The organism is Nocardia sp. NPDC023852, assembly GCF_040639505.1.
Lineage (GTDB): Bacteria > Actinomycetota > Actinomycetes > Mycobacteriales > Mycobacteriaceae > Nocardia.
The window spans coordinates 1-57,671 of record NZ_JBFAAB010000032.1 but is presented as its reverse complement, the minus strand read 5'-3'; the positions used below and the strand labels follow the sequence as shown (position 1 = coordinate 57,671).

The window sequence follows — 57,671 nt, the reverse complement described above, 5'->3', positions numbered from 1 at the left end:
CGGGTCGCTTTCTACCGCACGAAGGGGGTCCTGGCCCGCACGTCGCGCACGGCGCGTGGTCGCCAGAGGAGCTGGTCGAGCGCGCCGTCGACAGCGGCGTCGCACCACAGTCAGCTGACGACGGCGCTGAACCGCTGCCAAGCCTTGACGTGGGCGCCGTGATCTGTCGCACCGTCGCCACCGGGAACGTCGGCATGGCGTTCTGGCCGCAGATGCGGCCGACCAGGCGCGGGAAACAGAGCGGCACTCAGCGGCACCGCGGCCGTAGCCACCCGACAGCCGCTTCTCGAACTGCTGGAGAAGATCGAACCCACGCCGATCCCCTCGATGGTTGGCCTGACCGAGATCGAACAGGTGTGAACTGCGGCACGCGAGTTCAGCTCCTGGGATCACACCTACGGCGGCGGCCTTGTCCGTGAAGCAGTGTCCGCCCAGCTGCGCTACGCGGTCGGATTACCACACACGGTCCTCGGCTTCGACACCGCGCCGCATTCAGGAGAGCCCCGGTGACCGAAATCGCGGAATGCTATGGACTCGCTGGAATTTCGATATACAGTCCGGCCATTACGATATTTCGGTAGCGGTTGCAGAAGACAGATCGTTACCCGTACTGCGGGACGGGACGCCGATGCCGCGGCGATTCAGTGGCCGACTGCTTTCTCCTATCGCACCCAGGCGGTGCATGTGGATTGTCGAGCCGTTCGATATCTGCGCGAGTTCCTTATTGGCGGTGAGTTTTCACTGCGGGCACTTCTTGTGCGAGGTACACGCACGAGTTGGGCCCTTCGATTGAACGGATTCCGCCGCTCGGGGTTCAAGCCCTCCTGCTGCGGACTCGGTGACGGTCAGCCGCCGAACGGTAGGGCGCCAGTCGCAGCCTGATAGTAGAATCTACCAACGAAAACGTTGCCCGACAGTCAATTCGGAACATAGGTGAGCATTCGAAATCTCCGTCGCGACGTATGCCCGACCGATTATTGCTTGCGTGACCAATCGGTAGTGAAATCGACTGGCGTGGCCGTTCCGTTACAAACCGCTGGTCACGCAGGCGGCGGTCCTGGTCGGTAAGTACTTTTGGTACTCCGATTCCTCTCGGAGCAAGGCCGCTTCTTCGTCGGGCGAAACGGCCTTCAGACCCGATGCCCCAGCGGCCGGATAACCCTCGTCACCCAAGGTGTTGACCAGTCGGTTCAGGAAATTGACAAGCATGAGGAAACCTCCGTCGCGGAATATGCCGATCGATTGCCGATCCGACCAATCGATAGGTAAATCGCCAGGTGTGATCGACCCGTTAACAGGTTGCCGGTTCCCGCATGAGCTATGTCATTCCGGCAGCTTTCGCACGAAACCGTACGTGATGCAAGTCACTTCCATGGCATGGGTCGGTAGCAGTGGCGATTCTCCGGAGGTGCGCAGTGTTCGGTGTAACGACGATCGGCGGCGCGGCGGGCACGGTGACCGCGGACAGTCCGATCGATCTCGTGTACACCGCTGCGCCGCGGTCCTGGTGACTCTGCCGTGTCGAGCACGCCGGGCGGTGATCTGCCTGATAGAGCCGGGCGAGCGGTTAGTTCCCGATCCAGCCCGCAGATCCGGTCCCGTGGACAATACGGTGTCGCAAACACCCGGCCCCTGCGATGCGCCAGCGGCTAGAAGATTCGATTATCGCCGGATGACCCAGCCACTCGATGAACCGGCTCAGCCGAACAGCTCGGCCATTCGCCGGTCCATCTCGTCGGGCGGCACGTCCTCGACGTGCGTGGCCACGGTCCAGCGGTGTCCCCACGGGTCCTCGAAAGCGCCGCTGCGATCGCCGTAGAACTGGGTGGTCATCGGCGTGAGTTCGCTGGCGCCCGTGGCCAGCGCCGCGGCGAAGGCGGCGTCGGCGTCCTCGACGTACACGTAGAGGTTGACGGGGGTGCCGCCGACCGTCTTCGGGTCCAGGAATTCCATATCGGGGTCGGGGTCGCCGAGCATGACGACAGAATCGCCGAACATCAGCTCGCAATGCGCGATCTTGCCATCCGGGCCGGGCATGCGCATTCGCTCCGTGGCGCCGAATACATTCTTGTAGAAATCGATCGCGGCCGCCGCACCGTCGATCGCGAGCCCCGGCGAGACCACCGGATATCCGTCGGGAACGGGTTTGACATCAGACATGGGAACCTCCGCTCGAGGCGTTGTGTCGGACCATATCGAGCCTATTCCCGACACCCCCGCAATAGGCCGGATCGTCGGAAATCATGGCCCTGCGACGCCCTGCAGCCGACGCACCTGGGCGGCCGTGAGTTCGCTGAGCACGCCGGGGTCCACCGACTCCGGCGCGGTCACCGCGACCTGCGCCAGCGTGCCGCCGACCTGCACGATCGCCACCGATGAGCTGAGCGTCATGCCGTCGCTGCTCGTGCGCACCTGGTAGGCGGTGGCAGCGTCGCCCGCAGGCGGCTGGGCGAGCCCGCCGACCTGGTAATCCACCGGGATGTCGGTGGCGTCCGCTCCGGAATAGTGCGTGCAGCGGCGCAGCATCGCCTGCACGACCGAAAACACCTCGGCCAGTGCCTCGCTCGGATAACTCGCCGCATCGATATCGATACTGGAGAAATTCGGTCCCGCGTATTGAATGGACGCCCGGGCGAGCGCGCCAGGGCGCAGTGCGGCCAGCGGGGTGAGCACTTTCGCGCATTCCGCCGGATTCGTCGGTGCAGAAGCGGCGTCGCCGGCGCCATCGGGCAGGTCGGCGCGCGGGGGCAGGGCAGTGAAATTCTGCGGCAGGTTCGCGCCGCCGAGCAGCAGGCCCCGCAACCGCTCCGAATCGGATTCGGGTACGGCGGTCACCGGGGCCGCGGCGACCACGGGGCCGAGCGGCGGCAGCTCGGCCGGTTCGGGTGCGGCGGGCTCCGCGGACCCGCATCCCGCGGCGAGCGCGATCGACGCGGCCGCGAGCAGCAGGCCGCGCATTCGAATCACTCGGTCCACGACACCTGCGTATCGATCGTCTGCTGCAACATGCTTTCGCTGCGCGGATCGCGATAGGCCTGGTGGCCGCCGACGGTGATGGACCCCGACACCGGAAGCGGCAAGCCGAGGTCGACCATGATGGTGCCGGCGCCCTGCATGACATAGTCCCGGATGTCCAGGGTTCCCGCGTTGTTGGGCAGGTTCCACGCCGGGGACTTCGGCTTCTGGATGACGTTCAGCTCGATGGTGAGCCGGTCGCCGTCTCGCTTGGTCAGCGTAGCGGTGGTCACCTGATCGAGCGTGACGCCGCCGGTGACCTCTTGGCGCACCGTCCACACCGCACCCTCGCCGACGGGCTGGTCGGGGAACGCGATCGAGCGGTAGACCGCCTGGTAGAAAGCCTGCTCCAGCGCAGAACGTGCGGTGTTGGAGGTATCCGGCGACGGCTCGAGCCGCAGTGCGGTGATCGCCCCGAGATCGCTGAGGTCGAAGCCCGCGTGCGAGCCGCCGATGTTGGTGAGCGCCTTGGCCAACGTCGGGTCCGGGGAGGTGACGGTGCCGAGGGTCAGATCGATGCCCTCGGGGGTGGTCTGCGCGGTCATCGGGATGGTCAGCGCGGGCGTGGAGAAGTCGCGCACCGGCTGCTCGTTGATCTTCTGTTCGATCCGGTGCGCGGTGTGCAACGTCACCCGCTGCACGGTGCCCGCCGGGTAGTCCGGCCGCAACAACGAGCGCGGCTCCTCTCCGGTCGAGAGGACTGTGGTCACCGCCGCCGGAATCGGCACGGTCACTTCCTTACCGATCCCCAGCGGCTCGGTGCCTTCGGTCTCGCTGCGCGATTCGGCGCCGTTACCGCAACCGACACCGAACGCGGAGAGTCCCAGCGCGAACACCATGAGGAGCACACCCGAACGCGCGATCCGGGGGATGTGGGGGGAAGACAACACCGTCACGAGCAACAGGGTACGACCGCTTCCTGAGTGTCAGCTGGGACATCTGGCCCGCGCGCCGCGCGCGACCGCGAACCGCCCCGAGAAGCGCGACAATCGGACTCGCGCATCGGCCCGGATCGCCCTCGAGAGATGATAGTCGTCGTGAGTGACGACCCGCCGCCCGAGGAGAGCCCAGCAAACACCGCTGATCCGACGACCCCAGCGACTTCGCCGCAGCGCCTGCGGACCTTGCTCGTCATCGCCGCGGTCCTGCTCGGCCTGGATCTGCTCACCAAGACCGTCGCGGTCGCGAAGCTGACGCCGGGCGATCCGGTGCCGATCATCGGCGACTTCGCGCGACTGAGCCTGGTACGCAATCCCGGCGCGGCATTCTCCATGGCGACCGGCATGACCTGGCTGCTGACCCTGGTCGCCGCCGCCGTCGTGATCGGAGTGGTGCGCATCGGCCGCACCATGCGCTCGCTGTGGTGGGCGATCGGCCTCGGCATGGTGCTGGGCGGCGCACTCGGCAATTTGGTCGACCGGCTGTTCCGCGCGCCGGGCCCGCTGCAGGGGCACGTGGTCGACTTCGTCGCGATCGGCTGGTGGCCGGTATTCAACGTGGCTGACTCCTCGATCGTGTGCGGCGCGATCCTGCTCGTGGTGCTCACCGTGTTCGGTTTCGAGCCGAACGGAACCCGGGTCGGCCGCGGCGCCGAGCACAGCGGCGGGGAGAGCGCGGCATGAGGGAGACCAGAACCATGCCCGTGCCCGACGGCCTCGACGGCATGCGCGTGGACGCCGGACTGTCCCGGCTGCTCGGCCTGTCCCGCACCGCTGTCGCGGCGCTCGCCGAAGAAGGCTCGGTGCAGCTCGACGGCGTGGCCGCGGGCAAGTCCGACCGGCTCGCGGCGGGCGCATGGCTCGAGGTGGTGTTCCCGGAACCCGAGCGGGAGCTGACGATCGAGGCCGAACCGGTGGAGGGCATGAAGATCCTCTATGCCGACGACGACATCGTCGCGGTGGACAAGCCGATCGGTGTGGCCGCGCACACCGGTGTCGGCTGGAGCGGGCCGACCGTGGTGGGCGGGCTGGCCGCGGCCGGATACCGCATCTCCACCTCGGGCGCCCATGAGCGGCAGGGCATCGTGCACCGTCTCGACGTCGGTACCTCCGGGGTGATGGTGGTCGCGCAGTCCGAGCACGCGTACACGGTGCTCAAGCGCGCGTTCAAGCAGCGCACCATCGATAAGCGGTATCACGCGCTGGTGCAGGGACATCCGGACCCGAGCAGCGGCACCATCGACGCACCGATCGGCCGGGCCCGCGGCAACGACTGGAAGTTCGCGGTCACCGCCGACGGACGCCCGAGCATCACGCACTACGACACGGTGGAGGCGTTCCAGGCGGCGAGCCTGCTCGACGTCCACCTGGAGACCGGCCGCACCCATCAGATCCGGGTGCATTTCTCCGCGATCCGCCACCCTTGCTGTGGCGACCTCACCTACGGTGCGGACCCCCGCCTTGCCCAGCGGCTCGGGCTGGAACGGCAATGGCTGCATGCCCGCGCGCTGGGATTCCAGCATCCCGTGGACGGCCGCTATCTGGAGATCACCAGCGAGTACCCGGACGATCTGCGGCACGCCTTGGACGTCCTGCGCAATGCCTGACCGGCGCACACTGCCACGGCGGGGCCTCATCCTCGCCGCGGCGAGCGTCGCACTGGTCGTGCTGATCGTCGCGCTCGGTGCGCTGAATCCGCCGCGCAAGGCGGGGGTTTTCACCGACCGGCTCGGGCCGGACCGAGGTGAGCAGGTCGCGGACTACCTCGCCCGGGCGCGGGGTTCCCTGACCGGATCCGACAGCGATCAGCACTGGGCCCTGCTGTCGTTCACCGAACCTTTGGGGCCGGAACGGATTCCGGACTACACCGGCGGCCTGCGCGTCGCGCAGGTGCTGTATCGGGTGCCGATCCCCAGGGTCCAAACCCCTCTCGTCGCCGTGCCCGTCCCGGAAGACGTGGGCGGGGCCGTGGATTCGGCAGGGTACGCGGCGTGGCTGCTCCCGCATCCCTCCGACGACCGTTCCGCCCGTATAGTCGGCGTCTCCGCCGCACGGCTGCGCGCAGGCTGTGCGTGCGTGGTCGGCCTCGTCGTCCGCGGACCGCTGACGACTCTGCGAAACGTCGCCTCCCAGAATGGCGTCCGTGCCGTCCAGGCACTTCCCGCCGACGCGCTGGCAGGCCGCTTCGCTGTGGTCCCGCTCCTGCCCGACTACCTCGACGTGGTGCTGCCCGGTCCCGACGACGGGCCGGTCCCCGACCGGTGATGCGCAGCCCTCTCAGCGCCCCGCCGGCCACTCCGCGACGTCGGTGACCACCGCTGGGTCGACGTGCTGGCCGACGAGGCCGCGCCGGGACGAGCACAGTACCTGCTGAGCCCAATCCTGTTGCCGATCGGCGAAGCAGGATTCCGGCCTGCCGAGGGACCACCGGGCACGGAGGCGATGGTGACGAGTCGAACAGCATCGCGACGCCGTCCCGGTTCCGCACCGCCACCGGAATGCGAATACCGAGCGGCACAGGAGGACTCGGCGCCCCGGTGCGCGACCCGCGCCGCCATCATGTCGACGTCGACTCCGCGTCCATCCGTTCGAGTGCGACCAGTATCCCGACCACCGGTTCCACGACCCTCGTCGCCGACGGACACGGGCACCACGGCGATGCTGACCTCAGGTCAGTCCGGCAGCGTGACAACCCCGTCGAGATAGCGGCGGCAGCGACCGAGCAGTAGGACGCGGTCGTCGACGAGTTCGCAGCGCAGGGTTCCGCCACGGCGGGAAAGCTGCCTGGCGTGCAGTTCCGTGCGCCCCAGGTGCTCGCTCCACAGCGGAACCAGTTGGGCATGCGCCGATCCGGTCACCGGGTCCTCGGGCACGCCCGCGCCCGGGGCGAAGACCCGGGAGACGAAGTCGGCCGAATCGCCGGGGGCGGTGACGATCGCGGCGCGCGGCAGCGCAGGAAAGGCGGAGAGCACCGGCGCGGCATCGCGGACCTCCTGTTCGGTCGCGACGACGATCACCTCGTCTGTGCCGGAGTACGCCCGCACCGGGCGCACCCCGAGCGCCGCGACGAGCGCCGGATCGGGCCGCACCGGGATGCTGTGCACGACCGGCAGATCGAGGACGAGCTCGTCGGCGTCGGTGCGGTCGACGTGCAGCCAGCCGCTACGCGTGAAGAAGCTCACCCGGTCACTCCCCGGGTGCACGTCGGCCAGGATTTGGGCGGCACTGGCCAAGGTGGCGTGCCCGCACATGGCAACCTCTACCGTCGGCGTGAACCAGCGGAGGTGGAAGGCTGGCCAGTCGCCGGGCGGCGCACCCGCCTCGGACGGTAACTGCGAGGTGTAGAAGGCGGTTTCGGCGAGGTTGTTCTCCTCGGCCAGATGTTGCAGCAACGTATCCGGGAGCCACGACGGGAGCGGCATCACCGCGGCCGGGTTGCCCGAGAACGGTGCGTCGGCAAACGCGTCGATCTGGTGCAGCAGTACCTCCATAGTCGAGAAGGTACCCCAACCCCGAATGACCGCCTCGCACAAGGGTTCTCGCGGCGCTGCGGATCAGGCGTCCAGTTGGTCCGGTGCCCCGCCTGGCGAGCTCGGGAAAAGTTGCCGCCGCTCTCCCAGCATTGCCGCGCTCACCCACCAGACAACCTCGACAAGCACGATGCCGACCGTGCCACAGGCCACCGCGGCACCCGTCAGCGCGACGTTGGACGGATCGAGTTTGAAGAACTCCCGGGTGAACGGAACGGTGAACAGGAATACGTACGCCGCGACAGACGCCGCGAGCAACAAGACCTTCCACCACACGTAGGGCCGCGCCACGATGGCCAGCACCCACACCGCGATCATGATCAGCGTGATGAGCGCGGTAGTGCCCGCCTGGATCTTCTGCTCCTCGCCGGCGTGCGGACCGGCGTAGGCGATCAGATAGGCGACGAAGGTGGCCACGCCGATCACAACGCCCGACGGGATGGCCAGGCGCATCACGCGCCCGACGAACCCCGTGCGGGCGCGCTCGTTGTTCGGCGCGAGCGAGAGGATGAACGCCGGGATGCCGATGGTGAACCAGGCCGCGATCGTGACGTGGCGCGGCAGGAACGGATAGCCGATCGGCTCGTAGCCGAAGATCTGCGAGCCGACGCCTGCGAGGCCGACCAGGAACGCGAGCAGCACGGAATAGACAGTCTTGGTGAGGAACAGGTTCGAGACCCGCTCGATGTTGCCGATCACCCGGCGCCCCTCGCCGACCACGTAGGGCAGCGTGGCGAATCTGTTGTCCAACAGGACGATCTGAGCGACGGCGCGAGTCGCCGGGCTGCCCGAGCCCATCGCTACACCGATATCGGAATCCTTCAGCGCCAGAACATCGTTCACACCGTCACCGGTCATTGCCACGGTGTGCCCGCGCGATTGCAGTGCCGACACCATGGCACGCTTCTGGTCCGGGCGAACCCGGCCGAAGGTGGTGCTGCGCTCCAGCACGTCGGCCAGCTGGCCGCGGTCCTCGGGCAACTCGCGCGCATCGATAGCGTGGTCGCCGCCCGCCAGGTCCAGCGAGGAGGCCACCGCACCGACCGATACGGCATTGTCGCCGGAGATCACCTTGATGGAAACATCTTGGCTCGCAAAGTATTCGAGGGTGGCGCGGGCGTCGGCCCTGACCTTCTGCTCGAGCACCACCAACGCGGCGGGCCGCACCGCGCCCGGGGCGTCCGGCGCGTCCACCGGACGGTCGCCACGAGCAAGCAACAGGATGCGCAAACCGGAGGAACCGAGCTCCTCGGCGACGCGCGCGTCCTCGGAGCCGGCGTCGAGCAACACGTCCGGCGCGCCGAGCAGCCAGTCGCCGTGCGCACCGTAGGAGCAGCCGCTCCACTTGTTGGCCGAGGTGAACGGCGCCACGGCCGTCCGCTGCCAGCCGGGGCCGTCCGGCAGCGCCTCCGCGATCGCCTGCACGCTCGCGTTCGGACGCGGATCGTCGGCGGCCAGCGCGGCCAGCGCGGTGCGGACCTCGGTGTCGTCGAAGGCCTCCAGCGTTTTGATATCCGACAGCCGCATCCCGTTCTCGGTCAGTGTGCCGGTCTTGTCCGCGCACACCACGTCGACGCGGGCCAGGCCCTCGATGGCGGGCAGCTCCTGTACGAGGCACTGACGTCGGCCCAGGCGCACGACGCCGACCGCGAACGCGATCGAGGTCATCAGCACCAGCCCCTCGGGCACCATCGGCACGAGCGCGGCGACCATGCCGGTGACCGCGGGCCGCCACGACTCCTTACTGGAGACCAGCTGGTTGTAGATGCTCAGCAGGCCGGCGGGAATGAGCAGGTAGGTGATGAACTTCAGGATTTTGTCGATTCCGGTGCGCAGCTCGGAGTGCACCAGGGTGAACTTGCTCGCCTCCTCGGCCAGTCGCGCCGCGTAGGCGTCCTTGCCGACCTTGGTGGCCCGGTAGGCGCCGGACCCGGAGACCACATAGCTGCCCGACAGCACTGTGGCGGCGACCGCTTTGTCGATCGAATCGGCCTCACCGGTGAGCAGCGATTCGTCCACCTCGAGCTGTGCGGACTCCGCGACGGTGCCGTCCACGACGATCTGGTCGCCCGGGCCGAGCTCGATCAGGTCGTCGAGTACCACTTCGTGCGGCGCGATCTCGACGGCCGCGCCGTCGCGGCGAACAATCGGCTTGGCTTGGCTGACGATGGCCAGCTGGTCCAGGGTGCGTTTGGCACGGATCTCCTGGATGATGCCGACCGCGCTGTTGGCGACGATCAGCAGGCCGAACATGCCGTCGATGATCGAGCCGGTGGCGAGCACCAAGATGAACAAGACGCCGAGGATGGCGTTGATCCTGGTGAAGACGTTCGCACGGATGATGTCGCGGACCGAGCGGCTCGCGCGATCCGGGACGTCGTTGGTGCGGCCGTCGCGGCGCCGTTGCTCGACCTCGGCCGCGGTGAGTCCGGTGGCGCCCGAAGCCTGCACGGTAATCGACATGACCGCAAGGCTACGTGACAACTACGGTCGTCAGGGTGCGGCAAAGCAGGTCTATCCCCGGTGTGACGTTCGGAACCAGCGCATTTTTCCTGTGGGGTCTGTTCCCCGCCTTCTTCGGGTTGCTGGCGTTCGCCCAACCGGGCGAGGTTGTGGCCCAGCGAATCCTGTGGACGCTGGTCGTGGTGCTCACGGTGCTCACGGCGAGCGGGCGACTACGCGAGCTGCGCGACATCGGCAAGCGGGTCTGGCGGCTCGCGGCGGTCGCTTCGGCCGCGATCGCGCTCAACTGGGGGGTGTACGTCTATGGAGTCACCTCCGGGCACGTTGTGGAGTGCGCGCTCGGGTATTTCATCAACCCGCTGGTCACCGTCGCTTTCGGCGTAGTGTTCTTCCGCGAGCGGCTGGCGCGGGCCCAGTGGGCGGCGCTGGCTCTCGGCGCGACCGCGGTGACGGTACTCACCATCGACTACGGCAGACCTCCCATCATCGCGTTGGCACTGGCCTGCTCATTCGCCACCTACGGCTTGGTGAAGAAGGTGATCCCGCTGGACGCGTTGCGCGGCATCGCCGCGGAAGGGGTGGTCGCCGCACCGTTCGCGCTGGCGTTCGTGATCGCGCTCGTAGCAACCGGGCGCAGCGAATTCGGTTCCAGCGTGGGTCATGCCGGACTGATGATGTCCACCGGCCCGGTCACCCTCGTTCCGCTGCTGCTGTTCGCGGTCGCTGCCCAACGTGTTCCGCTGTCCACCATGGGCCTGCTGCAATATCTCACCCCCGCCCTGCAGATGGCCTGGGGCGTCGCCGTCGCGCATGAGCCGATGCCCGCCTCCCGCTGGGCGGGTTTCGCGCTGATCTGGGTCGCATTGGCGATCTTCACCACCGACGCCCTGCTGCGCGCCCGGCGCCTCCGGCGGATTCCGCGCGACGTCGCCGCGCGCACGAGCGGTACATAAGTCCGCGCGGCGAGCTACGTTCGACTGCCCCTGATCGCCCCTGACGATGGTTGCGTTCGCGACTATTTCAGACACTGCATTGTCTGAAATAGTCGCGAAAGTGTCGGATCGGACACTGTTGCCCGATTCGCGACCCTCGTAGCGTCAACGCATGACAGCGCCCCAACCTCTTCGCTCCCACACCCACGCTTGGCGGCCACCTCCCGAAACAACCACGGACATCCTGGACATGACCGGCCGTGAGATCTTGCAGGAAGCGCTCGACGGACGGTTTCCGGACGCCCCGATCATGAGGACGCTCGGCATCCGGCTGGTGCAGGTCGGCGACGGGACCGTGGTGTTCGAGGGCAAGCCGGGCGATCACCTGCTCGATCCGATGGGCAGCGTGCACGGTGGCTTCGTGACCGCTCTGCTGGAATCGGCACTCGCCGCAGCGGTGATGACGAAGCTGCCCAGCGCAACGAGATCCACCTCGGTCCAGATCGGCATCCATATGCTCCGCCGCGTGCGCACCGACACCCGAACGCTGCGCTGCGAAGGCACCGCAATCCACGTGGGGCCCACCACCGCCAGCGCGGAGGCCCGCCTCCTCGGCGTCACGGACGGCGACCTCTACGCGCACGCCCATGCGACCTGCGCAATCCTGCGGGTGATGTAGTCGGCTGGTATCGCATCACCGGTCAGTGGCGCCGACAAGCTTGACATTCGGATCGATCTCGGCCGCGCTGCCAGCCGGACAAAACGTATTCCCAGGCGCCACAGGGAATTTCGATCAGGCCAGGGCTGGAACACCAGCCGTGCCCGCCCGGTGACCTCGGATGGTCGGCCGTGCGACGACAACGGGCCGGCGGCCGGGCAGATCCCGGCGGCCGCCCCGAACAGTCGAGCGAATCAGCCGCAGGCAGCCGACTGCTGGCCCAGGTTGGTCAGCATTGTGCAGGCCCATGCCTTCTGGATCTTCCACTTGCCGTTGTCGGCGACGAACGGCACCTCGACGATGTTGTCCTGGCCGTTCAGGGTGAACTTGGCCTTGGCGTTCACGCTGTCGCCGAACGAGGTGACGTCGGTGACCTCGATCTTCACGTCGGCACCCGACACGGCCTGCGACAGCCGGTCCGGCAGCGTCGGATCGGATTCGGCGCCTTGGACATTGTCCAGCTTCTCCGAGGCGGGCACCGACGGGTCCAGTGCCCGCGTCATGGCGGTGTTCAGCTCCGCGACCGTGGGGACCGGCGGCAGGTTCGCACTCGCGGCCGCCGACGCCTTGGCGCTGGTCGACGTCTTGGCGGCGGGCTTGCTGTCCTTGTCGTCACTGCCGCAGGCGGTCATGCCAAGCGCGGCGACGATGGCCAGGCCGGCGATCGCGATGCGTCCAGTCTTACGAAGCTTCAACTGCTCGTCCTTTGCGTTCGAGTAGGTCCGTGTCGTGTTCCACCATGGCAGCCGTCACCCGAAACCGGCGGCGCTGCACGAGGCCCCAGGCTACCCGGCGGCGGGAACCACCGCCGAGATCCACACGGGACAGACGGATGTCGTCGGCAGCGAACGTACGCGTCCGACCGGGCAATGTCGAGCCGTCGCGGGCGTTCGTCAGAGCAGACTGCCCAAGGGGTCGGCCCGGGTGAGCGCGGGGTCGGCGGCGGCGAAGGTACGCGCGGGACCCGGTCCGGTCGAACGGGTTTCGAAGCGGACGGTCACCACGCCGAGCCCCGCGCCCTGCACCCAGCCGTGACCGTGCTCGGGATGCGTCACGTCCATGCCTGGATGCCAGACGCTGACCGGCTGGGTGGTCGCGGCCACGGCTTGCGACGCACCAACCGTGTCGTCGAATCGCGGAGGCTCGGCAGCTTCCGGCTGTTCCTGGGCGATCTCGACAGCTGGGCCGCGGTCGAGTTCCGGAAACAGCGATTCCTGGCGGACCGTCGACAGCCCGCCGTAGCCCACCCCGACCAGCCGGATCGGACCCAATTCTTGTGGGTCCAACGCAGAACGCTGCGCGGCGGCAGCGAGTGCGGCCAGATCCTCGGTCGCGTAGGGCAGCGTGTAGGACCGGGTGACGATGCTCATGTCGGACTTCTTCAGCTTGAGCACCACGGTGCGGGCGGCGCGTCCGTCACCGGCCAGGCGCCGGTGCGCGGCGGCAGCCATGTCCTCGATGGCCGGGCGCAGCTGGGCGAGGGTGACGATGTCGGTCTCATAGGTGGTCTCCGCGCTGATCTGCTTGGCCTCGGCGCGCTCGGCGACCGGGCGGTCATCGATGCCGCGTGCCAGCCGGTGCAGGGCCGCGCCGACGCTTCCGCCGAGAATCGACACCGCCTCCGATTCCGGCAGTGCGGCAAAGGCGCCCACGGTTTCGATGCCCAATGAACGCAACCTGCTCTCCGCGACCGGTCCGATCCCCCACAGCTTGCGCACGGGAAGCCCCGCGAGTAACCGCTGCTGCTCGACCGGCGAAATCACCCGAATGCCATCCGGTTTGGCCAGCCCGGAGCCGATCTTGGCCAACTGCTTTCCCGTGCCCGCGCCGACCGATGCGGTCAGCCCGGTGCGCTCGCGCACCAACGCGCGCAGTTGCGCGCAGAACTCATACACCCGCGCCGCCGTCGCGCCCACCAACTCGGCGGGCTCGCCGAACGCCTCGTCGAACGACAGGGTCTCCAGCACCGGAATCCGGCTGCGCAGCGCGTCGAAGACCTGGCCGCTCAGCACGCCGTAGACCGCGCCGCGCGGCGGAACCACCACCGCGGTCACGCCGACGAGTCTGCGCGCCTGGTGCATCGGCATCGCCGAGCGCGCGCCGAACACCCTGGCCTCATAGCTGGCTCCGGCCACGACGCCGCGTCCACCGATACCCCCGACCAGGACCGGGCGGCCGCGCAGCGTCGGTCGCGTCAGCTGTTCGACCGACGCGAAGAACGCGTCCATATCGATGTGCAGAACCCACCGCCGCGCCGCGGTGTCCGCGTCGGCGAGCACAGACGGATGCTGCCCGCTCACCGCGGTTTCGCCGCACGTTGTCCGAACCCGGGAATCCGGGGGCGCGACAGGGCGGTGCGCCGCCCGAGCGACATGGTGTCCCCGATCAGGCCGGCCAGCTCGTCGTCGCCGCGCCGGCCGCCCTCCCCGAACGCGGCCCCGACTCGGAGCGCAGCCCCGGCCAAGCGCCCGACGATCCCCGCGACGGTCGCCTTGTCGGTGCTCACGGCGAGCAATGTACGCCCGGCCACCGACAAGGTCCCGCAGGCGGCGACGCTGTCGGGTGGCTGTGCGCTAGCTGCTTGTTCCCTGGCGAAAGCAGCGTACGCCCGTGCGTGCCGCCTGCACGCCACCTTCCTCGATGAAATGGCCCTGATCTGCTCTTTTGACACACCGAACGATGTACCACTCAGTATCGATGAACCGCCGACGAACCGCGGGGACCGGGCTTGGGACGCGCCGCGGTATGTGATGATCGGACCCATGAAGATCCGTAAGGCCGTCATCCCGGCCGCCGGTATCGGCTCCCGGCTGCTCCCGCTGACCAAGGCCATCCCCAAAGAGATGCTGCCGGTCGGCGACCAGCCGGTGATCGAGCACACGGTCCGCGAGCTGGTCGCCTCGGGCATCACTGACATCACCATCGTGGTCAGCGGCGGAAAATCGTTGATCCAGGACCACTTCCGCCCCAACCCGGCGCTGGTGGCCCAGCTGCGCGCGGACGGAAAGACCGCCTTCGCCGACGCGGTCGAGGAGGTCGGTGAGCTGTCCCGGCTCGGCCACATCACCTACCTCGACCAGCACGGCCCGTATGGCAACGGCACCCCGGTGCTCAACGCCGCCCGCAATCTCGGCGACGAGCCGATGCTCGTGCTCTGGCCCGATGACGTGTTCGTCGCCGAGGTACCGCGCGCCCAGCAGCTCATCGACGCCTACGAGGCCACAGGAGCACCGGTGCTCGCATTGATGCCGATGGACCCCGCCGAATCTCAGCGCTACGGCGTTCCGGTGGTCGCCGACGACCACGGCAGCGGCCTGCTGCGCATCACCGGACTGCGGGAGAAGCCGAAGCCCAAGGATGCGCCGTCGGATTTCGCGGCGATCGGCGGCTATGTGGTCACGCCCGGCATCATCGAGGAACTGCGCATCCAGACCGAAGCGTGGTACGAGCACCGCACCGGCGAGGTGTACCTGACCGACGCGATCAACGTGCATGCCGCGGGCAACCCCGTATTCGGCCAGGTGATCCGTGGCCGCTGGTACGACACCGGTAACCCGGCGGACTACTTGGTCGCGCAATTCGCCTCGGCGCTGGCGCATCCGCAGTACGGGCCGCTGCTGCGCACGCTCGCCGAGGACCTCGGCAACTGACGGGCGCCCCACCTCCCGCCGTATGCCATAGCTTACGGCTATGCTGTCGCCGATTGCGATCGGTGACGGTTGTTACACCACGCACTACTTCTCGTCGCCGATCCGGGAGCTCGCCGTTTCTCCACGTTCCTGTTCGAGCAGAGAGGTGCGTTCGTGAGCATGATTCCGAGTCGTCGTGCGCGTCGCCTGGCCCTTGCCTGCGGTGCCGCAACAGCCCTGATCTCGGCCGCCGCGGGCCCCGCGGCGGCCGAGCAGCAAACAGTGCAGCTTGGCTTCGCCAACGGCAACTGCAGCAAGACCGTCATCCAGGCGAAGGCGGGAACCCGTGTCATCCTCGACGTCGTGACCGCGGGCAACCCGACATCCGGGGCGGCGCTGGCGATCCCGGACAAGGATGTTCAGCTGCCGCTGCCGGACACCTTCTACTGGACAGTGACCCGAGTGGACCTGGGCGTGAACCAGCCGGGGCCGCTTCCGTTCCAGGTGGAGTCACCCGCGTGGTCCGGGAGCGCGGGCAGCGGCTGCCAGGGAGTCATCCAGTTCGACTGAGCCGGATGCGGCGCCTCGTTACCGCCTCGATCCGCAGCCGCGGCGGGCCCGGGTCGTTCTCGTGCCGGCCAACGAGCACTCGGTCCTGATAACGACGACTTCCATTCGAGCGACATTGTTTCCGCCCGTACGGTGCACTCAGAACCGGCGGATGGCGTAGATGTCGAACCGCTCGAGCGGGGTGAAGCCGACCGGCACTCCCCAGTCGTATGCGTTGAGCACCTGGCCGAAGCCCGCATAGATGCCGACGTGCGAGCCGTCGCTGTTCAGCACGACCACGTCGCCGATCGAGAGTGCGCTGCGCGGAACCGCCACACCCACCTTCGCCTGCTGCCAGGTTGTGCGCGGTAGGTTGACCCCGACCTGCCGATACGCCCACTGGACCAGACCCGAGCAGTCCCAGGCGAACGGCCCCGTGCCGCCCCACTGGTAGGGTTTTCCGATCTGCGTCACGGCCGCCGCCAGCGCGCCTAGGCCGTAATAGCTGGGCACCGGCAGAGCCGCAGAGCCGCTGGCACTGCCGGATCCCGAGCCGGACTCGCCACCCGGCCCACTGCCGGAGGCACTGCCGGTGTCAGACCAGACCGGTCCGGCGAGGACACATGTCGCGAGGGTCGATACCAAGAATCCGAGAACGATGCGGCGCAGCAATTTCCTCGTCACGTGCTCGCCCTTCCGTCGGCCTTGCTGACGGGCCGCCGACCGACGGCCCCGGCTAACGCACGGCACCAGGATGATCACGCTGGAGCCGCAGTCACCACGCCCGGCGAATGCGCGCCCGGCGCAGTGCATTACAGATAGGACAACTCCGCGAACAGGCGCTGCTGCCCCAGGAGTTGACCCGAGTAACAGCAGCAACATGGCGATTATGCCGCGCGCCCATGCTCTAAACCTCGGGATCAGCAAACTTTCAGCATGTGATCTAGATCACATGCTGTTTGCGTCCCGACCCCCCTTCAGATAGCCAGACGGCCGCGGACAGCGCCTCAGCGCGCACGACAGACGAGAAGGTCCAGAGCCCGCGACAACACCCGGCAACCCCCGCATCACCATCCTGCGCGTGGTCGAAGAAGACGACGCCGAACTGGCCACCGAAGCGCAGCTGGCCACCGGCGAGCCGATCCGGATGGTCGCCGGCGAGGTCTTCGTGGTGCGTGGCGCCCTTATCTGCGAACGGCGCGCATACCGCATCCAGCTCGAGGAAAAGGGCACGACCGTCCAAACAGCTCGGGGCGGGACCTTTCGGCCCCGCCCCGACTCGTCCACCCTCGACCGTCAGGCCTTGGTGACCCTCGCCCGCACGCCACCGACGAGATCTACGGCATCGGGGCCGGCGTCGCCGAATATTACTGTGGTGGCGAGGATCTCGCCCGCGATCAGGTCGCGGTGGGTTTCAGCCCACGCCGCCCGTTCGGTGGGGACGTCGAGGACCACGGTGATGCGGTCGGAGACGTCCAAGCCGGAAGACTTCCTGGTCTCCTGCAGGTCTCGGATCAGGTCACGAGCCCAGCCCTCCGCCTCCAACTCCTCGGTGACCACCGAGTTCAGCACCACCAGGCCCGCGTTGCCGGGCAGTGCCGAGGTGGACTCGGGCTCGGCCGCGACCAGGCGCTGGGTGTATTCCTCTGGCAGCAGAGTGATTCCGGCCGCGGTGACCACACCGGCGGTGTCCTCGGACCACTCCCCTGCCTTGACCGCCTTGATCACCGTCTGCACGTCCTTGCCCAGGCGTGGACCCGCGGCGCGGGCGTTGACCACCAACTCGAAGCGGCCGTGCACATCCACGTCGGTGGTCAGATCCACCTTCTTGACATTGACCTCGTCGGCGATGATGTCCGCGAACGGCGCCAACCGCTCGGCGTCGGCCGCGGCGATGGTGACCTCGGCCAGCGGCAGCCGCACCCGCAGGTTCTGTGCCTTTCGCAGGCTCAGTACCGTCGAGCACACCACACGCACCTCATCCATGGCGGCGACCAGTTCCGGATCATGCGGAAGCACACCCGCTGTCTTTTCTGATCGCTCCGCAGGCTCCGCTCCCGCCGGCCAGTCGGCCAGATGCACCGAATCGCCGCCGGTCAGGCCGCGCCAGATCACCTCGGTGAGTAACGGCAGCAGCGGCGCGGCCAGCCGGGTGACCACCTCCAGCACCGTGTGCAGAGTGTCCACCGCGTCGCGGTCCTCGCTCCAGAACCGCGAACGCGACCGGCGCACATACCAGTTGGTCAGCGCGTCGGCGAACGAGCGCAGCTCCTCACAGGCGCCTGCGATGTCGTAGATCTCCAACGCCTCGGTCATCACGTCCCTGGTCTGCGCCAGCTTCGCCAGGATGTAGCGGTCCAGCACATTGGTCGAGTCCGTTCGCCAGGACCCTGGCTCCGACGCGTACAACTGCAGGAAGGTCCATGTGTTCCACAGCGGCCGCAGCGCGTGGCCGACACCCTCGCGGATGCCACGCTCGGTGACGATGAGGTTGCCGCCACGCAGGATCGGCGAGCTCATCAGGAACCAGCGCATGGCATCGGAGCCATCCCGGTCGAACACCTCGTTCACGTCCGGGTAGTTGCCCTTGGACTTGCTCATCTTGAGCCCGTCGTCACCGAGCACGATGCCATGTGCGGCAACGGTTTTGAATGCGGGACTGTCGAACAGCGCCGTCGCGAGCACGTGCAAAGTGTAGAACCAGCCGCGGGTCTGGCCGTTGTACTCGACGATGAAATCGCCGGGGAAGTGGTTGTCGAACCACTCCTTGTTCTCGAACGGATAGTGCACCTGGGCGTACGGCATCGACCCGGACTCGAACCAGCAGTCCAGCACCTCCGGCACCCGGCGCATGGTCGATTCACCGGTCGGGTCGTCGGGATTCGGCCGGGTGAGCTCGTCGATCATCGGCCGATGCAGATCGACCGGCCGCACGCCGAAATCGCGCTCCAGCTCGTCCAGCGAGCCGTACACGTCGGTGCGCGGATAGGCCGGATTGTCGGACACCCACACCGGGATCGGGCTGCCCCAGTAGCGGTTGCGGCTGATGTTCCAGTCCCGCGCGCCCTCGAGCCACTTACCGAACTGGCCGTCGCGGATGTGCTCGGGCACCCAGGTGATCTGCTTGTTCAGCTCGACCATCCGGTCGCGGAAAGTGGTCACCGCAACGAACCAGGACGGCACCGCCATGTAGATCAGGGGCTGGCCGGACCGCCAGCTGTGCGGGTAGGAGTGCTCGATCGTCTCGTGCCGCAGAAGCTTTCCCGCCGACTTGAGGTCCTTGATGATCACCGGATTGGCGTCGAACACCATCAGGCCCTCGTACGGCGGCACCATCGAGGTGAACTTGCCGCCAGGATCCAGCGGCTGCACCAGTTCGATTCCATTGGCCGTCGCGACGTCCATGTCCTCCTCACCGAAGGCCGGTGCGAGATGCACGATTCCGGTGCCGGAGTCGGTGGTCACGTAGTCGGCAGTGAGCACACGGTGTGCGTGCGGGTGGCCGAGAAAGAAGTCGAACGGCGGAGCGTAGGACAGGTCGACCAGCGCTGCGCCGTCGTACTCGCCGAGCACCTCGGGGTCCGCGCCGAACTCCCGCGCGTAGTGCGAGACTCGCTCGGCGGCCAGCAGATAGCGCTTGCCGTCGACCGCGCGCAGGTGTACGTACCGGATATCGGGGTGCACCGCGATCGCCAGGTTCGACGGCAGCGTCCACGGCGTGGTCGTCCAGATCAGTGCGTTGGCACCGTCGAGTTCGCGCAGCGGATGGTCGGTGGGCACACGCAGCACCATGTCGACGGTGACCGCGGGGTCCTGACGCATCTTGTACGCGTCATCGAGCCGGGTCTCCTGATTCGACAACGGCGTCTGCTCGTACCAGCTGTAGGGGAGCACTCGGAAGCCCTGATAGATCAGGCCTTTGTCGTAGAGCGACTTGAACGCCCACATCACCGACTCCATGAAGTCGGTATCCAGCGTCTTGTAGTCGTTGTCGAAGTCGACCCAGCGGGCTTGGCGCGTCACGTAGTCACGCCATTCCCCGGTATAGCGCAGCACCGACGATTTACAGGCCGTGTTGAATTCCGCGAGACCCATTGCGTCGATCTGTGATTTGTCCGTGATACCGAGCTGCTTTTCCGCTTCGATTTCCGCCGGCAATCCGTGGCAGTCCCAGCCGAATCGGCGATCGACCCGCTTGCCGCGCATGGTCTGGAAACGCGGGACGAGGTCCTTGACGTACCCGGTGAGCAAATGGCCGTAATGCGGCAGACCATTGGCAAAGGGCGGACCGTCATAGAAGACGAATTCCGATGCGCCGGAACGATTTTCGATGCTTGCGCGGAAGGTGTCGGCGGCCGCCCATGCGTCGAGCACGCGGCGCTCCATCTCGGGGAACGACGTCCCGTTGCCGACGCCGAAGTCGACCCGCGGATACGCGCTGGTGCTGGAAGTGTGGTCCGCCATCGCGGATGCGTCTCCTCGTGCCGTGTCGTTGGCACGGGGACGATGACAGCGCCCGGTGCGCCGAAACCGCGGTACCACCCCGCTTGTCCGGCGCAGGACTCGTCGGACCTCTCATTGGGAGCTGTGACGGGCTCACCCGTTCGGTTCTACTGAGCGCCCGACCAGAGGGCCGTACCGCCGTTCTTCCGAAGACTCCCCGGTGATGGCCGGATCGACGCCGTATTCATGTTTGATTCTAGCCACAGCGGTCAACCCAGTTCGCAGGGCAGGTTAACGTTTGGCATGACGACCAGGAGGCGGCGTGGATTCGCCCGGCCTCCGCATAGACAGGGCGCTCACCAGCAGCAGAACAGCACCGATGACACACACCACGATGCATCCCCACGCCCAGAACACCGATCCGGTGGTGAGCGCGGCCACGAGCAGGGCGAAGCCGATCGCGGCAAGGACGAGCGTCAAGACGAGCATGATGACCCCCAAGGCATGCCAGGCGGCTCGACAGTTCCTCTAATGGTATGAACTGCTGCGCTCGGAGCGAGGCGCGCTACTTGCCACCCTTGGCGAAGGAGGCGGGCGCGAGGTTGTTCGCGGTGTTGGTGGCGTCGGCGAACGCCTCGCCGCCGTCGACCGGGACGGCCGAGCCACGGTTCTCCAGCTCCTCGAGCTGCGACTCCAGGTACGACTTCAAGCGCACCCGGTATTCCCGCTCGAACGTCTTGAGCTGCTCGATCCGGCCTTCCAGCACGGTGCGCTGCTGGGTGATGGTCGCCATGATCTCGGTGTGTTTGCGCTCGGCGTCGGCCTGCAGCGCGTCGGCCTTTTCCTTGGCCTGGCGCAGCTGGCTGTCCGACCGCGTCTGCGCGTCCGACAGCATCGCGTCCGACTTCTGACGGGCGTCGGCGATCATGGCCTCCGACCGAGTCCTGGCGTCACCGACCAAGCGCTCCGAATTCGCCCGTGCATTCGACAGCAGGTTCTCCGCCTCGAGCTTGGCGTCGCTGGTCAGCCGATCCGCCATCTCCTGGGCGAGGCTGAGCACCTTGGCGGCCTGCAGGTTCGCATCCGCGCCCGGCGCCTCCTTGGCCACCGGCGCCTGCATCGGAGCGGGCGGCGGGACCGGAACCGGAGGCTTGATCGGTTCCGGCGGCGGCGCCTGCGGTACGGGGGGTTTTGCGGTGTTCACCGCGCCGGGACCCCGGTTCTTCTTGGCGTCGGCCAGTTCCGCGTCCAATTCGGCGACCCGCTGGCGCAGATCGGCATTCTCTTCGATCAGACGCGAGAGCTCCTGCTCCACGAGATCCAGGAAGGCGTCGACTTCATCCTCGTTGTAGCCGCGCTTCCCGATCGGTGGTTTGCTGAACGCGACGTTGTGCACATCGGCTGGGGTCAGCGGCATGGAAGGATCCCTTCACGCGTCTTTTGGAGATCTAGCAAGCTGTCGTCTCGGCCTATTCTGTCACACCGGAGCTACCGGTTGCCCGAGCCTGCCCACGATCGACATCAAGATGAACACGATGAAAAGCAGGACCATTATCGACAGATCCAGTCGAATTCCCCCCAGTGACACGGGAGGTATCAATCGCCTCAGAAGTTTCACCGGAGGGTCCGTGATCGTGAAGATCCCCTCCAGTACGACGACCACGACACCGGTCGGCCGCCAGTCGCGGGCAAAGCTACGGATGAACTCGATGATCACTCGGCTGATCAGCAACAGCCAGAAGATGAACAGTACGAAGTACAACACCGCGAACAAGGCCACGACTTCACTCTGCCGCAAAAATCGCGTCGCGCAAAATGACCGCGCCGAACCACCGGCAACCGGTCTGCTTCACCCCCCACATCACGACCTTATTTCTGGTTGTAGAAGCCGGTTTCGGCGATGCGTCGGCGTTCTTCGGCCGATACATCGACATCAGCCGGTGAGAGCAGGAACACTTTCGTCGCGACTTTGTCGAAGGAGCCACGCAGGGCAAACGCCAAACCTGCGGCGAAGTCGACCAGACGCTTGGCGTCGGCGTTGCTCAGCTCGACCAAGTCCATGATCACCGGGTTGCCCTCGCGGAAGCGCTCGCCGATGATCCGTGCCTCGCTGTAGTCGCGCGGGCGCAGCGTCGTGATCTTGGACAAGGGGCCTCCGTCCTCGAAGATCCCGGGCCGCCGCACCGGGGCGGGCTCGGGACGCACGCGCTCCTCCAGCCTGCGCTCCTCGGCGTCGGGATCGACGGCGAGCGCACCCCGGGTCGCTCCGCGCAGCACCGGCGCGCTCCCGCCCGCACGGAACCGGCCCGACGGGGCGGACTCGATCCGGGTCGGACGTCGCGACGCCTCGTACCGATCGGCACCGTAGGGCTCGTCGGTGTAGTCGTCGCGCCGCGACACCGGATACCCCGCCTTGTACGGCGACTTGTAGGCGGGCTCCGGGTATTCGACGTCGTCGAAACGGTCCGCTCCGTAACGATCTTCGCCGTAACGATCGGCATAGCCGTCGCGGTCGGAGTAGTCACGGGGCCTCGGCCGGCGCGCGCCGCGCTCGTCCACGCCCCGGGGGGCGCGATCGTCGACATAGTCGTCTTCGTAATCCTCGAGCGGAACCATGCCGAAGTACGCCTTGAACTTGTGCAGCGTGCTCATGACCGCGCCTCGCTGTCGCTCGGCTCCGTCATGACCACGATGGTGGCTGCGTCGATTACTCGCTCGCTGCGCTCGCTCATTCTGGTCGACCTTCCTTCGGCCCCGGTGGCGGCCGGGTGTTGAAGTCTTGCTCAGCCCCTCGTCAGTCCCCAGCATATGTGTCGAATGTGACTGATGAGGTTTCTTTGCTACGCCGAGGTTATCGGCCGAGCGCCCATCAAGGCGGTACCGACACGCACAACCGTCGAACCGTGTTCGATCGCCGATTCCAGATCGCCGGACATTCCCGCGGAAAGTTCCGTCGCGTCCGGATGATCCGCCATCAGCAGAGTGTGCAACGTCGCAATTCGTGCGAATGCCGCATCAGACTCCGCCCCCAAGGGCGGAATCGCCATCAGACCGGACAGCCGCAGCCCCGGCGCGGCAGCGACCTGTTCGGCGAGCGCGGCGAGATCGTGCGCAGGTACACCGCCGCGTGTGGCGTCGTCGTCCAGGCTCACCTGGAGCAATACCCGAACCGGACCGGTACGATCCCCAGCGTCCAACGCGGCCCGCGCGCCGACGTCAAGGGCGGTTGCCAAACGTTCGCTGTCGACTGAGTGGACGGTGTGCGCCCAGCGGGCCACGACCTTCGCCTTGTTCCGCTGCAGCCGCCCGATCATGTGCCAGCTGATGTCGGCGAGTCCTTCGTCACGCAATGCCGTCACCTTGGTGGTGGCTTCCTGTTCACGCGACTCGCCGAACTCGCGTCGACCGAGCCGATGCAGGATCGCCACGTCGGAGGCCGGGAAGAATTTCGTCACCGGCAGCAGCCGCACAGAGCCCGGAGCCCGGCCCGCCGCCGCGCAGGCCGCGTCGACCCGCGCAAGCAGACCCGACAGGTTGGCTTTCAGCTCAGCGGTTCTGGCCGCGGGCGCCCCGGACAGCACAGCTTCAGCCTCGGCGCTCATGACTCCACCTCGCGGGGGCTCGGCTCCGGCATGACCACCATGGCGGCTGCGCCTATTGATCGCTCGCGGCGCTCACTCATGCGGGGCACCTCGCTGATGCTCGGCTCCGGCGGGCGCGACCGCGCCCGGTGCCCTCGGCTCACTCGCTGACGCTCCCTCACGCTATGGCCGCCCGCCAAATCACCCCGCCGATCCGGCCGGTCGGGGCTCCACGCCGATGGCTGAACAGGGTGCGGTCCTCGATGGTGCAGCGCGGGTCGACGGCGACCGCGGCGACACCGGCCTCGGTGAGCTGCCGGGAGATTCCCGCGCGTAGGTCGAGCGCGGGCGTGCCACGGACGGTGGTGGTCGCGCTGCCGGGCAGGTGCGCCTCGACGTCGTCGCGCATCGCGGCGGGAACTTCGTACTGGCGGCCTGAGGCGGCGGGCCCGAGGAAGGCGCCGATGCGGTCCAGGCGTGCACCGACGGACACCATGGCGTCGAGCACGCGCGGAACGATGCCGATACGCGCACCGATGCGTCCGGCGTGCACCGCCGCGATCACGCCCGCCTCGTCATCGGACAGCAGAATGGGGACGCAGTCGGCGGTGAGCACCACGAGCGCGAGACCTGCCACGGTGGTGACAAGGGCATCGGTCGCGGGAATCGGCTGTTGCCGCGGGCCGTCGACGATTTCGACATTGCGACCGTGGATCTGTTCCATCCACACCAGGCGGTCGGGCGTCAGACCGATCCCCTGAGCCAGCCGATCCCGATTGCGCCGCACCGCCGCCGGATCGTCACCGACATGGTCGCCTAGGTTGAACGAGTCGTACGGCGGCGCCGAGAAGCCCCCCGCCCTGGTCGTCGTGACCCGTCGAACAGTCGTAGTCGCCGCAACAGTCATGCGACGAGCCTAGTGGCGTTGGGCGAGCGCCTAGGAAACGCCCATGTAGGGCCGGATGATCCCCCGCACGTCCAGGCCTTCGCCGGAACCACTATCCAGCTGTCAGCCCCTCCGCATGAACGACGGCACGTCCACGTCGTCGTCATCGTCATCGTCGGCGTCCGGCGGCTGGATATGCGAGCGCGAGTTGTTCGCGACCGTCGGCTCGGACAGCGGGCGCGGCCGTTCGGTGTCGCGATAGCTCGGCACCGCGCCTCGACTGCTGGTGGCCGTCGTTGCGTCGGTGCTGCGCGCCGAGACCTCGCTGCTGCGGCTCTGCCCGATCTCGCCGGACCGCGCCGAACCGATGGTGCTTCGGCTCGTCGTGTCGAACGTGCGGCGGGCCGGTCCGCCGCCGTCGAAGCCCGCGGCGATCACGGTGACCCGCACCTCATCGCCGAGCGAGTCGTCGATCACGGTTCCGAAGATGATGTTGGCCTCGATGTGCGCGGCCTCCTGCACCAGCGATGCCGCCTCGTTGATCTCGAACAGGCCCAGATCCGACCCGCCGGCGATCGACAGCAGTACACCGTGCGCGCCGTCCATCGACGCCTCGAGCAGCGGCGAATTGATCGCGGACTCGGCCGCTTTCACCGACCGGCCTTCACCGCGCGCCGAACCGATGCCCATCAAAGCGCTGCCCGCGCCCGACATCACGCTCTTGACGTCGGCGAAGTCGACGTTGATCAGGCCGGGGGTGGTGATCAGGTCGGTGATGCCCTGAACACCATTGAGCAGCACCTCGTCGGCGGAGCGGAACGCGTCCATCAGGCTCACCGCCGCGTCGCCGAGCTGCAGCAGCCGGTCGTTCGGAATAACGATGAGTGTGTCGCAGGACTCACGCAGCAGGTTGATGCCCACCTCGGCCTGATTGCCGCGTCGCTTGCCCTCGAACGAGAAGGGACGCGTCACCACACCGATGGTCAGCGCGCCGAGTTTGCGCGCGATCTGCGCGACGACCGGGGCGCCGCCGGTACCCGTGCCACCGCCCTCGCCGGCGGTGACGAAGACCATGTCGGCGCCCTTGAGCACCTCTTCGATCTCGTCCTTGTGGTCCTCGGCGGCCTTGCGGCCGACCTCGGGATCGGCGCCGGCTCCGAGGCCGCGGGTGAGTTCGCGGCCGACGTCGAGTTTGACGTCGGCATCGCTCATCAGCAGGGCCTGCGCGTCGGTGTTGACCGCGATGAACTCGACACCTTTTAGTCCCTGTTCGATCATCCGGTTGACGGCATTCACACCGCCGCCGCCGATACCGACGACCTTGATCACCGCAAGGTAGTTGTGCGGGGGCGTCATGGGCTCTGGCCTTCCTTCGATCTAAAGCCTGTCGTTTCCGGATTCTCGGCACGCTGCCTTTTCGACCCGCTCCTATGGGTCGGGTCGCTTCAGGGAAGCGAACCGCGGCTCGGGCAAACTCTAAACCTGAACCATAGGGTTAGCGTAATGTCAAGTATCCGACTGGTGCGGAACGCTATTCGCAGCCGACGCGATACGCGCGCAGGCGCGCCGAAACGGAAGTCAGAATCTTGTGTGATCCCGCTCGTCTCGCCGCTCCACACGTCGTATGGTGAACGGTTGCCCCCCTGGCCCCTTCTCGGCGTCGGAACTCGTCCCGGACCACCGAAAATTCCCTGGGCACAATGGGTGTAGATCACTTTACCGTGACCAGATTCGGACTCGAAACATCGAACACCGTTCCGGGGCGCGTCAACAGCGGCAACACGACCGCCGACTTGCGTTCGGCATCATTCGCCCCGCCCCAGAGTACCGTGCGACCGTCCTTCAGATTCAGCGAAATATCCGAAATGGACCGTGCGACAACCTCCCCCACCTGGATACCCAGCGCAGCGGGCATAATGGCGAGCACCGAAACCGCGGCGCGAGTCACCGGGTCGTCGCTACCCGGATGATCGGTGACCAACTTCGGTACGCCGATCGGCGCGGCCTCGATCGCGAATTCCACGTTCTGCGCGTCCAGCAGATGCGCGCCCCGTGGGCTGCCGTAGAACAACACCGGAACGCGCTCCACGACCGTCACCCGGACGGTGGACGGAAATACCCGCTGCACCCGCGCCGTATGCACTTTCGGAATACCCGCAACCCGCCGGGCGATCGCGGCGGTGTCGATCCGCAGCATGGAGCGACCGGACGGAATTTCGACTAGATCGCGCACCTGTTCTTCGGGCACCGCGGACACTCCCTCGATCCGCACGGTGCGCACCGAGAGCACCGGCGTGAACCAGCCGACGACACCGACCACTGCAAGAACGCACACGCTCAGCAACGCCCACCATCGAATTCGGCGCCATTCGCCCGCGGCGAACCGATCAGCCGCGGATCGCCCGACCCCGCGCACTCCGGGTCACCGTCCGTGCTGGGGCCGCGCCCGTAGCCCGTCGAGGATCTGGCTGCCCAGCATGGTCACATCGCCCGCACCCATGGTGATCACCACATCGCCCGGCAGGGCAAGCCTCGCGACCTGACGACCGACCCGAGACATATCCGGCTGGTAATGCACCGGTTTCGTGACCGCCTGGGCCACCAGTGCGCCGTTGACGCCGGGCAGCGGCTTCTCCCGCGCCCCAAAAACATCGAGCACGACGACCTCGTCGGCCAAGCTCAGCGCAGTGCCGAAGTCCTGTGCGAACGTCGCGGTGCGGCTGTAGAGATGCGGCTGGAAGACCACGATCACCCGCCCCTGCCGGGACCGGGCGCCGTCGCGGGCTTCCTGCTGGACCAGTTCGGCGGCGGCACCGAGCACGGCGCGCACCTCGGTCGGGTGATGGGCGTAGTCGTCGAAGACCCGCACGCCATTCTCCCGGCCGGCGAACTGGAATCGGCGGTGCACGCCCCCGAAACCCTCCAAGCCCTGGATGATCTCGCCCATGTCCGCACCGGCGGCACGGGCCGCGAGCAGGGCGGCAAGCGCGTTGAGCGCCATGTGCCTGCCCGGCACCGACAGCCGCAGCGTGCGCGGCGCGGCCTCGTCGGCGAGCTGAAACTGGGCGATGCCTCCGACATCACGCGGCTCCCAGCTGTGCAACCGGGCGCCCACCGCGACCGGTGCGTCGGCGAGATCGCCCGACCCGTAGCCGAGCACTTGGACGTTCTTCGCGGCCAGCCGCGCGCCGACCCGTTCGACCAGCGCCCGCGAGCCCGGATCGTCCAGGCACACCACCAGCAGTCCGCCCGCGGCAAGGCGGTCGGCGAAGTCGTCGAAGACCTGGACGTAGGCCTCGTCAGAGCCGAAGAAATCCAGGTGATCGGACTCGATATTGGTGACCACCGCGACGTCCGGGTCGTACTGCAGCAGCGAACCGTCGCTCTCGTCGGCCTCGGCCACGAAGATGTCCCCGGTGCCGTGGTGTGCGTTGGTGCCCGCCTCGTTCAACTCGCCGCCGACCGCGAAGGACGGGTCGAACCCGCAGTGTTGCAACGACACGATCAGCATCGACGTGGTCGAGGTCTTGCCGTGCGTGCCGGAGACGAGCAACGTGCGATGCCCTCGCATCAGCGCGGCGAGCACGGCTGGGCGCAGCAACACCGGGATGCCGCGCCGATGCGCTTCCACCAGTTCCGGATTGGTCTTCGGGATGGCCGCGTAGGTGGTGACCACCGCGGTCGGGCCACCCGGCAGCAGGTCGAGCGCGGTCGCGTCGTGGCCGATCCGCACCTGCGCGCCCCGTGCGCGTAGCGCGAGCACGCCGCGGCTCTCCTTCGCGTCGGAACCCGAGACCGCGCCGCCGCGGGCCAGCAGGATGCGGGCGATCCCGGACATCCCGGCCCCGCCGATGCCCACCATGTGCACCCGCGCCAGCTCCTGTGGCAAAGCGGAGCGTTCGGTGGTGGTCTCCGATCCGACCCTGTTCGCGGTGGTATCGCTCACAACTGCACCTCGCTGGCGCTCGGCTCCGTCGTGCGCGACTGCGCGCTGCTTCCTCGGTTCACTCGCTGACGCTCGCTCACTGGCGTGCCACCTCCATCGCGATCCGCGCCACCTCGTCGGCGGCGTCGCGGTGCCCGGCGCCTGCGGCGGCCCGGCCCATCTCGATCAGCCCTGCGGGATCCATGAGCAGCGGAATCACCTCATCGATTACATACTCGGGCGTCAATTCCGAATCGGGGACAATTCTGCCACCCCCCTGGCGCACCACCGGTCTCGCGTTGAGTTCCTGCTCCCCGTTACCGTGCGGAAGCGGCACGTAGAAGGCGGGCAGCCCGACCGCGGAGACCTCCGCGACCGTCATGGCACCCGACCGGCAGACCACCGCATCGGCGGCGGCGTAGGCGAGGTCCATCCGGGAAAGGTATGGCACGGCCACATAGCGGGAGCCGCCTGCACCGGAATCGGCTGAGTCGGCGAGCGCGAGCATGTTCTTGGGCCCATGCGCGTGCAGCACCGAGATGCCTGCCGCGGCGAGCTGCGGTGCGGCGGCGGAGACAGCCTCGTTCAGGGTTCGCGCACCCTGAGAACCGCCGAATACCAGCAGCACCGGGCCTTCAGCGGGCAGACCGAAGTGGGTGCGCGCCTCGGCGCGCAGCGCGGCACGGTCCAGGCTCGTGATCGATTCGCGCACCGGAATGCCGATGACCTGGGCGTTCCCCAGGCCCGAATCCGGAACGGCGGCAAGCACCCGCACAGCACGGCGCGCACCGATCTTGTTCGCGATGCCCGCTTTGGCATTTGCCTCGTGCACCACTACCGGTACCGCTCGCCGACGGCGCAGCACGCCCGTGCCCGCGGCGAGATACGCGGGCAAGGCCACGTATCCGCCGAAGCCGATGATCACGTCGGCGCCGACCGCGTCGATCACCGCTCGGGTCCTGGCCACCGACGCCCGCACCCGCCCGGGCAACCGCAGCAGATCGGCGGTGGGCTTGCGCGGCAACGGAACCGGGGGGATCAGCTCGAGGCGATAGCCACGGTCGGGAACCAGGCGGGTCTCCAGCCCGCGTTCGGTGCCAAGCGCCGTCACCCGGATCGAATCGTCGAGCCGCCGCAATGCGTCCGCCACCGCCAGTGCCGGCTCGATGTGGCCCGCCGTACCGCCGCCCGCGACGATTACCGAGATCACCTAGATCTTCCCCGTTCTCTTGCGTGATTGACCGGATAACTGGGTTCCCATGCCCTGGTGGCGCGTGCCGAGCTGGTGCCGCGGCTTTCCGGCGACCGGCGCCTCGCCGGTTCCGCGCCGTAAGGGGCGCGCCCTCCGGGCGGTAGCGCCGACGACCTGCGGGCGACAGGCGACCTGCCGCGCTGGGCTGTCCCGCGGGCCGCGCTCGCCCTGCCCACCGCGTAGACCTCGGGTTTTGGCAGCCGCAGCAGCCTGCTGAATCGACCGTCCTGCCCGGCGTGCAGTGCCGCTACCGCCTCCGGCTCGTGTCTGGCCGCGTTCGCGATGATGCCGAACATGAACAGCGTGATGGCCAGTGACGACCCGCCCGCGGACACCAGCGGCAGCTGCAGGCCGGTTACCGGGAGCAGGCCGACCACGTAGCCGATGTTGATCAGCGCCTGTGCGGTGATCCAGGTCGTCGCGGTCGCGGTGAGCAGCCGTAGGAACGGATCCACCGAGCGGGCTGCGATGCGCAGACCGGTGTAGACGAACAGCGCGAATAGCCCGAGCACCAGCGCGCAGCCCAGATAACCGAGTTCCTCGCCGATGATCGCGAAGATGAAGTCGTTGTGCGAGTTGGGCAGGTAGCTCCACTTGGCACGGCTCTGTCCCAGGCCGCGGCCCCAAATACCACCGTCGGCCAGCGAGTAGAGCGCTTGGCGCGCCTGGTAGTTGATGCCCTGGGGGTCGTCCCCGGGATTGAAGAACGCGCGCATCCGATCCGAGCGATAGCCGGCGGACAGTGCGAGCACCCCGGCGGCGATCGCGCCGGACAGCGCGATCGTCACGAACAGCCGCACCGGCAGACCGCCGAACCACAGCAGTGCCGCGAGCACCACGCCGAGCGCGATGGTGGTGGACAGATTCGGCTGCAGCACGACGAGCAAGCACACCAGCAGACCGGCGGGCACCAGCGGAACCAGCATGTCCTTGAGGCTCGCGTGCTCGGAGCGGCGGGAGACCAGCAGGTGCGCGCCCCACACCACCAGCGTCACCTTCACGATTTCCGACGGCTGAACCGAGACCGGCCCGAGCATCAACCACCGGCGGGCGCCCTGCACCTCGGACCCGATGCCGGGTATGAGGACCAGAAGCAGTGCCAGCACCGACAGGGCGAACAGGGGGAACGACCATTGCCGCAGCCTGCGCAGCGGAATACACAGCGCAAGATAGAACAGCACGGTCCCGATCGCGGCGAACATGGCCTGCTGGATGAACAGCGAGTAGGCCGATCCGCCGTCCGCGTACGCCTCGACACTGGAGGCCGACAGCACCATCACCAGGCCGAGCACGGTGAGCAAGGTGGCGATGGTGACCACCAGGTGGAACGACGCGAGCGGCCGCGCGAGCCAGGCCCCGAACCGAGTGGCCGCCGTACGTTTGCGCCGCGCCGATTCCGTCATAGCTGCCGCCCGACGTCCCCGTCTTCCAGGGCGTGCACCGCCGCGGCGAAGCTGCGGCCCCGGTGCGTGTAGTCGGCGAACATGTCCAGTGACGCAGCGGCGGGAGCCAGCAGCACGGTGTCGCCGCGGCGGGCGAATCCGGCTGCCGCACGCACGGCACGGGCCATCACGGTGTCGGCCGCGGCGGTTCTCGACGCTTCGTCACCCATCCCTGCATCGTCTCCCGCGAGCAGCTCGACGACCGGGACCTCGGGCGCGTGTCGCGCCAACGCGGCCGCGATCACCGGCGCGTCGGCGCCGATCAGCACTGCGGCGACCAGTCGGTCGGCGACCTCCTCGACCAGGTCTTCCACATGCGCGCCTTTGAGCTGTCCACCGGCCACCCAGATCACCTGCGGGTGCGCCAGAATCGATGACCTTGCGGCATGCGGGTTGGTGGCCTTCGAGTCGTCGACGAAATCGACCCCGCCCAGCTCGCGCACGAACGCGGCACGGTGCGGGCCGACCTTGTGCTCGATCAAGCCCTCGCGAACGAACTGTGGTGCGACGTCGATCGCCCTGGTCAGCGCGGATGCGGCGAGCGCGTCGGCGACACCGGCGGGGCCGGGCGGGCTGATGTCGCCGACCTCGGCGAGGATGGCGGCCTTGGTGAACGCGCGATCGAGCAGCTTGCCGTCGACCACGCCGAGTTCGCCGTCGGCGGGCACGCCGATACGGAAGCCCACCGTTCTGCGCGCCTTGGATTTGCGCGCCAGCGACGCCGCGACGGGATCGTCCAGACCGACCACCCCGACCCGGCCGACCAGCGCCCGCGCCTTCGCCGCGGCGTAGGCGTCCAAACCACCGTGCCAATCCAGGTGATCCTCGGCCACGTTGAGCACCACCCCCGCCTCTGGTCGCACCGACGGCGCCCAATGCAGCTGGAACGATGACAACTCGACCGCGAGTACCTGCGGGCCGGGATTGCGCCGCAGTGCGTCCAGGATCGGAAGGCCGATGTTGCCGCAGGCGGCACTGGCGATACCCGCCGCGCGCAGGATCGCGTGGGTCATTTGCGTGGTCGTGGTCTTTCCGTTGGTTCCGGTGACGACCAGCCATTTGCGGACCGGGCCGTAGATCCTGGCCTGATCGACCCACCAGGCGAATTCGACGTCACCCCACACCGGCGTGCCCTCGGCCACCGCGGAGGCGAGCACCGGCGAGTCCGGCCGCCAGCCCGGGCTGGTGATCACCAATGCGAACCGGCTCCAGTCCGCGGATTCCAGCTCGGCGCAGGTGGCCACATCCAGTCCGAGCTCCGCGGCTTCGGACAGCGCCGCGGCGCCGCCGTCGGTGACGACCGGACGCGCGCCGATATCGTGCAGCGGTTCGACCAGCGAGCGCCCGGACACGCCCCAGCCGGCGACCAGAACGTCACGGCCGCGGAGGAATTCGAGCATGGGCCCCGGTGAACGCAGTGCTTTCGGAGAATGTTCGACCATCTCGTTCACCCGACCGCAGAGAGGTATTCGCTGTAGAACAAACCGAGACCGACCGCAGAGGCCATCGCGGCCAACAGCCAGAACCTGATGATCACCGTCGTCTCGGCCCACTTGCTGAGCTCGAAATGATGATGGAACGGCGCCATCTTGAACAACCGGTTACGCGTCGTACGGAACACCGCGACCTGCAACACCACCGACGCCGTCTCGGCGACGAACAGCGCACCGATGACGATCATCAGCAGCTCGGTCCGGGTGGTGATGGACAGACCGGCGAGCATTCCACCCAACGCCAGCGAACCGGTATCACCCATGAATATTTTGGCCGGGGCGGCGTTCCACCACAGGAAGCCGACGCACGCCGCGGCGCCCGCGGCGCACACCAGGGCGAGATCCAGCGGGTCGCGAACGTTGTAGCAGCCGGTCTCCGGCTTGGTCTCACACGCGTGGTAGTACTGCCAGAACGTGATGATCACGTACCCACCGAGCACCAGGCTCATCGATCCGGCGGCCAATCCGTCCAGTCCGTCGGTGAGATTCACCGCGTTGGACCAGGCGACCACCACGAAGCACACGAAAACCAAGAACACGGCAACGCCCATGGTCACCGTGCTGATGTCGCGCACGTAGGACAGGTGCCTGCTGGCCGGGGTCAGCCCGCCCGCGCCGCGGAACTGCAATGCGAGCACGCCGAACAGCACGGCCGCTGACAGCTGGCCGAGATACTTGCCCGCCGCGGTCAACCCCAGGTTGCGCTGCTTACGGATCTTGATGAAGTCGTCCACGAAGCCCACCGCACCCAGGGCGGTGGCCAGACCGAGGACCAGTAACGCCGATGCCGACGGTCCCTCGGCGTCGTAACCGATGCCGATCAGATGAGATCCCAGATACCCGGCCCAGAGTCCGACCAGAATGGCGACGCCACCCATGGTGGGAGTGCCGCGCTTGGACTGGTGGCTGGCGGGGCCGTCGACCCGAATCTCCTGGCCGAAACCCTGCTTGGCGAACATCTTGATCAACAGCGGGGTGAGCAGGATCGAGACCGTCAGCGCGATCGCCGCGGCAAAGAGAATCTGCCTCATCCTGCTGCCTCCGTGTCATGTCCCGCCCCGCTGCCCGTCGCGGCGCCGCGACGGTCTGCCACGGAACCCGTCTCGGTCAGGTGTTCGGCGACCTCCCACAGGCCCACCGACTTCGATGCCTTGACCAGCACCACGTCACCCGCCGTGACTTCCTCGTCGAGCAGAGCGATCGCCGCCTCGATATCCGGTACGAGAACCGACTCCTCGCCCCATGACCCTTCCATCACCGCTCCCTGGTGCAGCGCGCGGGAGGGCCTTCCGGTGCCGACCACCACCACGCGGCTGACATCCAGCCGCACGGCGAGCCTGCCGATCGCGTCGTGTTCGAGAACGGATTCCGCGCCGAGTTCGGCCATCTCGCCGAGCACGGCCCAGCTGCGTCGCGGCGTCTCGCCCGCGCGCGCCATGCTCACCAGTGCTTTGAGTGCGGCGCGGACCGAGTCCGGGTTGGCGTTATAGGAGTCGTTGACCACGGTGATCCCGTCGGCGGTGGTCCGCACGTCCATCCGGCGGGCCGAGGCGGCGCGCGCACCGGACAGCGCCCGCGCGGCGGTGTCCGGATCCGCCCCGCATTCCAGCGCGACCGCGATCGCGGACAGCGCGTTGCCTACGTGGTGTTCGCCGTGCACGGCCAACCGCACCGGGACGAGACCCGCGGAGGTGTGCACGGTGAACTCGGCCCGAGCCTGGTCGTCGAGCCGGACATCGGTGGCACGGATGTCGGCATTGCCGGCCTGCCCGACGGTCAGCACGCGTGCCGATGTGCGCGCGGCCATCGCGGCGACCTGGGGATCGTCGGCGTTGAGCACGGCGAGCCCGGTCGAGGGCAGCGCCTCGACCAGCTCGCCCTTGGTCTGGGCGATGGCTTCCCGGCTGCCGAACTCGCCGAGATGAGCGGTGCCGACGTTGAGCACCACGCCGATGCTCGGTGGCGCCACCTCGGCCAGCGCGGCGATATGGCCCGGACCGCGGGCGGACATCTCGAGCACCAGGAAGCGCGTCTCGGCGTCGGCGCGCAGCGCGGTCCAGGGGTGGCCCAGCTCGTTGTTGAACGATCCCGGCGGCGCGACGACGGGCCCGAGCGGGGCCAGCACGGCGGCCAGCAGATCCTTCGTGGAGGTCTTGCCGGAGGAGCCGGTGACGCCGACGACGGTGAGACCGCCGTCCGCGACGAGGCGCGACACGCTCGCACGCGCCAACGCGGCAAGCGCTGCGAGCGCGGCGGCGCCGGAACCATCCGAATCATGGGATAGCGCAACCGAGTTCGCGGGCACCGAACCGGGGTCGGGAGCGACAACGATGGCGGGCACACCCACCGGCCGTGCCGCGAGCACCGCGACCGCCCCCGCGGCGATCGCCGCGCCCGCGTAGTCGTGGCCGTCGGAGCTCGCACCCGGCAGGGCCAAGAAAAGATCACCGGAACTGATTCGGCGCGAATCGAATTCGACCGCGCCGGTCACTCGCACCTCCGGGTCGGGAACGTCGTGCAGCGTGCCGCCGACAACGCCCGCGATCTCCCGCAGTGTCATCTCGATCATGAAACCGTCAAGTCCTCCGCGTGGTTATCTTGCGGACTTCGTCTTTCCAATGCGGCCGCGAGCACCTCGCGGTCGTCGAACGGATGCTTCACGCCCTGGATCTCCTGCCCTGCCTCGTGTCCCTTGCCCGCGATCAGCACCACGTCGCCGGGGCGCGCCCATGTCACCGCTGCCGCAATAGCTTCGGCCCGATCGCCGATCTCGCGCACTTCACCGCGCTCGGCCTCGGGCACGTCGGTCGCTCCGGAACGCACGGCGGCGCGGATGGCCGCCGGGTCCTCGGTACGCGGGTTGTCGTCGGTGATGATCAGCAGATCGGCGCCGCGCGCGCCGACCGAACCCATCAGCGGTCGCTTGCCCGCGTCGCGGTCACCGCCCGCGCCGACGACCACCGCGAGCCGTCCCGCGGTGTCCACCGCGAGATGCCCACGGAGCGTAGCGATCACCGACTCCAGCGCCGCGGGCTTGTGCGCATAGTCGACGATCGCCAGAAAGTCCTGTCCGCGCTCGACTCGCTGCATCCGGCCCGGCACGTCCACGGTGGCGAGGGCGGGAGCGGCGACCGACGGCTCGACCCCCGCAGCGGCGCACACGGCGACCGCGAGCAACCCGTTGGCGATGTTGTAGTGGCCGGGAAGCCGCAGCCGCACGGAAACATTCCCCTCCGGACCGGAGGCCGTGAAATCCTGTTCGCCGCCGTGCGCCGACACCGCGCCGGAAACGCTCCAGTCGGCGGATCGCTTGGTGGACACGGTGATCGGGCTCGCGACGACGTCGGTGAGCCGCCGCCCCCACTCGTCGTCCACGCAGATCACCGCGGCGCGCGCCGCCATCGGCGAATCCGGTTCGAACAACCGGCGTTTGGCGGCGAAGTAGTCTTCGAAATCGGCGTGGAAATCCAGGTGATCCTGGGACAGGTTGGTGAACGCGCCGACCGCGAACCGCACACCGTCCACCCGGCCCAGCGCGAGTGCGTGACTGGACACCTCCATGACCACTGCGTCTACGCCCTGCTCGACCATCAGTGCGAACATCGCGTGCAGCTGGGGCGCCTCCGGGGTGGTCAGCGCGCTGGGCACCCGCCTGCCGCCGATCCTGGTCTCGATCGTCCCGATCAGCGCCGTGGACAGTCCAGCGGCGGCCAGACCGGCCTCCACCAGGTAGGAGGTCGTCGTCTTGCCCGAGGTCCCGGTGATGCCGATGATGCGCAACCGCTCGGACGGGTTGCCGTAGATCGCCGCCGACAGCTCCCCGAGCACCGCGCGCGGGTTCTCGCGCACCAGCACCGGCACCTCCAGTTCCGGCGCCGACTCCGCACCCGCCGCGTCGGTCAACACCGCGACGGCGCCGCGCGCGACCGCGTCCCGCACGAAGCGGGCGCCGTGCGACCGGGCACCGGGCAGCGCGGCGAACAGGTCACCGGGCAGCACGGCGTTCGAGCGCTGCTCGATACCGGTGACCGGCACCCCATGCGCAGCCGGATCGAGGCTCGTTCCTGCCCCGATGACGGCGGCCAGCGACGCCAGCGGCGTTGTCGGCGAGTGCTCTGGCCGCAATGCGCGCGGTTGACCGGACTGCACAGAAACCAGGCTCCTTTCGGGGGCAGCGATCGACGTGTCAGGTTACCGGCGACCGATCACGGCGGGACCATGCGCCCCACCGCAAAGTCGTAGGTCACCACCGACCCTACGGGCTCTGCCATCCCGCGTGTGCCGCGCCACGCTGCACACAAGAGCCCCCCGGCAAGGCGGGGGTGAGCACGGATCGAGCGGAGTAGCCGAATCACCCCGCCTGCAGGACGAAACGCTTGGAAGGCTCCGGTGACGGAGGAATGCGATCCCGTTGTAGCGCCCACGAGGCGATGTTGTGGAACAGCGGAGCCACCGAACCACCACCGCTGCCGTCGGAGCTGCGTTCGGGGGCATCGAGCATGAGGCCGATTACGTAGCGCGGATTGTCGGCGGGGACCATACCCGCAAAAGTGATCCAGAACGACGACGTCGAATAGCATTGGCAATCCGGGTCGACCTTCTGCGCGGTACCGGTCTTGCCCGCCACCTGGTAGCCCGTGATGGCCGCGGGCCAACCCGTGCCGTTCTGGTTGGCGTTCATCGGGTCACGCTGCACGACCGCCTGGAACATCGTCCGCAATGTCGCTGCGGTCTTCGGATTCACCACCTTCACCCCGTCCGGCTGTAGTTCCTCGGTTCGCCTGCCGTCCGGTGCGATCTCGGCTTTGACGATCCTCGGCGGTATGCGCACGCCGTCGTTGGCAATGGCCTGGTACATGCTTGCCATCTGCAACGTCGTCATCGAGAGGCCCTGTCCGATCGGGAGATTCGCGAACGTGCCACCTGACCACTGATCGCGGTCGGGTACCAGCCCCGGACTCTCCCCCGGCAAGCCGATCCCCGTGCGCTGGCCCAGCCCGAACCGGTTCACCATGTCGGCGAATCGGTTCTCGCCGACCCGTTGCGCCAGCATCAGCGTGCCCACGTTGGATGACCGGCCGAAGATGCCGGTGGTGGTGTAGGGCTCTACGTCATGTGACCACGCGTCGTGGACGGTGACGCCGGCCATCTGGATCTCACCGGGAACCTGAAGCACCTCATCGGGATCGGTCAAGCCGTACTCGATGGCCGCGGACGCCGTAATGATCTTGTTTACCGAGCCCGGCTCGAACACGTCCGACACCGACGGATTGCTCAACTCGGCGCCTGCCCAATTCTGCGGTCCCAACGCCGGGTTGAAGGTGTTGTCATTGGCCATCGCGAGCACCTGGCCGGTCTTGGCGTCGAGGACGACCGCCGACGCGCCGTTCGCGCCGGACATCTCCTTGGCCTGCTGCACCTGCTGCTGCACGTGGTACTGCAGATCCGAGTCCAAGGTGAGCTCGACGGCGGAACCGTTCACCGCCGGCTGTTCATCTCGCCAGCTCCCGGGGATGACCGCGCCATCGGAGCCGCGATCGTAGGTGTGCGACCCGTCGGTACCGGCCAGCGCGGAGTCCATCGACGACTCGAGTCCGACCTGGCCGTGGCCGTCCCACCCCGTGGCGCCGACGACGTTCGCGGCCAGCGCGCCACCGGGATACACCCGGATGCTCTGCTGGTCGGAGCCCACTTGCGAGAACTTCTCGGTGATTTCCGCCGCGATTCGCGGATCGACATTTCGGGCGAGGTAGACGAACTGTTCGTCGCTGCGCAACTTCGCGAGCAGGTCCGATTCCGCGGGCGCGTCCTTACCGAGTTTCTCGTGGATCGTGCGGGCGATGGCGCGCAAGCGCTCATCCGGATCAGGCGCGCTGTCGCTCTTGGCTTTGGCGTCCGACAAATCCTTGCGAACCCGGACCGGTTGGAAAGTCAAGGCTTTGGCGGAGATGGTGAAGGCGAGCGACTTGCCATTGCGATCGGTGATCGGCCCGCGGGTCGCCTGGTCGGGCTGGTGGGTGGTGCGCTGACTGGCAGCCTGCGCCGACAGTCCCGGCGCCGCGACGCTCTGTACCCACAGCAGTTGCAGCGCGACGACGGCGAGCGCGACCAGCATGACTACCCGGCCGACACCGAGGCGCAGCCGCAGCGGCCCCTCCGAGGCGGGCGGCGCGGACTGGCGCGGTCTGCCGGCACCGGTCGCGGCGGGTCGGCGTCGGCGCGGCGCCGGCCTGGTTTGCGTCATCGTGGAGATCCGTCAGGTACGGCCTGGGGCTGCGGCGTCTCGACAGGCGACTGTGGTGCCTCCACTTCCGCCTCCGCCTGCTGGGGCGCCTCCGCCTGCGGCGGCGACGCTTCCTCCTGCTGCTGCGGGCCCGCTGCCTGCGGCGGCGCCGGTTCGGCGGGTAGTGGACCGGTCTGCGCCGCACCGCCCGGACTCGCGGGCGCGGCGTTCACCTGGAGGTCGTTCTGCTGCCCCGTGTTCGTCTGGTCCCGTGCGGGCACGGCAGGCGTGGTGGTGACCGGGACCACCCGCTCGCCCCGGGCCTGCACGCTACCCGGCTGCGCCGACGGCGAAACGTTCAGCGGCGGCACCGGAGCGCCCTGGGCGGGAGTCGGTTTGCCGATCACCGTGACAGTGCCATCCGGCGCGATGACGAGGCGGGCCGGGTCCTTGGCCGGAATCATGCCGAGTTCGCGCGCTCGTGCGGCCAGCTCCGGCGCCGAGTCGGCGGCCTCCACCTCTCGCTGCAGCGCGGCGCGCTCGTCGGCCAGCTTCCGGTTGGTCGCTCGCGCGTCGCCGAGCTGGTAGCTGTCCTCGGCGGCACGGGTGGTCAGTAGCAGAGTCAGCGCGAGGCCGCAGCCGAGCAGTGCGATGATGGCCGTGACGAACGGGATGCGCGCGGCCATCGCCGAGCGCCGCATGGCGGGCAGAACCGCCCGGTCCGAACGGCCTTCGGCGCGCATCCGCCGCCGGGCGTAAGCCCGCTGCGCCGCACCGGATTTCACCCGCTCAGCATCGTGAACCCGCCGGGCGATCCGGCCCGGCGCATCGACGGTCCGTGTCCGCACGCTCATCGGTTCCCCTCCTCTGTCCGCACGGGACGCCGGGTCGACGCAGCGCGATGCTGTCTCATCCGGCCTCCTGTGTATCTGCGGGACACCCACACCCGGCCGGCGCGGTAAGGCGCTGCGCGATGGTCCCTCACCGCGCCTCCTGTGTCTCTGCGGGACACCCGCACCCGGTCGGCGCGGTAAGGCGCTGCGCGATGGTCCCTCACCGCGCCTCCTGAATCCGTTCCGCTGCGCGCATCCGCACCGGAGCCGCCCGCGGGTTCTCCTCGATCTCCTGCTCGGTCGCCTTCTCCGCACCGCGGGTCAGCATCCGGAACTCCGGCCCCATGCCGGGTAGTTCGACCGGCAGATCCACCGGGGTCCTGGACACCGTGCGCGGCGCTAGCTCCTGCTTGACCACCTTGTCCTCCAGCGACTGGTAGGACATGACGACGATGCGGCCGCCGATCCGCAGCGCCGCGAGCGCGGCGGGCAATGCCTCCCGCAGTGAGTCGAGTTCCCGGTTGACCTCCACCCGCAGTGCCTGGAAAGTGCGCTTCGCCGGATGCCCGCCGGTGCGGCGGGTCGCCGCGGGGATCGCGGCGTAGAGCACTTCCACCAGCTCGCTGCTGGTGGTGAACGGCTTCTGTCGGCGGCGGCGGACCACCTCGGCGGCGATCCGGCCCGCGAAGCGTTCTTCCCCATAGGTTTTCAGTACCCGGGCCAGGTCGCCGTGGCTGTAGGTGTTGAGCACGTCGGCGGCGGTGGGACCGGTCGTCGGGTCCATCCGCATGTCCAACGGCGCGTCGACGGAGTAAGCGAAGCCGCGGTCGGTCTCGTCGAGCTGCATGGACGAGACGCCCAGATCCATCAGGATCGCCGAGACCGAGCCGGTGGTCGACAGCCCCGCCTGAGCCAGCGCGTCGGCAATGCCGTCATAGCGGGTGTGCACCAACGTGACTCGATCAGCGAACGGCTCGAGCCGCTCGCCCGCCAGCTTCAGCGCGGTGGTGTCGCGGTCCAGGCCGACCAGGTGAATGTTCGGGTAGGTGTGCAGGAAATGCTCGGCGTGCCCGCCGAGCCCCAGGGTTGCGTCGACATAGACCGCGCCCGGCTCGCCCAAGGCAGGACCGAGCAGCGCGTCGGCCCGCTCGAGCAGAACCGGAACATGGCGGGGGCCGTACTGTTCACGGTTCACCTCGACCTCCCGGAGTCCTGCCTCGCGTCGTCGCGCACCGCACATGGGTCGCCTTGATACACAGTGCTTTTGATACGGATACGAATGCCCCGTGGTCTCTGACCGAACCTCGGCACCTGGCGTCGGGGAAGTACGTCAGGGTCCGCGCCCGGGCAGAGACCGCGCGGCACTCGTTCGCTCAGGGCTAGAAGATTCCGCCCAGCGACTCGTCTCTAGCTTGCGAGAAGTCCTCCTCGTGCTCGGCGAGGTAGGACTCCCACGCCTGCTTGTCCCATATCTCCAGGAAATCGACCGAGCCGATCACCACGCAGTCCCGTTGCAGGTTGGCGTAGCGACGATGGTCGGCCGACAACACGATCCGACCCTGCGCGTCCGGACGTTGCTCGTCCGTTCCGGCCGCGAGCGCCCGGACGAACGCGCGTGCCTGCGGATTGCTTCGAGACGCGGCCGCGGCCCGCCGGGCGAGCGCGGTGAACTCTTCTTTGGGGTACACGGCAAGGCTGTGGTCCTGCCCCTTCGTGACCATCAACCCTCCCGCCAGATCGTCTCGAAACTTCGCAGGCAACGTGAGTCGCCCCTTGTCGTCCAAGCGCGGTGTGTAGGTACCGAGAAACATCCCGATACCTCCCTAGTCGATCACCTCGCTGGTCGGCCTTTCAGTAAGTGCGCGCTCCACATTACCCCACTTTCCCCCACTTTCAATCGAAACATGCGGTGATCTGGCTCCTGGCCCAGACGATTCCGCAGGTCATCCCAGCTATCACCGGGGTGGAGAACTTCTTGCGAGTTCTGCCGACACGCGCAGGCCGCTGACCAAACCTCCGAAAACACCCAGCAAACTCTCTCGCGCGGCCCTGCCGGGCGGGTGCGTGGGGGTGTTGGGGGATGCATGTGGGGAGGTGTGGGGAAGCTCGGAATTCCCCCAGGCGAAGATCATCCGCGAGGCCACTGAAGGCAGGCATGAGACGGCGACGCCGCACCTCTCGGTGCGGCGTCGCCGTCTCTGTTGCCTATATCAGGTCAGGGGCGAGCTACTCCTGCTCGAACCGCCGCCGGAACCGGTCTTCCATACGCTCGGAAAAACCACCGGACTTGCGCTGGCGCCCGCGTCCGCTCGATCCGCCACTCGGGCCTCCAGAGGCGGCGTCGCCACCCGACCGGTCGTTCTTGGCGGCGCTCTTGGAGCTGCCGAGCAGCAGGAGCACGCCCGCACCGAACATGACAATGAACCCGATCAGGCTGATGATCGGGAAGCCGCCGGGCTTCACGGGTGCCGCGATGCCGGCGATCAGAAGAAACAGGCCGAGGACGAACAACGCCACGGCCTGGAGTCTGCGACGACTCGAGGTCGAACGAAGCCGTCCACCGCGGACGGACGAGGCGAACTTTGGATCCTCAGCATAGAGAGCGCTCTCGATCTGTTCGAGCATGCGCTGCTCGTGCTCGGAGAGTGGCACGGTACCTCCCCCGGCACTAGGACGTGGCTGTCGCCTCCGGGTAGGCGACAGATAGCCGACCTTGGCGGCTATCTGTCACCAATGATACGAGTTAGATCAGGGCCGTACCACCTACTCGCCGATAACTAAGCGGTCATGCCGCCGGTCCACCCCGGCGCGGGTCGCAACCTGGCCGATGCGGACACCAGATCTTCCACGTCATGGAGGAATGCGCCCACCCGCGAAGAAAACTCATCGGCCTCGCGATCGTCGACATCCCGGTCCAGTCCTGCCTCCAGCGCGGCGCGGACCTCCGAGCGCGCACTGAAGTAGTCCGACCACATCACGAACTCGGGCGCGGCGCGTTGCATGAGCACCCACGCGTTGCGCGAGCGCGCCCGCGGCGCGGCGTCGGCGCCCGTGAGCGCGAGCACCGCACCCGCACCGCGCAGCGCGGCCAGGTAGGCGGTGCGGAACCGTTCGCGCGGATCCCGCTCCCCCGCCGCCTGCATGAGCAAACCGTCCGCCCGCTGCAGCAGCTTGCCGGCCCGGCCGGGCTGCCCCGGATTTTCCACTCGACCAGACATCAGCCGTCCCTCCACAATCGCACACCGTGGCCCGTACCCGCGCTGAGGCGGCGTGCCCCACCGCTTTCCAGCACCGCGCGGACCGAACAGGTATTCGAACGTTTGAATTGAGCTTGAATATAGAGACGCCCACCGACAAACTTCCGCGCCCGCGCGGCCGACGAGAGCCATGACCGCCGTCAAGCCCAATCACACCCCCGCACCCGCCGTCGTCGACCTCTCGGTCAGGGACCTGCGCTCCCGGCTGCACGACGCGCTGGCGGTCTATGTCGCGGCCATGGACTATCCCCGCGGCACCGAGCACCACCGCGCGCCGATGTGGACCGAGCACACCACCCGACCTGGTTGGCAGGCGGTGGCGGCCGTGGTGCCCGACGACGCCGGTCTGGTCGATCTGCGCTCCGCACCCATCGTGGCGGTCGCCTACGGCTACCGCGGCGCCGCCCACCAGTGGTGGCACCAGCAGGTACACAGCGGGATGCGCCGCTCCGGCTGGCCGGAACACTCCGTGCGCGAACTGCTCTCGGACTATTTCGAGCTCACCGAACTGCATGTGCATCCGTCCGCGCAAGGCCTCGGCATCGGTACCACGCTGCTGGAACGGCTGCTGCGCGGACGAACCGAGCGCGCTGTGCTGCTGTCGACGCCGGAGGTCGACCGCGAGGACAACCGCGCCTGGCGGCTCTACCGCAGGCAGGGATTCACCGACGTGGTGCGGAATTTCGTGTTCACCGGCGACAATCGGCCGTTCGCGATCCTCGGCAGGCGGCTGCCGTTGTGAGGGTCACGTGACGGTAGTCGTCGTCGGCTCGGGCCACAATGCCCTCGTCGCCGCGTGCTATCTGGCGCGCGCCGGGCACGCGGTCGAGGTACTCGAACGCGACGAGGTGCTCGGCGGCGCCGTGTCGACGGTGGAACGGTTCCCGGGCCATCAAGTCGATCGCGGTTCGTCGGCGCACATCATGATCCGGCACACCGGGATCATCGAAGAACTCGAGCTCGCCCACTTCGGGCTGCGATACATCGATTGCGACCCTTGGGGTTTCACGCCGGCGCACGATGGCCGCGCGGCCATCGTCTTCCATCGTGACCTGGAGTCGACCTGCGGGTCGATCACACAGGCCTGCGGCGCGCGGGAGGCGGCAGCGTATCGCCGGTTCGTACGGGTATGGGGTCCGCGCAGCGCCAGGGTGATGCGGGCGTTCGGGGGCGCGCCGACGCCGGGCAGGCTGGTGCGGTCGTTCTGGGGCTTGGACGCGACACGCGGCGGGAGCGCGCTCTCGCACGAGTTCCTGCAATCCGGCGACGCCTTGCTGGACGCGTTTTTCGAGGACGAGCGGCTGAAAGCATCGCTGGCCTGGTTCGGAGCACAGTCGGGGCCGCCCATGTCCGAACCGGGCACGGCGCCGATGGTCGGGTTCGCGGCGCTCATGCACACGCTACCGCCGGGACGCGCGGTCGGCGGCAGCGGCGCGCTTACCGAGGCGCTGGTGGCGCGGCTGCGGTCCGACGGAGGTGTGGTGACCTCAGGCGACGCGGTTCGTGCCCTACACAGAGACGGCGACCGCTGGCAGGCGCGCACCGCATCCGGCCGGAGCCTGCACGCCGACATCGTTGTCGCGGGCGCCCATGTCCTGACCACCCTGGACCTGCTGCGCGACGGGGGATTCGACGCCGAGGTGCTCGACGACTGGCGGAGGCGGATTCGGGTCGGACCGGGCATCGGAATGGTGGTGCGCGTCGCCACCGGATCGCTGCCGCGCTACTCCGGGAGCTCGACCGACGAATCCGCGCATGGCCTGCAATTTCTCGTGTCCGATCGAACACAGCTGCGCCGCGCGCACGGTGCCGCGGTGGCCGGGGAGCTACCGCCGCGGCCGGTGGTGCTGGCGATGAGCTTCAGCGCGGTGGACCCGAGCATCGTCGCGCCCGGCGAGCATCAGTTGTCGCTATGGGCACAGTGGCACCCGTACCGCCTGGCCGACGGCAGCGACTGGGCCGCGCACGCCGAGCGGGAGGGCGACCGGATCATCGCCGAAGTCGACTCGTACGCACCCGGTTTCGCCGACTCGGTACTGCGCCGATACGTGCAGACTCCGGTGGACCTCGAGCGCGAACTCGGGTTGATCGGCGGCAACATCATGCACGTGGAGATGTCGCTGGACCAGATGATGCTGTGGCGACCGCTGCCCGAACTGTCCGGGCAGCGGGTACCCGGCGCCCCTGGGCTGTACCTGACCGGCGCGTCAACCCATCCAGGCGGCGGCGTCTCCGGGGCGAGTGGCCGCACGGCTGCCGCCCTTGCCCTCCGCGACCTACGCCGTCGTCGATTCTCCCGGTGGCGCGGGCGATGACGAACGCGGCCGATCCGCCGACACCGAGTGGGCGCCGCGGGGCCGCCGAGCCGTCGCTCGACCACCAGGCGGAAACCACCGGGACCGGCCCCGACCACTCGCTCGAACCTCGCTCGGCGCGGTATCTGTTGCCGCTGGCCGCTGCCGCGCTGACGGTCTGCGCGCAGATCGGTTATCCGCTGACCTCCGGCGACGCGCGTGACCGGATCACGGTCGTGATCGTGCTGCTCTCCGCGGGAACCGCGCTGGCCCATGCCACGGCAATCCGGGGAATTCGCTACGCCGTCGGGTTCTTGGTGCTCGTTTCCGGGCTCGGACTGCTGGCCGAGGTGGTCGGCACGGCGACGGGGGTGCCGTTCGGCTGCTACGAGTACGCGGTCGACCGGCTCGGTCCCGCGCTGTTCGGGGTGCCACTGATCGTCGCGCTGGCCTGGACCGGCGGATTTTACCCGGTGTGGGTGGTAGCCGGGATGGTGTGCCGGCGAACGGCCTCGCGGATCGTACTGACCGCGGTCGGCGCGGCGGGCTGGGATCTGTTCCTCGACCCGCAGATGGTCGCCGACGCGCACTGGACCTGGTGCGACACCGACTCGGGGCTGCCCGGCCTCGGCCCGATCCCGTATACCAACTATCTGGGGTGGTTCGGCGTCGCGCTCATCATGGCCGGTCTGCTCGCGGTGTGGGAGCACGCGGCGCCCGATGCCGCCCCGGCACCACAGGACGGTGGTTGCGTGACCACGGTCACCGTCCCGGCCGCGATGTTCCTGTGGACCTGGCTCGGATCGGCACTGGCCCACGTGGCGTTCCTGGGCCTTCCGCATTCCGGATGGTACGGCCTTGTCGGTATGGGTGTGCTCGGCGTTCCGCTGCTGGTTCTGTCGGCTCGAACGCGGCGCTGACCTGACCCGATGCGCCGGCCGCGCCACACCGACGCGCGGATTGCGACCGTCGCGTGGCATTCCGGGCATCTGGCCTGGCACGATGACACCCGTGCAGCCGAGTCCCGTCACCACGATGCCCGATGCCCCGGTACTTCCGCAGCGGCGGACACCACGCCGCGGCGTGCGTATCGCCGCGGCCGTGCTGCTCGCCGCGTTGCTGGCCCCGGTACTCGCGGGCTGCTTGCGGGTCCAGGTCTCGATGGGTCTGTCGTCCAACGACCGGGTTTCCGGCCGGATCGTAGCCGCTGTCGTGCCCGCAGATCCCAACGACAAGGGCCCGCAGCTGAAGGCGCCCGAGACGCTCGCCGCGAAGGTGCGGGTGGAGGCGTACGCGCAGGACGGCTATACCGGCAGTCAGGTGTTCTTCGACGATCTGTCGTTCGGTGAGGTGCAGCAGCTCGGGCAGCTGTCCGAGCAGACCCAGGGGATGTTCCAGCTGCAGTTCCAGCGCACCGGCGACCTGGTCAGCCTCACCGGCCGGGTAGATCTGAAATCCGTTCCGCCGCACGGTTCCGACGTGCAGTTCACCATCGCGTTCCCGGCCCGCGTCGCGAAGACCAACGGCAGCCGCGAGGGCGACAACATCGTCTCCTGGAAATTGCCGCCCGGCGATGTCTCCACGCTGCGCGCCGAGGTCAGCTACGCCGATCCGAACACGCGCTCGTTCGCGGGCTGGGCAGGCATCGTCGGCGGCATCACCCTGGCCGTGGCCGCCATCATCGCCGCCATGGCATACATGGATCGCAACCCCGCCGCGCCCGGCGCACCGGAAGTCGGTTTCTCCCTGAGCCGCTGGTGGCGCTCGGTGTCACAGAATCGCTGAGCGGTTGGTCGGTGCGCCGGGATAGCGTGGCGCACATGGTGAGTGCCGATCGTCCGAATACGTCGCCCGCGGCGTCGATCCCAGTGACGTGCGCCGCGGCGCTCGCGGCGCTGGGCGCGGGAATCGCCCTGTACAACCGAATCACCGTACGCCGGTTGGCCGGTACGCCTACGACAGTGATCGAGCCGGTCACGGTGTGCGTCCCGGCGCGCGACGAGGCCGATCGCCTACCCGGATTGATCGCTGATCTGCGCGCCCAGGTGCGCATCCCGCGCATGTCCGTGCGCATCCTCGACGACGCGTCGAGCGACGACACCTCCGCTGCCGCGAGCGCAGCGATCGGCGGCGACCCGCGATTCACCCTGCTGCGCACCGAGTCGGAACCCTCACCCGACTGGACCGGCAAGGCCGCCGCATGCGCCCGGCTGGCCGAGGAGGTGCACACGCCGGTGCTGGTCTTCCTGGACGCCGATGTGCGCCTCGCGCCCGCCGCCATCGCGGCGGCGGTCGGCGAATTGCGCAGACGCCATGTCGATTTGGTGTCGCCTTGGCCGCTGCAGCTGGCCGGGTCGGTGGCCGAAGCTGTGGTGCAACCGCTGCTGTGCTGGTCCTGGGCCACGACGCTGCCCATCGCCGCCGCCAATCGCAGCCCGCGTCCGTCCACGGCGGTGGCCTGCGGCCAGTTCCTGGTGTTCGACAACGCCGCTTACCGCGCAATCGGGGGGCACGCGGCGGTGGCCGCGGCTGTGACCGAAGACCTCGATCTCGCCCGGATTCTGCGCCGGGCCGAGCATTCCACCGCAGTGGTGGCCGCGGGGCCGCTGGCGCGAACCAGGATGTACCGAGGCGCGGCCGAACTCGACGCGGGCTACACCCGCTGGCTGTGGTCGGCCTATGGCGGCACTGTTCCCGGCGGGGCGGCGGTGGCACTGCTTGCCGCCGTGACCTATTGGGTGCCACCGGCGGCCGCGATGCTCGGCAAAGGCACGGTCCGCCGCACAGGCCTGCTCGGCTATCTCGCCGCCGTCACGAGCAGGCTGCTTGCCCGTTCCACGGAGACCGGCGGCCCGCTCTCGGGCGCGGACGTCGTTGCCGCCCTGGCGCATCCGCTCTCGATCGGGGCGTATCTTCTGCTATGGGCGCGCTCGCGCCGCGCCCGCCGCCAGGGCATCTTGCGCTGGAAAGGCCGCCCACTCGGATCGGCGACCGGGTAACGGGCACCGCCGAAAGCCCATGGCGGACGCGTACCGCGCGGCCGGACGGTCACGGGGCTACGGTGAATCCGACCGTCGGCGGGAAGGAGCAGTACCTGGAAAGGGGCTCCCGCCACCGCCGGTGCGACGTAGAAGGAGTGCTGTCGAGGCAGAACACCGCCGCGGTCGAGTAACCGGTACAGGTCGATGTCGAACGCGCTCGGCCGTGGTCTCCCACCACCGGCAAAGGTCGTATGCTGCATCGGACTCACGGCATTCGGCCACCCGTTCACCGATCGGGCTTACGCGACGTCCCCCCTGGCAGCAGCGCACATCTGGCTACTACAAAGATCCGATGAATCCGCGAGCAGCAAGGTCTACGTTCACGGTGATTACTTCTCTTGTTCCAGGGCCAACTTACTGGGCATGATAATTCGACTCCACCCTGGTATCGGCTGACCGAGGGTCGATATCAACCATCCAGAGCGACCGAGAGACCTGGCTCATCGACGTCGCAGCAACCCCCCGGGTCACCGGGTGCGGGTGCTTCCGCCGGGATCGATGGAGGAATTGAAGTGATCATCTCTGCTGCCCACGACCAGCACTGGGGCCGTCGCCACATCGACCAGTGCACAGTCACCTCCGCGAGCTGTCATAGCTGACCTGCCGCAACCAGCCTGTGCACGGTCGCTGGCCGGGTGATGCGACCGCCGCTCCCGGCGCTGTCTCTTTCGTGCCCAAGAAGGACCCTGTCATGAGTGCGTTCGCCACACCGATGCCGCCCCCGACGAAGCCGGGCTAGGCGGTCCGGACCCATCACGCGCTCGAGAACGCCCTCCGGCGACGACTCACACCCCGAGGGAGCCACCTCGTGCGACTCCCAGCCTGCGCCATACCCGCCATCGCACCACCCCCACGAAGGAGCCCGAGCGTCATGACCACCAGTATCACCAGCGCTTTCGAGATCGAGTGGGCGCGCTGGCACCACGCACGCGAGGATCAGCTGCGCGACCCGGTCGGCATGCTCAGTCTGACCGGACTGCACTGGCTCACCGACCGGCCCGCGCGGCTGCCGGACGTGCCGGGCACCTGGTGGGTCACCGACGACAAAGTCTTCATCACCGCACAGCCCGCCGACCGACTGGAGTACGACGGCCTCGGCATCGCGGGTGTGCAGATCGTCCGGCCCGCCGAGGGTGCGCCGGGAGTTTCTGTGCTGCATGAGGACCGGGTGCTCGAGGCGATCCGCCGGACCGGCCGCTACGCCGTCCGTGTACACGATCCGGCAGCGCCGGATCTGCTCGGCTTCGACGGCATCCCGACCTACGCGCCCAATCCACGATGGGTGGTGTCCGGCCGGTTCACGCCGTTCGAAAGACAGCAGACGGTGACCACCGGCGCGGTGGTCGACGGGCTGGAGCACTACCACATCGCCTCGGGCACCATCGAATTCACCGTCGGCGAGGTGACCGAGCGGGCTGTCGCGTTCGGCACCCCGGACAACCTGCGGCTGTTGTTCACCGACGCCACCAGTGGTGTCACCACCTACCCCGTGGCACGCTCGCTGGCCGTGGGCGCACCGGAGGTGGACGGCACGGTGTCGCTCGACTTCAACAGGGCGGCGAACCTGCCCTGCGCTTTCACCGATTTCGCGACCTGCCCGGTAGCGCCGGCGCAGAACCGGCTGCGGGTGGCCATCGAGGCGGGTGAACAGGACCCGACGCAGGGGCGGGCCGCATGACCGTTCCGCTATCAGTTCTCGACCCGTCTCCGATCAGCGCGTGATCGACACCGCAGCAGGCGCTGCGCAACACGATCGAGCCGGCGCGGCACGCCGAACGATGGGGCTACCACCGATACTGGCTCGGCGAGCACCACTTCGTCTCGGTGGCGGTTCGTCGTCGATCACGCTCATCGGTCTGGTCGCGGCGGCCGCACCGGCTTTCGTTGCGCTGGGCGCGGATTCGGGCGGCCACGCCGCCGGAAGCGAGGGCTCAGGCGCTGATCGGTGCGGCGGTGACGCCGTAGCCGAGATTGGTGAGCACCTCGCTGGTCGCCTTGGCGAAGTTGAGGGTGATGAAGTGCAGACAGGGCGCGCCTTCGTCGATCAGCCGCTGCCCCATCTCGGTGGCGATCTCGATGCCGGCGGTGCGCACCGCGGCGGCGTTCTCCTCGGAGCCGTCGCCCGCTGCCTTGCGCAACCGCTCCATGACGGCGGCGGGCAGCGGCCTGCCGCATAATTCTTCGGCACGCTGGACGGTGCGCAGCGAGGTGATCGGCATCAGCTCGGGGATGATCGGCTTGGCGCCCGCGACCGGGTCGAACGCCGCCACCCGATCGCGCAAGCGCAGGTAGTGCTCGACGTCGAAGAACATCTGCGTGATCGAATACTCCGCGCCAGCACGCAGTTTCGCGGCCAGGAACGCGGTGTCGGTTTCCAGGTCGGGCGAGCGGTGGTGGCCCTGCGGGAACGAGGCGACGCCGACGTGGAAGTCACCTAGGTCGCGCACGATGCGCACCAGCTCTTCTGCGTAGGAGACGCCGTCGGGATGCTTGTGCCACTCGCCGAGCGGGTCGCCTGGCGGGTCGCCGCGCAACACCAGGATGTTGCGAATTCCGGAGTCGGCGTACGCGCCGACCAGCGAACGCAGCTCGGCGACGCTGTGCTCCACCGCGGTCAGGTGCGCGACCGGCAGCAGGGTGGTCTCCTGCGCGAGCTCTCCTGTGATGCGCACGGTGCGGTCGCGGGTGGAACCGCCCGCACCGTAGGTCATCGACACGAACGCGGGGTGCATGCACTCGAACTGGCGCACGGCACGCCACAACCGCGCCTCGGCGGCGGCGTCCCGGGGCGGATTGAACTCCACAGAGAACGGCACTGCGCTCCCCGCGTGGTCCCGCAGACTCTGCACAACCGACGGTGTTCCAGAGACGTTCGGGTGCGTCCGGGACGGCCGGCCAGGGGTCGAGCTTCCCCGCACGTTGTCGAAAGTCACCGGTCCAGTGTAGAGGTGACCGGCGGCAGCGCCGTCAGGTCATTCGGGCGCCCCGCGTATTCTTCGGATCAGGCAGCACGTTCGCCACGTCGAGCGAATCGCGCGACCATCCCCCGCTCGGCCTCGAATCACTCGCGCCGCCGACACCCGTGAACCGCGCTCCCGCGCGGCCACCACCGCACGACCTTGGAGGCCCCCCTGTCTGCCGGAATCGGTACCCAGACGCCGCATGCCGGTGTGCCGCAGCCGGGCACCCCTGCCTTCGTCGCCGCCGTGGAAAGCGCCCTGACCACGTTCTTCCTGACTCGCCGCGAGATAGTCGAGCGACTAGGACCGGTCTTCGTCGAGGCCGTCGACGCGCTCGAGCTGTTCGTGCTGCGCGGCGGAAAGCGCACGAGGCCGGCGTTTGCGTGGACCGGGTGGCTCGGCGCGGGCGGCGCTTCGGATGGCCTCGAGGCGACGGCGGTGCTCACCGTGTGCTCGGCTCTGGAACTGGTGCAGGCATGTGCGTTGGTGCACGACGACATCATCGACTCCTCTCACACTCGCCGGCGGTTCCCGACCGTGCACGTCGACTTCGAGCAGCGCCACCACAAGCTCGGGTGGACGGGCGACTCGGCGCACTTCGGCGCCGGCGTGGCCATCCTGATCGGTGACCTGGCGCTGGCCTGGGCCGACGACATGGTGCAGGCTTCCGGCCTCGACCCGGCGGCCATTGCCAGGTTCGCGCCGGTCTGGGCATGCATGCGCACCGAGGTACTCGGCGGTCAGCTGCTGGACATCCACGGTGAGGCGGGCGCCGACGAATCGGTGGCGGCCGCCTTGCGGATCAATCGGTACAAGACCGCCGCCTACACCGTCGAACGCCCGCTGCACCTCGGCGCCGCCATCGCCGACGCCGATCAGGGCCTGGTCGAGGCGTATCGTACGTTCGGCACCGATATCGGCATTGCCTTCCAGTTGCGCGACGACCTGCTCGGCGTGTTCGGCGACCCGGCGGTGACCGGCAAGCCCTCCGGCGACGACCTGCGGGAAGGCAAGCGGACCGTGCTGCTGGCCGAAGCGCTGGCCCGCGCCGACGCCACCGACCCGGCCGCGGGCGAGCTGCTGCGCACCAGCATCGGCACCGATCTGAACGCGGACGACGTGCAGCGCCTACGCGCGGTGCTCACCGAACTCGGCGCGGTCGACAAGGTGGAGCGCCGGATCGCCGAACTCACCGAAAGCGGCCTTGCCGCCATAGAGACCAGCACCGCGACTCCCGCCGCGAAAGAACGGTTGCGCGCGATGGCGTTGGCAGCGACCAAGCGCGCCGCATGAGCGAGCGCAGCGAGCGAACAATGAACACAGCCGAGTTCTCGGTCATGGCGGAGCCGAGCGCCAGCGAGGTGGAGACATGAGCGAGCGCAGCGAGCGAACAATGAACACAGCCGAGTTCTCGGTCATGGCGGAGCCGAGCGCCAACGAGGTGGAGACATGAGCGGCGGCGGCCCGCTCGCCGCGGCGATGACGAGGAGAGCCGGGTGAAGACCGTTGCGGGGCCGACCGATCGTGTGGTCGTTGTCGGCGCCGGGTTGGCGGGTCTGTCGGCCGCGCTGTACCTGACCGGCTCCGGGCGCGCGGTCACGCTGCTCGAGCGGGCCGACCATCCCGGGGGCCGGGTCGGGCGCTACCGGGGCGCGGACTACGACATCGACTCCGGCGCCACCGTGTTGACGCTGCCCGAGCTGATCACCGACGCGCTCGCCGCGGTCGACCGGAGCCCGGAGACCTGCGTCCCCGCGCTGCGCATCCATCGGCTGACGCCCAGTTATCACGCCAGGTTCGCCGACGGCGCCGACATCCGGGTGTTCGCCGACGCGGACGCGATGGCCGCCGAGGTCGAACGCACCTGCGGCCCTGCCGAGGCGAGCGGTTACCGGCGCCTGCGCGACTGGCTGGCCCGCATCTACGCGGCCGAGTTCACCGAGTTCATGGACACCAACTTCGACTCGCCGCTGGACCTGGTTCGCAAATCCGAAAAGCGCCGCGCGCTGGTCGAATTGGTGCGGCTCGGCGGATTCGGCAGGCTCGGCTCCCGGGTGCGCCGGTTCCTGAGCGACCCGCGGCTGGCGCGGCTGTTCACCTTCCAGGCGCTGTACGCGGGCATGCCGCCCGCCGACGCGCTCGCCGTGTACGGCGCGATACCGCACATGGACACCTCGCTGGGCGTCTACTTCCCCGAGGGCGGCATGCGGGCCATCGCCGCGGCGATGGCCCAGGCGTTCACCGACGCGGGCGGAACTCTGGAACTCGGCGCCGAAGTGGTCGGGATCGACTACGCGGGCCGTAGAGCCCGGCGCGCCCGCACCGCCGACGGACGGTCCTTCGACTGCGACGCGCTCGTGCTCACCGCCGACCTCGGGTCGATCGAACGATTCGGTGTGCGGCGCAGACGCTTGCTGCGCGCCGCACCCTCCGCCGTCGTCGCGCACGGAACCGTGCCCACCGCGGTCGCCGAGACCTGGCCGGTGCGAGCACATCACACCATCGAGTTCGGCCAAGCCTGGGACGCCACGTTCGCCGAGATCACCGGGCGCCGCGGCCGCGGCGCGCTGATGAGCGATCCCTCACTGCTGCTCACTCGGCCCGCGTTGACCGATCCGAGCCTGTTCATCGACCGGGGCGATGAACGGTACGAGCCGTTTTCCCTGCTCGCGCCGTGCCCGAATCTGGCTGCGGCGCCGCTGGACTGGGTGCGGATCGGGCCCGCCTACCTGCGCGAGTTACTCGCCGTGCTCGAGGCACGCGGATACCACGGCATCACCGGGCACTTCGCCGTCGACCATCTCGACACGCCGCGGACTTGGCTCGATCGGGGGATGCTGGCCGGCACTCCGTTCTCCGCGGCACACCTTTTCCGGCAAACCGGGCCATTTCGGCCGAGTAATTTTCCCCGCTCCAGCGACAACGTGGTTATCGCCGGTTGCGGCACGACCCCCGGCGTCGGTGTGCCGACCGCGCTGCTGTCCGGAAAACTGGCGGCAAACCGCATTTCCGGCGATATCTCACGCGCTCGAAGCGAAACCCCACGCACCAGCGGGATAGGGTTCGGGGCGACGCCGTAAACTAAGCGCCGACCTATTCGCTCGCGGTTGCGACCGCCGACCACTCGGGGGGACCGACACCAGATGGCATCCCCCGAAACGCGCACCGCAGAGGCCGCCTCCCCCGACACCACCGGCCCCGCATCCAGCACTTCGGCACGCCGCGAATCGGCCACCCCCCGTGGTTTCCTGTGGTGGATACGCACCTACGCCGACTTCGCCAGAAGCCCCGAAGGCCATGCCGCCCTGCTCGGCTTCTTCGGCGCCGTCATGATCACCTTCGGCGGGTTCGGCGCGGGCAGCGTCCGCAAACGCGACCCACTGCTGGAGGCCGTACACCTATCCTGGCTCCGCTTCGGCCATGGCTACGCGCTCTCGACGATCTGCATCTGGATCGGCGTACTGCTGATGGTCACCGCCTGGGTCCGGCTCGGGCGCGCCACGATCGGGACGGGCGACCGGACGGACGCCGGTGTGACCCTGAACGAGCTGCGCGCGATCGTCGGCGTCTGGATCTTCCCTCTGTTGTTCGCCGTGCCGATGTTCAGCCGCGACGCGTACTCCTACCTGGCCCAGGGCGCGCTACTGCGCGACGGCTTCGACCCCTACCAGGTCGGGCCGGTCGCGAATCCCGGTGTGCTGCTGGACAACGTGAGCCCCGTCTGGACAACCACCACCGCGCCGTACGGCCCGGTGTTCCTGTTGCTCGGACGCGCGATCACCGCCGTAACCGGCGACAACGTGGTGGCGGGCACCATCGCGATGCGGTTCGTCATGCTGCCCGGCCTCGCGCTCATGATGTGGGCGGTGCCCTATCTGACCAAGCACCTCGGTGGGAAGCCGACCGTCGCGCTATGGCTGGCCGTGCTGAACCCCTTGGTGCTGATCCACCTGATCGGCGGCGTACACAACGAAATGCTGATGGTGGGCCTGATGTGCGCGGGCATCGCTCTGGTGCTGGAGCGCCACCACGTGGCGGGCATCGTGGTCGTCGCGGTGGGCGTGGCCATCAAGGCGACCGCCGGTATCGCGCTGCCGTTCCTGGTGTGGATCTGGATGTTGCACGAGCGCGAACGCCGCGCGGCGCAGCGGGTGGGACGCGATCCGGCGCACCTGCCCGCGAGCGAACAGCCCGACGACGCCGCCGAGCCGACCGAGGATATGCCGCATCCTGCGCTGATGTTCGCCAAGATCGCGGGCCTCGGCCTGAGCGTATTCGCGGTGGTGTTCGTGGCCGCCTCGGCGATCGCGGGCGTCGGCATCGGCTGGCTGACCGCATTATCCGGGTCGAAGAAGATCATCAACTGGCTTTCGCTGCCGACCGTCCTGGCGCACGCGGTCACCTGGGTGAGCCCGTTGCGACTGGAGTCGGTGCTCGAGGTGACCCGTGCGATGTGCGCGCTGTCGCTGGTCGCGGTGCTGACCTGGACCTGGTGGCGGTTCCGGCACAGCGAGCGGGAGGCGGTGCTCGGTATTCTGATCGCGTTCGTGGCGATCGTCATCCTCTCTCCGGCCGCGCTGCCCTGGTACTACTCCTGGCCGCTGGCACTGGCCGCCGGCTTCGCGCTGTCCACCACGACGCTGATGGGGCTGGTCGGTGTGTGCACCTGGCTGATGCTGGTGTTCCAGCCGGACGGCTCGATCGGCCTGTACAACTTCTGGCACGTCGCCGCCGCGACCTTCGCCGCCGTGGTTGCGGCGCTGTCGCTGCGCACGGTGGACCCGCTGCGGTTGCGCGCCGCTCCACCGAGTACCGCTTCAGCATCGCACGCCGCTCCATGACCGACGACCACCTATCGACCGACGCCGAACTCACACTCGCCTATCGCGAATGCAGGCAGATCGCCGCTACCCACGGCCGCACCTACTTTTTGGCCACCAGGCTGCTGACGTCGGAGCGACGGAGCGCGGTCCACGCCCTGTACGCGTTCGCGCGGATGGTGGACGACATCGTCGACCGCACAGATCAGCCCGGAGACATCGCCGCAGTCGGCCACGGGCAGGCCGATCAACTCGATCTGATCGAAAAGCAACTGCGCACCGCGCTCGACGCGCGAACGAGTGCCATGCCTTCCGGTGTAGCGGGGAAAGACGCTGAGTGGCAGTCGATCCCGGCCCTTGCGGTTCGGGCGAGGTCGCCCGAACTCGGACGCACGACCGCGCGGGAAGCCGGTATCCAGCCGGGCGCGCTCGTGCTCGCGGCTCTCGCGGACACCATCCAGCGTTATGACATTGCGGCCCAGCATTTTTGGACGTTTCTGGGTGCTATGAGGATGGATGTGCCCGGCACCGTCGCCTTCCGGGACCGGTATGCCACCATGGCCGAGCTCCGGGAGTACATGCATGGCTCCGCGGCCGCGATCGGGTTGCAGCTGCTTCCGGTTCTCGGCACGGTCGTCCCGGTTTCCGAGGCCGAACCGGGCGCCGCAGCCCTCGGCGAAGCGTTCCAGCTCACCAATTTTCTGCGCGATGTCGCGGAGGATCTCGATCGCGGCCGTGTCTACCTGCCCACCGACGACCTCGCGGCGTTCGGCGTGCACGAAGAACTCCTCGCCGAGTGCCGCCGAACCGGACACACCGACGCGCGCGTCCGCCGGGCCCTTGCCCACTTCATCGCGGTCAACCGGGACCTCTACCGCCGCGCCGCACCCGGCATCGACCTGCTCGAGCCGCGCGTGCGCCCCGCCATTCGTACCGCAGCCACCCTCTACGCCGACATCCTGCATCGCATCGAACACTCCGACTACGCCGTCTTCGAGCGACGCGCTCTGGTCCCCCGCCACCGTCGACTACATGTAGCCGCGATCGAATTCACCACCGCGCCGGTCCGCAACCGACTCCACCGCTGACCGAGCATCAGTCGAACTAACCTCCCGCGACCCTCGCCCGCCGGTCACCGCGCCCCTGAGCCGCCCAGCTGGATAAACCAGGCCCCACATCCGCGCGACCCAGCTCCCGTTCGAGCGGCCAACGCGCCCGCGACGAAATCACCATCAGCAGTCGCCACCAGAAGCCAGCCACTGGAGAGGGCCGCGAACACGTGGCACCGCAGGCGCGGCCACAAGCAACACAGCGCTCGCCTCCTGCACAACCCCATCGGCCCGACTCCCGTTTCCGAGCGCAGCGAGACCGAGCATTCCCCGTTCGCGGCCCGGCTCGCGTCCGAGCGGCCGCCGCGTCCGCGACGAAGTCGCCAGCGGCGGTCGCT

51 protein-coding genes, 1 pseudogene and 1 riboswitch are annotated in these 57,671 nt (G+C 68.3%); of the genes and pseudogenes, 18 read left to right on the top strand and 34 right to left on the bottom strand.

Features of this window, described 5'->3' with window-relative positions:
• Positions 1-1,026: 1,026 nt before the first annotated feature.
• From AB0H00_RS28555 to AB0H00_RS28540, 4 genes are all read right to left on the bottom strand, one after another.
• Positions 1,027-1,209, bottom strand: coding sequence for a hypothetical protein (locus AB0H00_RS28555; protein WP_357272307.1), 183 nt, complete (start codon positions 1,207-1,209; stop codon positions 1,027-1,029).
• Between the two features lie 489 nt (positions 1,210-1,698).
• The gene (locus AB0H00_RS28550) at positions 1,699-2,160 is read right to left on the bottom strand and encodes a VOC family protein (protein ID WP_357272306.1); all 462 of its coding nucleotides are present in this window, start codon (positions 2,158-2,160) and stop codon (positions 1,699-1,701) included.
• 81 nt (positions 2,161-2,241) lie between these two features.
• Positions 2,242-2,976, bottom strand: coding sequence for a hypothetical protein (locus tag AB0H00_RS28545; protein WP_357272304.1), 735 nt, complete (start codon positions 2,974-2,976; stop codon positions 2,242-2,244).
• Positions 2,964-3,911 (bottom strand): hypothetical protein, encoded by a 948-nt coding sequence (locus AB0H00_RS28540; protein WP_357272302.1) that lies wholly within the window; start codon positions 3,909-3,911, stop codon positions 2,964-2,966. The genes AB0H00_RS28545 and AB0H00_RS28540 overlap by 13 nt, the downstream gene beginning before the upstream one ends.
• Positions 3,912-4,040: 129 nt before the next feature.
• Here AB0H00_RS28540 and lspA point away from each other — a divergent pair, with 129 nt between their 5' ends.
• From lspA to AB0H00_RS28525, 3 genes are read left to right on the top strand one after another with little or no spacing between them, the layout of a single operon-like run.
• Positions 4,041-4,637 (top strand): signal peptidase II, encoded by a 597-nt coding sequence (gene lspA, locus AB0H00_RS28535; protein WP_357272300.1) that lies wholly within the window; start codon positions 4,041-4,043, stop codon positions 4,635-4,637.
• Positions 4,634-5,560, top strand: a complete 927-nt coding sequence (locus AB0H00_RS28530; protein ID WP_357272298.1) for an RluA family pseudouridine synthase — start codon at positions 4,634-4,636, stop codon at positions 5,558-5,560. Before lspA ends, AB0H00_RS28530 begins: the two co-directional genes overlap by 4 nt.
• Entirely contained in the window at positions 5,553-6,218 is a 666-nt protein-coding gene (locus AB0H00_RS28525; RefSeq protein ID WP_357272296.1) for a hypothetical protein, read from the top strand. The genes AB0H00_RS28530 and AB0H00_RS28525 overlap by 8 nt, the downstream gene beginning before the upstream one ends.
• Before the next feature lie 407 nt (positions 6,219-6,625).
• Here AB0H00_RS28525 and AB0H00_RS28520 read toward each other — a convergent pair whose 3' ends face one another.
• Together AB0H00_RS28520 and AB0H00_RS28515 are read right to left on the bottom strand one after the other, a co-directional pair.
• Positions 6,626-7,444 (bottom strand): PhzF family phenazine biosynthesis protein, encoded by an 819-nt coding sequence (locus AB0H00_RS28520; RefSeq protein WP_357272293.1) that lies wholly within the window; start codon positions 7,442-7,444, stop codon positions 6,626-6,628.
• A 63-nt stretch (positions 7,445-7,507) separates the two neighbouring features.
• Positions 7,508-9,946 carry an HAD-IC family P-type ATPase gene (locus AB0H00_RS28515; protein WP_357272291.1) on the bottom strand — a complete coding sequence of 813 codons (2,439 nt, stop codon included), beginning with the start codon at positions 9,944-9,946 and terminating at the stop codon, positions 7,508-7,510.
• A 35-nt stretch (positions 9,947-9,981) separates the two neighbouring features.
• Between AB0H00_RS28515 and rarD the strand changes: the two genes are divergently transcribed.
• Positions 9,982-10,899, top strand: coding sequence for an EamA family transporter RarD (gene rarD, locus AB0H00_RS28510; protein ID WP_357272289.1), 918 nt, complete (start codon positions 9,982-9,984; stop codon positions 10,897-10,899).
• A gap of 151 nt (positions 10,900-11,050) precedes the next feature.
• Complete coding sequence (locus AB0H00_RS28505; protein WP_357272287.1) at positions 11,051-11,557, top strand: PaaI family thioesterase; 507 nt, start codon at positions 11,051-11,053, stop codon at positions 11,555-11,557.
• 233 nt (positions 11,558-11,790) lie between these two features.
• Here the strand turns inward: AB0H00_RS28505 and AB0H00_RS28500 are convergent, their stop codons facing one another.
• The 3 genes from AB0H00_RS28500 to AB0H00_RS28490 form a co-directional block, all read right to left on the bottom strand.
• Positions 11,791-12,291, bottom strand: coding sequence for a hypothetical protein (locus AB0H00_RS28500; protein ID WP_357272285.1), 501 nt, complete (start codon positions 12,289-12,291; stop codon positions 11,791-11,793).
• A gap of 198 nt (positions 12,292-12,489) precedes the next feature.
• On the bottom strand, positions 12,490-13,875 hold the full coding sequence (locus tag AB0H00_RS28495; RefSeq protein ID WP_357272283.1) for a DNA polymerase IV: 1,386 nt from the start codon (positions 13,873-13,875) through the stop codon (positions 12,490-12,492).
• Positions 13,876-13,892: 17 nt separating this feature from the next.
• Positions 13,893-14,102 (bottom strand): hypothetical protein, encoded by a 210-nt coding sequence (locus AB0H00_RS28490; protein ID WP_357272281.1) that lies wholly within the window; start codon positions 14,100-14,102, stop codon positions 13,893-13,895.
• A 256-nt stretch (positions 14,103-14,358) separates the two neighbouring features.
• Here AB0H00_RS28490 and AB0H00_RS28485 point away from each other — a divergent pair, with 256 nt between their 5' ends.
• A complete protein-coding gene (locus AB0H00_RS28485) occupies positions 14,359-15,246 on the top strand; it encodes a UTP--glucose-1-phosphate uridylyltransferase (protein WP_357272279.1) in 888 nt (295 codons plus the stop codon).
• Between the two features lie 153 nt (positions 15,247-15,399).
• On the top strand, positions 15,400-15,795 hold the full coding sequence (locus AB0H00_RS28480; protein ID WP_357272277.1) for a hypothetical protein: 396 nt from the start codon (positions 15,400-15,402) through the stop codon (positions 15,793-15,795).
• A 138-nt stretch (positions 15,796-15,933) separates the two neighbouring features.
• Here AB0H00_RS28480 and AB0H00_RS28475 read toward each other — a convergent pair whose 3' ends face one another.
• The 24 genes from AB0H00_RS28475 to AB0H00_RS28360 form a co-directional block, all read right to left on the bottom strand.
• Positions 15,934-16,458 carry an NlpC/P60 family protein gene (locus tag AB0H00_RS28475; protein ID WP_357272275.1) on the bottom strand — a complete coding sequence of 175 codons (525 nt, stop codon included), beginning with the start codon at positions 16,456-16,458 and terminating at the stop codon, positions 15,934-15,936.
• A gap of 259 nt (positions 16,459-16,717) precedes the next feature.
• Positions 16,718-17,017, bottom strand: coding sequence for a hypothetical protein (locus tag AB0H00_RS28470; RefSeq protein ID WP_357272273.1), 300 nt, complete (start codon positions 17,015-17,017; stop codon positions 16,718-16,720).
• A 53-nt stretch (positions 17,018-17,070) separates the two neighbouring features.
• Positions 17,071-20,238: an isoleucine--tRNA ligase gene (gene ileS / locus AB0H00_RS28465; protein ID WP_357272270.1), complete on the bottom strand. Its 3,168-nt coding sequence runs from the start codon at positions 20,236-20,238 to the stop codon at positions 17,071-17,073.
• Positions 20,239-20,508: 270 nt separating this feature from the next.
• Positions 20,509-20,706, bottom strand: coding sequence for a hypothetical protein (locus AB0H00_RS28460; protein WP_357272268.1), 198 nt, complete (start codon positions 20,704-20,706; stop codon positions 20,509-20,511).
• A gap of 76 nt (positions 20,707-20,782) precedes the next feature.
• Positions 20,783-21,634 (bottom strand): DivIVA domain-containing protein, encoded by an 852-nt coding sequence (locus AB0H00_RS28455; protein WP_357272266.1) that lies wholly within the window; start codon positions 21,632-21,634, stop codon positions 20,783-20,785.
• 60 nt (positions 21,635-21,694) lie between these two features.
• Positions 21,695-21,997 carry a YggT family protein gene (locus AB0H00_RS28450; protein ID WP_357272264.1) on the bottom strand — a complete coding sequence of 101 codons (303 nt, stop codon included), beginning with the start codon at positions 21,995-21,997 and terminating at the stop codon, positions 21,695-21,697.
• Between the two features lie 89 nt (positions 21,998-22,086).
• Positions 22,087-22,869, bottom strand: coding sequence for a cell division protein SepF (gene sepF / locus AB0H00_RS28445; protein WP_357272262.1), 783 nt, complete (start codon positions 22,867-22,869; stop codon positions 22,087-22,089).
• Positions 22,870-23,057: 188 nt separating this feature from the next.
• Entirely contained in the window at positions 23,058-23,819 is a 762-nt protein-coding gene (locus AB0H00_RS28440) for a YggS family pyridoxal phosphate-dependent enzyme (protein ID WP_357272260.1), read from the bottom strand.
• 157 nt (positions 23,820-23,976) lie between these two features.
• The gene (gene pgeF, locus AB0H00_RS28435; RefSeq protein WP_357272258.1) at positions 23,977-24,705 is read right to left on the bottom strand and encodes a peptidoglycan editing factor PgeF; all 729 of its coding nucleotides are present in this window, start codon (positions 24,703-24,705) and stop codon (positions 23,977-23,979) included.
• 102 nt (positions 24,706-24,807) lie between these two features.
• Positions 24,808-26,040, bottom strand: a complete 1,233-nt coding sequence (gene ftsZ / locus AB0H00_RS28430) for a cell division protein FtsZ (protein ID WP_357272256.1) — start codon at positions 26,038-26,040, stop codon at positions 24,808-24,810.
• A 355-nt stretch (positions 26,041-26,395) separates the two neighbouring features.
• Positions 26,396-27,019: an FtsQ-type POTRA domain-containing protein gene (locus AB0H00_RS28425; RefSeq protein WP_357272253.1), complete on the bottom strand. Its 624-nt coding sequence runs from the start codon at positions 27,017-27,019 to the stop codon at positions 26,396-26,398.
• Between the two features lie 87 nt (positions 27,020-27,106).
• On the bottom strand, positions 27,107-28,546 hold the full coding sequence (gene murC, locus AB0H00_RS28420) for a UDP-N-acetylmuramate--L-alanine ligase (protein WP_357272320.1): 1,440 nt from the start codon (positions 28,544-28,546) through the stop codon (positions 27,107-27,109).
• A gap of 160 nt (positions 28,547-28,706) precedes the next feature.
• The gene (gene murG / locus AB0H00_RS28415; RefSeq protein WP_357272251.1) at positions 28,707-29,819 is read right to left on the bottom strand and encodes an undecaprenyldiphospho-muramoylpentapeptide beta-N-acetylglucosaminyltransferase; all 1,113 of its coding nucleotides are present in this window, start codon (positions 29,817-29,819) and stop codon (positions 28,707-28,709) included.
• Positions 29,816-31,264, bottom strand: a complete 1,449-nt coding sequence (gene ftsW, locus AB0H00_RS28410; RefSeq protein ID WP_357272249.1) for a putative lipid II flippase FtsW — start codon at positions 31,262-31,264, stop codon at positions 29,816-29,818. Before ftsW ends, murG begins: the two co-directional genes overlap by 4 nt.
• Complete coding sequence (gene murD / locus AB0H00_RS28405) at positions 31,261-32,703, bottom strand: UDP-N-acetylmuramoyl-L-alanine--D-glutamate ligase (protein ID WP_357272318.1); 1,443 nt, start codon at positions 32,701-32,703, stop codon at positions 31,261-31,263. Before murD ends, ftsW begins: the two co-directional genes overlap by 4 nt.
• 47 nt (positions 32,704-32,750) lie before the next feature.
• Positions 32,751-33,827: a phospho-N-acetylmuramoyl-pentapeptide-transferase gene (gene mraY, locus AB0H00_RS28400; RefSeq protein ID WP_357272247.1), complete on the bottom strand. Its 1,077-nt coding sequence runs from the start codon at positions 33,825-33,827 to the stop codon at positions 32,751-32,753.
• Positions 33,824-35,365 (bottom strand): UDP-N-acetylmuramoyl-tripeptide--D-alanyl-D-alanine ligase, encoded by a 1,542-nt coding sequence (murF, locus tag AB0H00_RS28395; protein WP_357272245.1) that lies wholly within the window; start codon positions 35,363-35,365, stop codon positions 33,824-33,826. Before murF ends, mraY begins: the two co-directional genes overlap by 4 nt.
• Complete coding sequence (locus tag AB0H00_RS28390; RefSeq protein ID WP_357272316.1) at positions 35,362-36,891, bottom strand: UDP-N-acetylmuramoyl-L-alanyl-D-glutamate--2,6-diaminopimelate ligase; 1,530 nt, start codon at positions 36,889-36,891, stop codon at positions 35,362-35,364. Before AB0H00_RS28390 ends, murF begins: the two co-directional genes overlap by 4 nt.
• A gap of 256 nt (positions 36,892-37,147) precedes the next feature.
• Positions 37,148-39,040, bottom strand: coding sequence for a penicillin-binding protein 2 (locus tag AB0H00_RS28385; RefSeq protein WP_357272243.1), 1,893 nt, complete (start codon positions 39,038-39,040; stop codon positions 37,148-37,150).
• Entirely contained in the window at positions 39,037-39,873 is an 837-nt protein-coding gene (locus AB0H00_RS28380; protein ID WP_357272241.1) for a hypothetical protein, read from the bottom strand. Before AB0H00_RS28380 ends, AB0H00_RS28385 begins: the two co-directional genes overlap by 4 nt.
• A 199-nt stretch (positions 39,874-40,072) precedes the next feature.
• Entirely contained in the window at positions 40,073-41,047 is a 975-nt protein-coding gene (rsmH, locus tag AB0H00_RS28375) for a 16S rRNA (cytosine(1402)-N(4))-methyltransferase RsmH (RefSeq protein ID WP_357272239.1), read from the bottom strand.
• 184 nt (positions 41,048-41,231) lie between these two features.
• On the bottom strand, positions 41,232-41,663 hold the full coding sequence (mraZ, locus tag AB0H00_RS28370; protein WP_039797118.1) for a division/cell wall cluster transcriptional repressor MraZ: 432 nt from the start codon (positions 41,661-41,663) through the stop codon (positions 41,232-41,234).
• Between the two features lie 415 nt (positions 41,664-42,078).
• The gene (locus AB0H00_RS28365) at positions 42,079-42,504 is read right to left on the bottom strand and encodes a DUF3040 domain-containing protein (protein WP_357272237.1); all 426 of its coding nucleotides are present in this window, start codon (positions 42,502-42,504) and stop codon (positions 42,079-42,081) included.
• Between the two features lie 125 nt (positions 42,505-42,629).
• Positions 42,630-43,070, bottom strand: coding sequence for an SAV_6107 family HEPN domain-containing protein (locus AB0H00_RS28360; RefSeq protein ID WP_357272235.1), 441 nt, complete (start codon positions 43,068-43,070; stop codon positions 42,630-42,632).
• Positions 43,071-43,239: 169 nt separating this feature from the next.
• Here AB0H00_RS28360 and AB0H00_RS28355 point away from each other — a divergent pair, with 169 nt between their 5' ends.
• From AB0H00_RS28355 to AB0H00_RS28325, 7 genes and pseudogenes are all read left to right on the top strand, one after another.
• Positions 43,240-43,851 carry a GNAT family N-acetyltransferase gene (locus tag AB0H00_RS28355; protein ID WP_357272233.1) on the top strand — a complete coding sequence of 204 codons (612 nt, stop codon included), beginning with the start codon at positions 43,240-43,242 and terminating at the stop codon, positions 43,849-43,851.
• A gap of 7 nt (positions 43,852-43,858) precedes the next feature.
• Entirely contained in the window at positions 43,859-45,424 is a 1,566-nt protein-coding gene (locus tag AB0H00_RS28350; RefSeq protein ID WP_357272230.1) for an NAD(P)/FAD-dependent oxidoreductase, read from the top strand.
• Positions 45,421-46,323, top strand: a complete 903-nt coding sequence (locus tag AB0H00_RS28345; protein WP_357272228.1) for a carotenoid biosynthesis protein — start codon at positions 45,421-45,423, stop codon at positions 46,321-46,323. The genes AB0H00_RS28350 and AB0H00_RS28345 overlap by 4 nt, the downstream gene beginning before the upstream one ends.
• Before the next feature lie 115 nt (positions 46,324-46,438).
• Positions 46,439-47,188, top strand: a complete 750-nt coding sequence (locus AB0H00_RS28340) for a DUF3153 domain-containing protein (protein ID WP_357272313.1) — start codon at positions 46,439-46,441, stop codon at positions 47,186-47,188.
• A 35-nt stretch (positions 47,189-47,223) separates the two neighbouring features.
• Positions 47,224-48,402, top strand: a complete 1,179-nt coding sequence (locus tag AB0H00_RS28335) for a glycosyltransferase (protein WP_357272226.1) — start codon at positions 47,224-47,226, stop codon at positions 48,400-48,402.
• A gap of 452 nt (positions 48,403-48,854) precedes the next feature.
• Positions 48,855-48,949, top strand: a riboswitch (SAM riboswitch).
• A 366-nt stretch (positions 48,950-49,315) separates the two neighbouring features.
• Complete coding sequence (locus AB0H00_RS28330; RefSeq protein ID WP_357272224.1) at positions 49,316-50,122, top strand: DUF1684 domain-containing protein; 807 nt, start codon at positions 49,316-49,318, stop codon at positions 50,120-50,122.
• Positions 50,119-50,315: pseudogene (locus tag AB0H00_RS28325) on the top strand (LLM class flavin-dependent oxidoreductase); the annotation flags it as partial. The gene AB0H00_RS28330 and the pseudogene AB0H00_RS28325, both read left to right, overlap by 4 nt.
• A gap of 60 nt (positions 50,316-50,375) precedes the next feature.
• Here the strand turns inward: AB0H00_RS28325 and AB0H00_RS28320 are convergent.
• Positions 50,376-51,377: a methylenetetrahydrofolate reductase gene (locus AB0H00_RS28320; RefSeq protein ID WP_357272222.1), complete on the bottom strand. Its 1,002-nt coding sequence runs from the start codon at positions 51,375-51,377 to the stop codon at positions 50,376-50,378.
• A 237-nt stretch (positions 51,378-51,614) separates the two neighbouring features.
• Between AB0H00_RS28320 and AB0H00_RS28315 the strand changes: the two genes are divergently transcribed.
• From AB0H00_RS28315 to AB0H00_RS28300, 4 genes are all read left to right on the top strand, one after another.
• Positions 51,615-52,697 (top strand): polyprenyl synthetase family protein, encoded by a 1,083-nt coding sequence (locus AB0H00_RS28315; protein WP_357272311.1) that lies wholly within the window; start codon positions 51,615-51,617, stop codon positions 52,695-52,697.
• Positions 52,698-52,900: 203 nt separating this feature from the next.
• Entirely contained in the window at positions 52,901-54,484 is a 1,584-nt protein-coding gene (gene crtI, locus AB0H00_RS28310; RefSeq protein ID WP_357272220.1) for a phytoene desaturase family protein, read from the top strand.
• Positions 54,485-54,547: 63 nt separating this feature from the next.
• The gene (locus tag AB0H00_RS28305; RefSeq protein WP_357272217.1) at positions 54,548-56,245 is read left to right on the top strand and encodes an alpha-(1->6)-mannopyranosyltransferase A; all 1,698 of its coding nucleotides are present in this window, start codon (positions 54,548-54,550) and stop codon (positions 56,243-56,245) included.
• A complete protein-coding gene (locus AB0H00_RS28300) occupies positions 56,242-57,312 on the top strand; it encodes a phytoene/squalene synthase family protein (protein ID WP_357272215.1) in 1,071 nt (356 codons plus the stop codon). The genes AB0H00_RS28305 and AB0H00_RS28300 overlap by 4 nt, the downstream gene beginning before the upstream one ends.
• The last annotated feature ends 359 nt before the right edge of the window (positions 57,313-57,671 follow it).

Coding starts and splice junctions, on each gene's coding strand:
- AB0H00_RS28555 (WP_357272307.1), bottom strand. CDS start 1,209: ATGCTTGTCAATTTCCTGAACCGACTGGTCAACACCTTGGGTGACGAG.
- AB0H00_RS28550 (WP_357272306.1), bottom strand. CDS start 2,160: ATGTCTGATGTCAAACCCGTTCCCGACGGATATCCGGTGGTCTCGCCG.
- lspA (WP_357272300.1), top strand. CDS start 4,041: ATGATAGTCGTCGTGAGTGACGACCCGCCGCCCGAGGAGAGCCCAGCA.
- AB0H00_RS28530 (WP_357272298.1), top strand. CDS start 4,634: ATGAGGGAGACCAGAACCATGCCCGTGCCCGACGGCCTCGACGGCATG.
- AB0H00_RS28525 (WP_357272296.1), top strand. CDS start 5,553: ATGCCTGACCGGCGCACACTGCCACGGCGGGGCCTCATCCTCGCCGCG.
- AB0H00_RS28520 (WP_357272293.1), bottom strand. CDS start 7,444: ATGGAGGTACTGCTGCACCAGATCGACGCGTTTGCCGACGCACCGTTC.
- AB0H00_RS28515 (WP_357272291.1), bottom strand. CDS start 9,946: ATGTCGATTACCGTGCAGGCTTCGGGCGCCACCGGACTCACCGCGGCC.
- AB0H00_RS28505 (WP_357272287.1), top strand. CDS start 11,051: ATGACAGCGCCCCAACCTCTTCGCTCCCACACCCACGCTTGGCGGCCA.
- AB0H00_RS28485 (WP_357272279.1), top strand. CDS start 14,359: ATGAAGATCCGTAAGGCCGTCATCCCGGCCGCCGGTATCGGCTCCCGG.
- ileS (WP_357272270.1), bottom strand. CDS start 20,238: ATGGCGGACCACACTTCCAGCACCAGCGCGTATCCGCGGGTCGACTTC.
- AB0H00_RS28460 (WP_357272268.1), bottom strand. CDS start 20,706: ATGCTCGTCTTGACGCTCGTCCTTGCCGCGATCGGCTTCGCCCTGCTC.
- AB0H00_RS28455 (WP_357272266.1), bottom strand. CDS start 21,634: ATGCCGCTGACCCCAGCCGATGTGCACAACGTCGCGTTCAGCAAACCA.
- sepF (WP_357272262.1), bottom strand. CDS start 22,869: ATGAGCACGCTGCACAAGTTCAAGGCGTACTTCGGCATGGTTCCGCTC.
- AB0H00_RS28440 (WP_357272260.1), bottom strand. CDS start 23,819: ATGAGCGCCGAGGCTGAAGCTGTGCTGTCCGGGGCGCCCGCGGCCAGA.
- pgeF (WP_357272258.1), bottom strand. CDS start 24,705: ATGACTGTTGCGGCGACTACGACTGTTCGACGGGTCACGACGACCAGG.
- ftsZ (WP_357272256.1), bottom strand. CDS start 26,040: ATGACGCCCCCGCACAACTACCTTGCGGTGATCAAGGTCGTCGGTATC.
- murC (WP_357272320.1), bottom strand. CDS start 28,546: ATGGTGGGCATCGGCGGGGCCGGGATGTCCGGGATCGCCCGCATCCTG.
- ftsW (WP_357272249.1), bottom strand. CDS start 31,264: ATGACGGAATCGGCGCGGCGCAAACGTACGGCGGCCACTCGGTTCGGG.
- murD (WP_357272318.1), bottom strand. CDS start 32,703: ATGCTCGAATTCCTCCGCGGCCGTGACGTTCTGGTCGCCGGCTGGGGC.
- mraY (WP_357272247.1), bottom strand. CDS start 33,827: ATGAGGCAGATTCTCTTTGCCGCGGCGATCGCGCTGACGGTCTCGATC.
- murF (WP_357272245.1), bottom strand. CDS start 35,365: ATGATCGAGATGACACTGCGGGAGATCGCGGGCGTTGTCGGCGGCACG.
- AB0H00_RS28385 (WP_357272243.1), bottom strand. CDS start 39,040: ATGACGCAAACCAGGCCGGCGCCGCGCCGACGCCGACCCGCCGCGACC.
- AB0H00_RS28380 (WP_357272241.1), bottom strand. CDS start 39,873: ATGAGCGTGCGGACACGGACCGTCGATGCGCCGGGCCGGATCGCCCGG.
- mraZ (WP_039797118.1), bottom strand. CDS start 41,663: ATGTTTCTCGGTACCTACACACCGCGCTTGGACGACAAGGGGCGACTC.
- AB0H00_RS28360 (WP_357272235.1), bottom strand. CDS start 43,070: ATGTCTGGTCGAGTGGAAAATCCGGGGCAGCCCGGCCGGGCCGGCAAG.
- AB0H00_RS28355 (WP_357272233.1), top strand. CDS start 43,240: ATGACCGCCGTCAAGCCCAATCACACCCCCGCACCCGCCGTCGTCGAC.
- AB0H00_RS28345 (WP_357272228.1), top strand. CDS start 45,421: ATGACGAACGCGGCCGATCCGCCGACACCGAGTGGGCGCCGCGGGGCC.
- AB0H00_RS28340 (WP_357272313.1), top strand. CDS start 46,439: ATGCCCGATGCCCCGGTACTTCCGCAGCGGCGGACACCACGCCGCGGC.
- AB0H00_RS28335 (WP_357272226.1), top strand. CDS start 47,224: ATGGTGAGTGCCGATCGTCCGAATACGTCGCCCGCGGCGTCGATCCCA.
- AB0H00_RS28330 (WP_357272224.1), top strand. CDS start 49,316: ATGACCACCAGTATCACCAGCGCTTTCGAGATCGAGTGGGCGCGCTGG.
- AB0H00_RS28305 (WP_357272217.1), top strand. CDS start 54,548: ATGGCATCCCCCGAAACGCGCACCGCAGAGGCCGCCTCCCCCGACACC.
- AB0H00_RS28300 (WP_357272215.1), top strand. CDS start 56,242: ATGACCGACGACCACCTATCGACCGACGCCGAACTCACACTCGCCTAT.